Source organism: Thiospirillum jenense (assembly GCF_014145225.1).
Taxonomy (GTDB): Bacteria; Pseudomonadota; Gammaproteobacteria; order Chromatiales; family Chromatiaceae; genus Thiospirillum; species Thiospirillum jenense.
The window spans coordinates 1-57,671 of the sequence record NZ_JABVCQ010000014.1; the positions used below are offsets into that span (position 1 = coordinate 1).

A 57,671-nucleotide genomic window follows, 5' to 3' on the forward strand; every position below is an offset into this window, starting at 1 on the left:
ATTATCGGTGTAAAAGCATTTCAATTCCACACAAAAAATCTAAAAATAAACCATTAACAAGTGAACAAAAAACTATCAATAAACAGCTTGCTTCAGAGCGTATTTTTGTTGAGCATAGTATTGCTGGATTAAAGCGATTTCGTATTCTTTCAGATCGGCTCCGTATTCATAACTTTAATTTGTATGACAAAATTCTCGGTGTTTGTGCTGGATTGTGGAATTTCAACCTAGCTAACTAGCTGATTTTGCTAGTTAAAACAACTCTAATGTTGGCGCAAAAAACGTAATAAACTTGTTACATGCCAAATGAGATAACGCCAATGACGATGACTGCTACGCTGGGCATGATGCACCACCGTTGCATGTGATGTCACTATGATCCCCCAGCCCGCTTGCCGAATACGAGCGCATAAATCTACGTCTTCATAATACAAATGATAACGCTCATCAAAACCTGCAACGGCACTAAATACGGCACGAGGAATTAACATAAACATGCCCGCCACCCAATCTACTTCGCTATTCGGATTGAGCAACAATTGTCGAGCCAGATGCGTGCGATCTCGATTGATGCCAAGTACTTTTTTGAACAAAGACCAGGGCGTCGGAAATGCCCGAGCACTGTCTTCAAGTTGACCAATTGCGTTAATGACTTGGGGGGCGATAATCCCGAGATTATTAACTATCTTGAATTGTGCCAATAGCACTGGAAAAGGATCGTGAATGAGCTGAATATCAGGATTGAGAATGCAGAACCATTCCCCTTGCGCCTGTTGAAATGCCATATTATGATTTGCAGCAAATCCCCGCGGCTGTGAATTATGAATAATATGTACGGGAAATGGTAGCCGCCGGCTATCAATAAAATCAAGACTGTGCGGCAATGAGTTTGGTAAATTAGCGGTAATGATTAACTCAATTGCAGTGGGTTGATGCTGTTGCAAACTCATTAACAACCGTTGTAATAACTCAGGTTGACCGTGACTCACGACCGATAAACTGATTTGAATAGACTGCGACGACGTTGCCATGTGCGTAAAAATTGAACCGGATTACGTTTATCTAAAAGATGCCAAATGACACGCCAGCTCACTTGACGCTGCTGTTGAATGAGACGCCGCTGTTGCCAATACATTGGCAAGCCACGCAGTGCATCTATTTTTGCGCGTATAATGATTCTGCCTCGCCCGCGGCGCGTTAAAATTGCAATGGTGAATAGATTCAGTAGCACATGATATGGCAATAATAACCAGAATAAGACACCCGGCATATTTTTTATAAATGTCCAAACCAAGTTGCGATGACCATGATACAGCGCAAAATCACTTTCTTGACTACCGCTGGTGGCTGATCCGACATGATAAGCAATGGCGCTTGGAATTAACAAACAGCGATAACCCGCTAATTGCAACCGAAATCCAAGATCAACGTCTTCAAAATAACAGAAATAACTGGTATCAAATCCACCAATGGTTAAAAACGAATCACGCCGATATAATGCCGCCGCTGCACATGCACTAAAAATCCATTCGGGTGCGGTTTTTGGCGTAATAACTTGATTATGATTGATGCGGGCGGCTAATCCACTCAAATGATATAGATCACCATCACCGTCGAGGCGGGTGCGGTCATGGTGCATAATCAGACGACTGCCAAATACCGCAACATCATTGGGGGCTGTTTGGGCGGCATTCATTAAATGTGCTAACCAATCTGGCGCCGGAAACGCATCTGGATTTAATAATGCAATCCACGCGCAATCAGTGCAAAGTGCTGCTAGTTCATTATTCGCTGCGGCAAATCCAAGATTGGTTTCATTATGAATAAACAGCACGTCCGGGAATTGAACCTGCAAATCAGGCGGCAGCGGTGTTGTGCTGGCATTATCGGCAACAAGCACCCGATAATTGCGGTAAGATTGCTGCATCACCGCCGTCAAACAGTCGCGCAATAATGCCCATGAATTCCAATTCACGATTAAAATCGCGCAACGGGGTGATGTCATTAAAGATGCTGTCATTATGCAATAAACCAATCGCGTCGTTGTTTATACCGCTCACGCAAATTATATTCGCGCCATGTTCAATCACCAAGATCATCCGTCATTGCCATCATCATTGCCGCCTTTTAATACGCAACTCCCGAGTCACTCGCCGACGGTGTTAGCACATCATCGTGCCTTGCAAGCGCGTATTCGTGAATTGCGTTATGAAGCACACCGCTGTGCCAGTCATGCCCGCCGATTAGAAATTGAAATAACAACGGCCGCCGCGCATGGGTTAAATCTCGAAGATCAATTGCGCGTTGTGAATGAACGGGTGACGCATTTAACAGCGAGTCAGCATCACACACGGCACAGATTTAATCGAGTATTTAATGCAACACAATCGGCAATTACGCGCCTTCAACAATTGCAGGATAGCGCGACCTGGTCAATTGCGCAACCCCTATTTTTATTAGAACGCCGCTGGCCGTTATTTCCGCGTTTATTAGCGCAATTCGGACGCTTTATTGCATGGTCATTGCGCTTACAATTACGGCAACAATTAACAGACCGCCGGCGAGCGCGGGCATTATTAGCGCACGGTGTCTTTGATGCTCATTGGTATGCGCGCACCTATCCTGATGTATTGACTTGGAATGCGCCGCTCGTGTTGCATTGGTTAAAAATCGGTTGGCAACAGGGGCGACAGCCGCATCCGTTATTTGATGTGCAATGGTATTTAATGCAGCAGCCATCATTGGAACAACAATTAAAAACTGCACGGTTTCCACACGCTACTGATCCACTCACCCATTATTTATTATTTGGCGAACGCGCTGGTTATTCGCCCCATCCGTTATTCGATCCGCAGTGGTATTTAATGCAAAATTCCGATGTCGCTGCATTACAAAATGTGAATGCGTGGCAGCATTATGTCCACATCGGTGAATGTGAAGGGCGCGATCCACATCCATTATTCTCCACCGCCTGGTATTTAAAACAATTATCACCCAATGATGCGACTGGTATTCAACATCCATTGCAGCATTATCTAATGATCGGTGCGCAATCGGGATTAAGTCCGCATCCGTTATTTGACACCGCGTGGTATTGGCAGCACTATCCCGATATTGCGGCATCGGGAATAGACCCATTGCAGCATTATTTGCGTGATGGTGCGCACGAAGGGCGTGATCCTAATCCGTTGTTTGATTCGGATTGGTACGTTGCGCAGGCGCAGCTTGCAATTGACATCAATCCATTACGTCATTATTTAGAATACGGCGCGGCGGCAGGCGATGCACCCCATCCATTGTTTGATTCAACTTGGTATTTAGCCAATAATCCCGATGTGCGCGGCAGTGGGCAGAATCCATTAGCGCATTATTTGCATCATGGTGCGTATGAAGAGCGTGATCCCAGCCCCCAGTTTAATACCGCTGGTTATTTGCGTCATTATCCACATGTGCGCGATCAACATCTCAATCCATTAGTGCATTTTATTATTCATCATGGCGGGCGCAATCCCGAACAGTGGGGCGGCAGTTATCCGACAATTGCGTCAACTCATCCCAATTCTCCCGACACCGCATTAGCGGCTGTATTAGGTCAATCACACCCATTAGCATATTTGCATCAATTCTATCCCAGTGCGCGTTTTGCTAATGATCCTAGTGCATTTCAACCGTCCATTACCGTGATTGTGCCGAATTTTAATCACGCATCGTATTTACGTCAGCGGCTGGATAGCATTTACAATCAAACCTATCCCATTGCTGAAATTGTCTTATTAGATGACGCTTCAACCGACGATAGCCGCGCCATTTTAATGGAATATGCCAGTCGTGATGCTGCTCGCACTCGCATTGTATTTAATTCAGAACCCTCGGGCGGCGCATTTCGACAATGGCAGCGCGGGATTGAATTGGCGACCTCCGAATTGATTTGGATTGCGGAAAGTGATGATTGGTGTCAACCAGATTTTCTTGCCAAATTAGTCCCGTTTTTTATGGACGAGGCAGTGCAATTAGCCTATTCAAAATCGCAGTTTATTGATGAAAATAATTGCCCAACCGCGTTTTGCTGCGAGGATTATCTAGCCGAATTATCGCCAATACGCTGGTCACTGCCCTATGTTGAAACGGCGCACCGCGAGGTGTGTGAATATTTAGGGCGTAAAAATACCATTCCAAATGTCAGCGCGGTGGTATTTCGCAAACCTGACCTGCGTCAATTATTAAAAACCGCCTGGCGTGATCTGCGTATTTGCGGTGATTGGCTATTTTATCTATACGTTTTGCGCGGCGGTAAATTGGCTTATACATCGGCAACCACCAATTATTATCGCCTACATTCGAGTAATTCATCCGCCGCCACCTATCGCACGCCCAATTATTATCAAGAACACGCGCTCATTGCCAGTGAAATAGCGCGGTTATACGCTGTGCCAGATGACACGCTCACTGCTCATCGCCAATATGTTGCGCGGTTTTATCGTGACAATGCGAATGAATTAGAAGGGCAGGGCATGAGTTTTCCATTGCTGTATAATCAAACGCAAATCATGGCCGCCGCGCAGCAACGCCGTCCCACTGTATTAATGGCGATTTTCGGTTTTGCCACCGGTGGCGGTGAGGTATTTCCAATTCGATTAGCGAACGAATTGCAGTACGCTAATTACACTGTGACCGTGTTTAATTTCGCCGGGGAGCCATTTAATACAGCGGTACGGCAATTATTAAATCCGACCATTCCAGTCATAGAGCGTAATGCGTGGTTTCCCAGTGTGGCATGGTTAATTGATGCGTTTGGAATTGATGTCGTGCATTCACATCATGCCAGCGTGGATCAGGTCGTGGCATTAGCGAAAGCAGAAACAGTGCAAGCATTTCGTCATGTGGTGACAATGCACGGGATGTATGAAGGCATGGCGCCCTGGTTATTTCAATTGATGTTGGAACAAATTGGCGATCAGGTAGATACTTGGGTGACAATTGCGGATAAGAATCTCACCCCGTTCATTGCCGCAGGTGCTTATCAACCCGAGCGGTTTATTCGCATTCCCAATGGCATGTCATTCGCGCCCTTCACGCCCATTGAGCGCGCTACGCTGGGATTAAATGATTCCGCATTTGTCGTGTGTTTGGCCAGTCGCGCCATTGCCGAAAAGGGTTGGCGAGCGGCGATTGCCATTGTCACCCGCGCCCGCGAACTGAGCGGCCGTGATATTCAGTTGTTATTACTCGGGGATGGCGTGATTTATGATGAATTGCGCACGGAATCAGTGCCGCCGTATGTGCAGTTATTAGGATTTGTCGCGCAGCCGGTGGCGTATTTTGCATTAGCCGATGTTGGCTTATTGCCGAGTACGTTTAAAGGCGAAAGTTTCCCGCTGACGTTAATTGAATGCCTCGTTGCCGGGCGACCGTTCATTGCCAGTGATTTAGGCGAAGTGCGGCAGATGTTGACCAGTGATAATGGCAATTTGGCCGGCTGTTTAATTGATGTGAGCAATGGCGTGGTGCCAATTGAGACGACGGCAGAACAGGTGGCGTTATTAGCCACGAATAATGAATTATATGCTCGCCAAGCTGAATTAGCGCGGCAGATTGCGCCGCGTTTTGATTTAACAACGATTATGCAGCAATACGCGGCGGTGTATGAATTGTCGCCAAATTTTTGCGCAACGGTACAGACTTAAACGGCGCAGTGGTTTTATAATCCCGCTCTGTGCGATCTTGTCCACTGTCATTTTTTTGATACAGGTAATTGATGTATGCTCGATGCAAAACAACTTGATGATCTCGCCCGGCGGCTCACGCAAGCCCTGCCCAAAGGCTTGCAGGCGTTGCAGGAGGATGCGCAACGTAGCTTGCGCGCAACACTGGAGTTAGGGTTAACGCAACTGAATCTCGTCACGCGGGAGGAATTCGACGTGCAGGCGGCGGTGTTGGCACGCTCGCGCAGTCGCCTGGAGCAATTGGAGGCGCGGGTGTTGGAACTGGAAGCGCGGTTGGCGCGGCAGTGAGCGGCGCACCATAAATCGTTGTTAAACAATTAGTTAGGTTAATTCAGTGGGTTTGTGCATTCTTTACAGCCGCGCCCCGGACGGCATCCGTGCGCCCGAAGTGATCGTCGAAGTGCAGTCCAGCGGTGGTCTGCCGGCGCTGTCCATCGTCGGATTACCCGAAATGGCGGTGCGCGAAAGCAAAGATCGGGTGCGCGGCGCGTTGGGCAACAGTCGCCTGTTATTTCCTGACGGGCGCATCACCATCAACCTCGCGCCCGCCGATTTGCCCAAAGAGGGCGGGCGATTTGACCTGCCCATCGCCGTCGGCATCCTCGGTGCGACGGCGCAAATTCAAACGCAACCCCTTACCCAGCATGAATTTTTAGGCGAACTGGCGTTGTCGGGTGAACTGCGCGCGGTCGCCGGGGTACTGCCCGCCGCGCTCGCCGCCCGCACCGCCGGCCGTGCATTAATTGTGCCGCGTGATAATGCCGCCGAAGCCGCGCTGGTGCGTGATTTGGTGGTGTATCCGGCCGATCATCTGCTCGAAGTGTGCGCCCATTTGAACGGGATGGCGCCGCTAACGCGCTACATCGCCGCCGATCCGGCCGAATTGTCGCCGCCGCCGTCACCCGATTTGTCCGATGTGCGCGGTCAACCGCACGCCAAACGGGCGTTGGAAATTGCCGCCGCCGGCGCGCACAGTCTGCTATTTATCGGCCCGCCCGGTACCGGAAAATCCATGTTAGCCATGCGTTTACCCGGGATTTTGCCCGAGTTGACCGAAGCCGAGGCGCTAGAAACCGCCGCGATTCGCTCGGTCGCCGGCCAACTGCACCGCTTTGATCCGGCGTATTTTCGCCAGCGCCCATTTCGCGCCCCGCATCACACCGCCAGCGGTGCGGCGCTCGTCGGCGGTGGCAGCACCCCGCGTCCGGGCGAAATTTCGCTGGCGCATCACGGCGTGTTGTTTTTAGACGAATTGCCCGAATTCGACCGCCGCGTGTTGGAAGTGCTGCGCGAACCGCTCGAATCGGGGCGCATTCACATTTCCCGCGCCGCCCGCCAAGCCGAATTTCCCGCGCATTTTCAATTAGTTGCCGCGATGAATCCCTGCCCGTGCGGCTACTTGGGCGACCTGAGCGGCCGCTGTCACTGCACCGCCGACCAAGTCGCCCGCTACCGCGCCCGCATTTCCGGCCCGTTACTTGATCGCATTGACATGCAAATCGAAGTCCCGCGCCTGCCCGCCGAACAATTGACCAACAACCGCCTCGGCAGTGAAACCACGGCCGCCGTGCGGGCGCGTGTGGCGGCGGCGCGACAACGGCAGCAGGAACGCACGGGAATGCCAAATGCGCAATTAACCCCGCCGTTAATTGATCGGGATTGTCAATTAGATGACACGGGGCAGCGATTATTAAGTGAAGCAATGGCGCGATTGGCATTATCAGCGCGGGCGTATCATCGGATATTAAAAGTTGCCCGCACCATTGCCGATTTAGATGGCCGCGACTCCATTACCATTACACATTTAAGTGAAGCCATTGGGTATCGGCGATTAGATCGCAATACCGCGCCCCCGCCACGACGCAATTAACCTATGCTGGAATTCATTAACGTCAGCCTCCGCCGCGGCAGTAAATTATTATTTGCCGATGTCAATTTGCGCATTTATCCCGGGCATAAGGTCGGGATTGTTGGTGCGAATGGCTGCGGCAAATCGAGTTTATTTGCGTTAATTAACGGCGAATTAACCAGCGACAGCGGCGACGTGCGCATTCCAATTCACTGGCAATTCGCACAAGTGGCACAGCACACGCCAACTGGTGCGCAAACCGCATTAGACTTTGTCATGGATGGCGATGCCGAATTGCGCGCTATTCAACGCGCATTAAATGACGCGCATGACCACAATGATGGGGTGCAACAAGGTTTATTACACGAACGGCTCGATCATATTGGTGGTTATACGGCCGAAAGCCGCGCCGCGCAATTATTAAATGGACTGGGGTTTCAAGCGGATGATGAACAGCGGCCGGTCAATCAATTCTCCGGCGGCTGGCGGATGCGCTTGGCATTAGCGCAGGCGTTAATGTGTCGCTCGGATGTTTTATTATTAGATGAGCCGACTAATCATTTAGATTTGGATGCCGTGATTTGGTTAGAAAGCTGGTTGCGCAATTACCCCGGCACCCTTTTGTTAATTTCCCATGACCGCGATTTTCTTGACGCCATTACGGGTCAAATTGCGCATATTGATAATGGGCAAATACGCCTATATGCGGGGAATTATTCGGCTTTTGAACGCCAGCGCGCTGAACAACTTGCCCAACAACACGCCGCTTATATTAAACAACAGCGCGATATTGCCGACATTCAACAATTTGTGACGCGGTTTCGTGCTAAAGCCACCAAAGCACGGCAAGCGCAAAGCCGATTAAAAACATTAGAACGGATGGAATTGATTGCCCCCGCGCATGTTGATTCGCCGTTTCATTTCACCTTTATTGCCCCGCCGCAAGCACCGCATCCGTTATTGCAATTAGAGCGCGTCACCATTGGCTATGCTGACCAGCCGCTCTTTCAATCATTGTCATTAACGCTGGTGCCGGGGCAGCGCGTTGCATTATTAGGACCGAATGGTGCTGGCAAATCCACGTTAATTAAAACATTGGCGGGTGTATTAACGCCGCTGGCGGGTCATTATCAAGCCGCGCAGGGCTTGCGTATTGGATATTTCGCGCAACATCAAATGGATCAATTGCACCCGGATGATTCACCATTAACACATGTGCGCCGTCTTGATCCCGACCGTCCCGAGCAACAATTGCGCGATTATTTGGGTGGTTTTCATTTCAGTGGTGACATGGCTACCACCGCCGTGCGGCCGTTTTCTGGGGGTGAAAAAGCGCGGTTAGCATTAGCGTTGATGATTTATCAGCGCCCCAATTTATTATTATTAGATGAGCCAACCAATCATTTAGATTTGGACATGCGCCATGCCTTGACTACCGCATTGCAAGACTTTGCCGGCGCAATGATTTTAGTCTCGCATGATCGGCATTTATTACGCGCTACCTGTGATGAATTATGGCTGGTATTGGGCGGCAAGATCACGCCATTTAATGAGAGTTTGGATGAATACCCGGCGTGGTTGGCAACGCAGCAGGCGGCATTTGCATTTAATCAGGTGAATGGCGTTAATCAATCAGCGGCGGCAAATAAAATCGCCGGGCGTAAAGAACAACGGCAGCGCAGTGCCGATACGCGGCAACGCTTGCAACCATTACGGCAACAGTTGCGGGTAATTGAAACGCAATTGGCGAAATTGACCGATCAACAAACGGCATTAGAACAAGCATTAGCCGCACCGGCATTGTATGAAGAAACGGCCAAATCTCAATTATTAAAATTGATTAAAAACAAACAGCAGGTTGATAGCGAGTTGGCGGCATTAGAACAAGAATGGTTAGAAAAAACCATTGCATTAGAAGCCGCGCAAGCAGAATTGGATGCAATGGGGAGTGGTGACGGATGAGATGGCGGCGGCGGTCACTTTACGTTGCCGCGCAATTCCGTCATCACCGCTGGCGTTTATCCACTCGCGCCCGCCAAGCCATTGCAACTGTTTTGATATTATTGGTGTTATTTTTATTATGGCCGTATTGGACGCTCTGGTGTTTGAATGAAACAAGCATGAGCGGTAATCCAAATGATTTAATTGACTTGGTGGATTTTGCCACCGTCCGCGATCAAATCCGACGGCGGTTAAATAAAGATAGTCGCAGCTATGTTGGCACGGTATCAGATGCGTTTGTTCAATGGTTAGAACAGAGCTTGCGTCATAATAAAAGTGACGTATTAGAACAGGTTAATGCACATTGGTTACACGATTTATTACGCAATGCCGTACCAAATAAGCAGGGTTTTTTATCGGCTGTGAGTTTTGCAGGGTTTGATTTACCATACGGTTTTTTAATTCAAATTGAACGCGGCCATGCAAGCCGCATTTCGCTGTTATTACAACCACATCCAATTGCATGGCGGGTCGTCGCAGTTTATTATTAAATCTTAATGACCATCGCCCTCAGTACTGCTTGACCGCATCCGTGCATTCTCACCAATTTGATTTGCAATTATTCACTCGCCCACGTTGCGATTGGTTAGCAATCCTAGATGCGCGTTTGCGGATTATTGCAGCAATCAGTTTTGCATTCACCAGTGTCGCATTACATACCATCACTGCCGTCAGTCTCGCATTTTGTATTGCACTCATGGCAGCATGGGGATATGGGTTGCAATTGCGTTATCTCGCCTGGCGATTATTCACATTAGACAGTGTGTTATTTGCATTAGTCATCACCTTACCGTTCACAACAGCGGGTAAAACGCTGTGGGAAGGCGCAGGATTTCATGCCAGTTTTGATGGTTTACATCGCGCTGGGTTAATTGTTTTCAAAGCCAATGCAATTATGACGGCACTCCTGAGTTTTCTTGGCACTTTAGCTCCGTTTATATTTGGCCAAGCATTAGCGCGTTTAGGTGTACCGAGTAGATTGGTGCAACTATTATTATTCACAACTGGGCAAATTTATCTTTTAGAACGCGAATACCAACGCCTCCGTCAAGCGATGCTGGTGCGTGGATTTCAATTACGCACTAATCGCCATACTTGGCATAGTTTGGGTTGGTTATTAGCAATGTTATTAATACGCGGGGTGCAGCGGGCGCAGCGGTTATTAGCGGCGATGCGCTGTCGGGGATTTCACGGGCAATTCTATCTATTAAACATCACGCACTGGCAATTGCATGATAGTTGGTGGCTGGTGTTATGGTTGGGATTAATGGCTGTTTTAATGGTATTGGATAGGTTATTGTTGTAAATTAAACGCCCATTTTGCACAGCAGTTTATGGCAGATTGCGCAGTTTTTCTTCAAATTCAGTCACGGTCATGTAACCAGTTAACCGTTGATAATACAGCGCCTGTAATGTCGCTACACTCACCGCTTTGACATTAATCGTATTAACCATTTTGACATACTGTGTGTCATGCTGCGTAATAATCCACACCTGCTGTTGATGATGAAAAAACTCTTCTTTAATGTGCGGAGATAACTCTATTGCCCCCTGTTTAAGTTGTGAACAATAATTATTGATTTGATCGCGCTTATCGGATTCAATGTGGTCAGCGCGTAATGTACAATCGTATAAGACTACCAACGTTTGAGTCTTAAAAAATCCATCAGCCTTACCCGCTTGACGTTCTGCAAAAAAGGGATACACCACTAGAATTCCTAATAACTTGAGCAAATAAGTTGTGTATTGCTCAAACTGTTGCCAATTGTGCGTTGTCAATAAGTGTTCAAAAAATGGCGGTGTTAAATCTAACTGTGATGGCAACGTGCTGACTTGCCGCTGTTGATTATCATGGCGCACTGACGCAGCGATCAAATCAATGTGTTGTTGAGATGAAGTGCGCCTTAAACGTTGCCAAATTGATTTGAATATTTGAGAAGGTACAAGTCGTGGTGATATTGATAACGCAATTGGTAAAGGATTTGCGTTGTTAATAGAATTTGGGATTAATACCGAAGTGTCGAGCAATGGCGTCACACCCGCAGTCGGTATTGTTAATTGTTGCGATGCCGTAGTTTGCAGCCCATTATCATTAATAACACTGGCAATTAACTGATCGATAATTTGTTTTACCCCAGAGAATTCATCATCAAAAATTCGCAATTTGCATAAACTGTCATATCCAGGTTTTTTAGTCTGTTCTATAACAATATAGTAATTGGCTGTTTTAGCTTGTTTTAGTTCAAAAAAATAATGATGGCTGCTAGTAAAATAACGATCTTTATAAATTGCCTCAGGCGGATATTCAGCCGGCGCTATTGTTGTCACGGGCGCAACATCCTGTTGTTTGGCCAACTTAATCAATTGCGTCAGAATACGTTGAAATTCCGATAATTCATTCTCAAAGATGCGCAATTTGACGCCGGAGAATTCCCCGTCCCGCCTTCGCCGCTGATCAACAATGATATATTTACTCCCATTCTTTGCGCGTTTTAATTCAAAAAAATAATACTGACTACTACTAAAATAACGCGCAGTTTGCAAACATTCGCGTGGTTCATTGCTATAGTTAAGTTCACTCGTACTCATAACAATTGTCCCGTATGATTCAGGTGTTATGCAATTAAAAACGACATTTTACCGGTCGTGTTATTTTTAAAACGTCATAATTGGCACTAGATAACAAACAACAGGCCGCATTCTCAACATGTTTGCTAATTGCTATCCGATTCGACAAATGGCTATTCCTGCGCCAAACTAGACTGTTTAATCATCAGTTGAGCCCGCGCCATGTCTCATTTTACCCCCAAAACCGAACCTGTCTGGCTTGCCCCGTTGCTAAGTTATTGTCATGTCAAAAGTTACGATAAACGCACTGATTTTATTCGCGCTGGTGAACCGGCGACCAGTTTGTATTACTTGGTATCAGGTTCGGTCGCGGCGTTAATTGAAGATGATGAACAACACGAATTAACCCTGGCTTATATTAATCAGGGCGAATTCATTGGTGAAATGGGATTATTTGCCGCGCAACAAACACGCAGTGTTATTGTACGAACGCGGGTCGCGTGTCGCATTGCTGAAATTAGTTATCAACGGTTAACACAATTATTTGAACGCGAATTAAAAGAACATGCTGTTGGGATTTTATTTGCCATTGGGCGACAATTATCCTCACGTTTATCACAAACCAGCCGCAAAGTGGGTGATTTAGCATTTATGGATGTGAGTGGCCGTATTGCCGCCACGCTATTAGAATTGTGCAAACAACCCGACGCTATGACCCACCCGGATGGCATGCAAATCCGTATTACCCGACAAGATTTAGGGCGCATTGTTGGCTGTTCGCGTGAAATGGCCGGGCGGGTATTAAAAACACTTGAGGAACAAAAGTTTATTAGTGTCAGCGGCCGTTCTATTGTTGTTTTTAATACCCGCTAACTACTGGTTGTTGAGTTTATTTAATCACGGTTGCATGATTGCAGTTGACGTATTCATTTAGTATTACGGCAGTTGTTAATTAATTATGACGGCGGTGGGCGGCGAATAATTCGATTAATTTATCCCCCGGCGCGGGTGTGCGCATGAATGCTTCGCCCACTAAAAAAGCATGAACACCGTGCGCCCGCATCAATCGCACATCGTCGCGGGAATGAATACCGCTTTCCGTTACCACAATTCGCTGCGCTGGAATACGCGGTAATAATTGCAGCGTCGTTTCTAAATTGACTTCAAATGTGCGCAAATTGCGGTTGTTAATACCTAACAGCACCGGTGGCGCGAGTGTCAATGCCCGTTCTAATTCGGCATCATCATGCACTTCTACCAGCGCGGCCATGCCTAATTCGTGTGTTAGTTGAGCAAAATCAAGCAGTTGCGAATCATCTAACGCCGCGACAATTAATAAAATTGCATCGGCGCCTAAGGTACGCGCTTCATAAATCTGATACGCATCCAATACAAAATCTTTGCGCAACACTGGTAATGAACAGGCGGCGCGGGCGGTAATTAAATGCGCATCATCGCCTTGAAAAAATTGCTGCTCGGTTAATACCGATAAACACGCCGCCTCAGCCTGTGCATACGATTGGGCAATAGCGGCGGGTTGAAAATCTTCGCGTAATAACCCTTTGCTTGGGCTGGCGCGTTTCATTTCGGCAATAACCGCCGCGGCGCCGCCATCCAATTTATCATTTAATGCGGCAATAAAATCACGCGGCGGCGGCGCGGCTGTGATGTCTGATTGCAATTGCGCCAGCGGGCGGATTTGAGACCGTTGGGCAATGACTTCGGCTTTATAGTGTAAAATGGTTTTTAAAATATCCGGGGTGTCACGCGGTGCCATGTTATTAAAATAACTCCGTTAAAAATGGCAGACTTGACCAATGCCGATGATTAAAACGTGTTTTAATCAAGTGCCAAATATTTATCAATTGCGCTCAGTTTCAATGCGGTGGCGTTTTAACTAAATCACGCGCCAATTTCATTGCATCGGAACCAGTCAATGACTCAGCGCAACTCACTCATTAAATCAATGAAATCTGCTAAACATTGCAATGCCGCGCCATTAGCAATTACTTCGGCGGCGCACTTGACCCCCTCGGCAAGAGTATTGGCGCGGCCGGCCGCGTAAATAGCAGCGCCGGCGTTGAGGATCACGCTGTCCCGCGCTGCGCCCGGCACGTTGCTCAACGCGGCGCGCACCATTGCCAAACTGTCTTCCGGCCCCGCGACTTGAATGGCTGACAACGGGGCGCGGCTGAGGCCGAAATCTTCCGGTGCGACGCTGTAACTGGTGATCTGTCCATCGCGCAATTCGGCGATGTCGGTGCGGTCGCCGATGCTGATTTCGTCTAACCCGTCGCGGGCGTGGACGACGAGGACGTGCTGCGCGCCGAGTCGTTGTAACACTTCCGCCAGCGGCACTCGCCAGTGGTCGGCAAACACGCCTAGCAGTTGATTGGGAACGCCGGCCGGGTTGGTTAGCGGCCCTAAGATGTTGAATAATGTGCGAATTCCGACTTCACGGCGCGGGCCGATGGCGTGTTTCATCGCGGGGTGATGGGCGGGGGCGAACATGAAACCGACGCCGACGCGGCGGACACAGTGCGCGATCTGTTCGGGCGTTAAATCCAAGCGGACGCCCGCCAATTCCAGCACATCCGCGCTGCCGGAGCGTGACGATACCGAGCGATTGCCGTGTTTGGCGACGCGACACCCCGCCGCCGCCGCGACAAACATGCTGGCGCTGGAGATGTTGAACGTGCCGCTGGCGTCGCCACCGGTGCCGACTATGTCCACAGTGTGTGTTAAATCGCCGAGGTCAACGCCGAGTGCCAATTCGCGCATGACGCTGGCGGCGGCGGCGATTTCGGTCACGGTTTCGCCCTTGAGCCGCAGCGCGACTAATAACGCGGCAATTTGCGCGGATGTGGCGGCGCCGCTCATCATGGCGCGCATGACGCTGGTCATTTGTTCGGTGTTTAAATCCTGCCCGTCAACGACGTGGGCAATGGCGTGTTTAATATCCACAAGTCAACCTCTTAATGATTATGCGGCGCGGTGCCATGAAAACTAGCATATCTGCAATAATCGTGATATTCAACACATTAATCATCTCGCACTGCTGTCATCATACCAAACGTGATTCATCAATATTATCAAATTCATCATTAAATTGACGCAACCTTTATTGACATTGGGGGCAACATGTTTTACGCGAAACTGTCTTTATTTGCCTGGTTACTTTTCAATTTACAATTCAGTCATGCCGGCTGTTCGGGCTGCTGTTCTAGTCATGAAGGTATTGGCGAAGGCTGCGCGGAGAATGACCGTATCTATTGCGGAGATGGTTCAATTAGTCCATCGTGTCCCTGCGAATGTAGGGACACCGATACTACGACCATCGTTAATACCATCATTGATAATAGCGTTAATGATAATTCAACCTCGCTCGGCGCCGCAATAGTTGAAACAGATGCGATTGAAGATGACACCGCCGTTGCACCACGCGAATACACTATTCAATACGGCAAGGTCACAGCAGTCACGGATGGCGACACCATTAAAATCACAGCACTTGACGGATCAACCTATACCATCAGATTAGCCGAAATTGATGCGCCCGAATCCTGCCAACGCTTTGGCTTTGATGCCAAACAATCATTAACTGATTTGCTGTTAAATAAATACGTCACCGTCATGGAAGAAGACATTGATCGCTATGGTCGCGTAGTCGCCCACATCACAGGAGATTTTTTTATTGGCAGTGCTAGTGAATATCAATTAGAACACGGCCTGGCGTGGGTGTATGATGATTATGCGACTGATTCATCGCTCGATGTATTAGAACAGATTGCGCATGATGCGCAACTTGGATTATGGGCAGATAATACGCCCATGCCGCCCTGGGAATGGCGCCGCGGTGAATATGACTGCGTGTCCCAGCGTGATTCATTTGCTTGGCAAGTGGCTGAATTATACGTCGCCACCTTAGGTTACGCCCCAGATAATGAAGGGTTGCAGTATTGGATTGATGAATTGCAAAACGGCAATTGGACGCAAGCAACCGTCGCCCAAAGTTTTTTTGATAATCCCACTGTGCAAGCCATGTATCCATCCAATGATAATAGCGCGTTAATTGATGCCTTGTATTTAAATATCTTTAATCGCTTCGCCGATACCGAAGGACACGCTTATTGGTTGACAGAATTAGACAGCGGCAATATTCAACGCAATCAAATGGTGATTGCATTATTAAACGGTTGCTGGACAAATCCCGACGCGGCCGATGATTTAAAACGCTTTCAATTGCAAGTCGAGGTGGCATTGGCATTTGCCGGTTATCAAGATCGCAACGGCATTGTATTCCGTGCGCTTCACGCTGACGATCAGTTGTTATTGCGTCAAGCCGGCACCGATGTATTAGAAAGCATCACGACCGATACCGACACCAAATATAGTGCCATTGATGCGATTCCCGCATTACTCGGCGGCTTGATTGATTAATGCTGGAATGATTCGCATGAAAGTTCCCACGCTAGAACATGAGAACGCCCATGCGCCCCGTTTATTTTCTATCTACAAATGGCAGTTCAACCTGCGTCAAGACATCCAAATCGCGCAATTCAGCAGCGCGCTCAGGTGAATAACCCAGCGCCTCGTAATTCATAATCCCATTCAACGCATGACAGTCTTTACATTCCCGCCCGCGCCCCTGAATTCCATGATTCACCATGAGCGTTCCCATTTGACGCATCCAGTGCGCTTCCACTCGTTTTAATTCACCATTCACCAGCGGATAATTCGGTTGCCAGCCGTCCATGACGCCAAAATACGCCATAAACTCATCCATCATGTAAAGTTTAAATGGCAATTGATACATGCGCTGCACAATCGGGTCTTGCAAGGCTTTTTTCACCGCCGCTTTAGGATCGCCCGTTTCATAATAGCTGGCATAATCAAATGGCAAGATCATCGCGCCAAAGGGACCTTGATTACCCATGTCTTCATACATCATCGCATTAAATAACTTGAACGGATAAATGCGACTTTCACCTTGATTCATCACACTGCGTAAATTGGCTTCAATCATCGCCTGCCGCTTGGCTAATAATTCGGGAGATAATTGTGAGAGCGGATCGGTTGCGGTGCGAACATATTGCTCAACGTCAATCTCAGGATACTGGCGTTTTAATTCCTGTGCTTTAGCGCGAATTGCCGCAATAGCACCTGCATCATCAATGCGCACCATTTGCTGCATGAGCGGATTATAATTCAAGTTATGATTTGGATGATTACCCAACGCATTCGCTAAAAAAGTGCCATTGCCATTAAACCATAGGAATGTAAACCCCGTGCCAACGGCGCCGGAACGATAGACATCCGTTGGTTGAAAAACCCCCTCTTCTGCATTCCAAGTGGGATGCACCCAATCGCGCAACACAACGTTGTTCTCTTCCAGTTGTTTAATATGACAGGTCTCACACGCCAGCCGCGTAATGTGACCGTTCAATAGCGCTTTATCTTTAGAATGATTATGCGGCAATTGCGAATGACACTGCTCACAGGACACTTCTTTATTGGGTAAATCATTCGCCACTAAATCAACGCCGAGCCGCCCACGCGGGATTTTATGCCCCTCGGGAATATGGCAATCGGTGCATTGAATTCCTGCCGTCGCGTGACGATCATCTTCGGGGCTAAACGGATTACCGCGTTTTGCTCCATGATGTAATAAACGCCGATGTTTTTCACCCAAATTCTGCGCCGCTTGATTATGAATATAGGCATCACCACCCATATTATGTTGATGACAACGCAAGCAATTGTCATTAGTCACGGGTGCCACACTTAATGCCGCCTGCAAACTCCGATCTTGATTCCAACGCAAGCCGTATTCATCCTGAATGACATAGCGTTGATTCATATCATAATTAGCTGCATGGCAAATTAAACAATCCAACCCGGCCTTGGCTTCATTTGGCACATCACCAATTGGCATCATCTTTTCGGTGGCCGGTTGATAATTCCCGCCAATATGACATTGACCGCACCCTTCACTGCGTATTTCAATTGCACCCTGTGCATTGTCCGGGCGACTTTTCACTAATGCCGCCCACCCCGTCCAAGTGAAACTCCCGGGAATACCGCAGGCGCGATCTATTTTGCCAACGGGAATACGGCGCTGGCCAGAATTGACTGCCCGTCCATCATACCCATAGGTCGAAAACCCGCTCGACGTGCTTTGAAATTTGAAATGCACCGAATTAACAATGTCATCCAGTGTATTCACTGTTTCAATTCGCCCATCGGAGTGCGTCACTTGCAAAGTTGCATGACACCCTAAACAGGTTTTCGGGCCGTCATAACGACGAATTCCCGCTTGGCGAAAGTATTTAATATGCGTCGGTTCGGTGTCACGCACAAAGGACGCAGTGTTCATTAACATTTCAATTTTCACTTGACGTGCAAATGGGTCTTGATCGGTGGCAACAATTGCCGCGGCCTTTTGATAACGCGCTTGATGACTGAGATCACGCGCTAATAACTCGAACGCCTGCGGCGTCACGGTTTGACTATTGGCATAGGTCAGGGGCGCATTGGTTTTGCCAACATAAGCATCAAATAACGGTGGATAAAACAGGCGATAAGCAATGAATACTATTAACAAAATACCGCTAATAATCAACAGGCGTCGCTGTGCAAGATGCGATAATAACGGTTTCACCGGAGCGGGGTCATTCATTGCATTAACTCCTTTGATCCGCAGTTTTGGGCGGGATAGTTTCGGCCGCATGATCGAATGAGCGTTCTAATGGTGGCGTGAATGGATGCCAGCCGGTAATCATTGCCCGCAAATTGCTTGTCAGGGTATCGCCAGTGGTAATGATGTAGCTATGCACTAATAAAAACAGGGCTAATCCGTAAGCAACGGTTAAATGAATCATCGCCACAAACCACACGCTGCCGATACCAAACAGCGTGTCGGGTAAAAAAGTTGAAAATAAAAACGCCCAGCCGCTCATCACCAATATTGGCATTAAACCATACATCACGCCAAGATAACTCAATTGCTGCAAGGTGTTCAATTTCATATCAGCCGTGACATGAAATGGATGCGGTGCATTATGAAAAATGCCATACCCATAATAACGCATTTGCGCGAATAATCGCTGCGGTAAGCCGCGCCAGGTCACGCGATAATGCCGTTTATTGGTTGTCACGGCATTTCCAATCATAAACCCAAGCCAGGTCACGCTGAGTAAAATACCGGCGGTATTATGCACCGTGACGGCGGTATTAAATGGCATGAGCAGGGCGCTGCCACCGAAGTGCATACTGACGCCCGACACAATTAACACCATAAATAATAACGCATTTAACCAGTGCCATACACGCAGCCAGCGTGCATAAAGATACAGTCCTGTCATCATTGCGATCCTCTCGATAACTGTTGAGCAGCGCGATAGCGTCCCCAGCCGTGGCCAATTAAAACCAATGCCGTCAGCGCAATCATCAGTAACCCAATAAAATCAATGATCGGGCTGCGGCTCATGCCAATAATGTAGGCATCATTAAACACGGCTTTGGCAATAAAACCCGTGCGCGCCACGTCTTCTTGAGAACGGTATTGATACAGCCGGGTTAATAACTGTGCATCCTGTGAATGGCAATTAACACAATCCACTTTGCTATCAGCAGCGGCTAAAATCTGGTGTGACACTGGCTGTCCAGTGGTGGATAAGGGCGTATGACATTCTAAACAGCGCACCGCTTGCCAATGTTTATCACGGCGCGGTAGCCACGCATGAGTTGTTTCTAATGAATCAAAGCGTTGTTCATGGCAACTTAAACAAATCGCATTATCATCCCTGACCACCTGAGCGAGCGGTTTACCGATTTGTGAGCGTTGAAATTGATGCGGATTATGACAGGAATGGCAATTAAAATCCTGTGCATCAGGTTCATCTGACGTGGCATGAACACTGCGTTTAAATTCCTGTTCAATCGTGGTAAATTGGTATTGACGCGGCGGCTGATGATTCGATTGATGCTGCGCTTGTTTTTTACCGTCTTCATGGCATTTAACGCAATGCAAGGGCGCTCGCGCTCGCTCAGAATGCGGATAGCGTTGATAATGCTGTTCATGGCACTCACGGCAATTGAGTTGACCATGTACCGAGTGTTCAAACCCGCTTGGATCAATGACCAGCGTAATGATTTTTTTACTCAGCGGATCACGATACGCCAGCGTTTTCATAGCGTGACAGCGTAAACAAGCGCGATGATCCTCTGGCGGTTTCATTGCCGAATGTGCTTGATTCGTCACCGCTGTAATGGGCGTGGTGAATAAAAACAGCGCCAGCATCATTAACCCGCTCGTCCAATGCCAATCTGATTGAAGGCAATGCGCAAGCCGACCGCAGCGAATGATGACAGCGTGATGATGATGTGCAGACAAATGGCGCCTCCTAATCAAAATGGGGGGTTGACATCTCAATGAAAAATGTCTATCTTTTAATCATCAAATGCGCATCAACTCCCGCGCCGTGATAATTAAACGACGGATTGCTTCACGCAACCAACGCTGTGTATGCTAGTATCGGTTAGCAAGCAATAGCATACATCTATTTTATTGGTCATTACATCATGCCAGCACCCCTCACTGCCGCCGTGTTACGCCGTCAAGCCGCCACCGACACCATTTACAGCATCGCCATCAATCACGCCGGGCAGCAATTAGCCACCGGCAGTTGGGATCAACACGTCGCCCTGTGGGATGTCAACAGCGGCGCGGAATTATGGCGCATCAATGCCCAAGTCGGGCGGGTGTATTCGGTCGCCTTCAGCCCCGACGATCAATTATTGGCGTGGGCGGGGACGGACGGCAGTGTGCATGTGTATAACATCGCCAGCGGCGCGGTGCAGTGGCAGCAATCCGGCCACTCCGCGCTGGTTTATCAGGTCGCGTTCAGCGCCGACGGGCGGCATCTTGCCTCGGGCAGCGAGGACGGCAGTTTTTGCATTTGGGAAGTCGCCAGCGGTCAACGCCTGCACCACGTCGTCGGACATTCCGTGTACGTTCAAGCAGTTGCGTTCAGTCCCGACGGGCAGGTACTCGCCACCGGCAGCCGCGACTGCACGCTCGCGCTGTGGGATGTGAGCAGCGGCGCGGAGTTGGCGCGGATTGATGTCGTCACCAACGGCATCAACAGTATGGTGTACCATCCCGACGGCCGCCACCTGCTACTCAGTAACGTGGACGGCTCGGTCGGGCTGTGGGATGTCAGCGCGGGGCAATTGGTGCGCGAAATGACCGGCCACCGCTACCCGTCGTGGTCGGCAATTTACAGCCCCGATTTGCGCACCATCGCCTCGGGCAGCGCCGACAAAACCATCCTGTTTTGGGATGCCGACACGGGCGACAAACGCAGTATGTTAGAAGGTCACGACAAGGATGTGTACGCGCTGGCCTACAGTCCCGACGGGCGGATTTTGTACTCGGGCAGCGCGGATGGCACGATCCGAGCGTGGCCGTTGGCAGTCCCGGCGGCAGATTGGCAACCCGTCGCGGCGGCGTGGCAGGCGCACGAAGTCGAAGATCAAGCCAAACGCGACGCGGCGGCGGCGAATAAACTCACCGCGGCGGCTAAACCGCGTGGCATGTTGGGGCGGTTATTTGGCGGGCGTTAATTGCCAGGTTCATTGGTTTCATTCGCAGCGGGCGAGTGATCTGCCTTGTCCGTCGTCCCGCCACCAATGCGAGTTTCTTTTCCCGCCAATAAATTGCTGATATTGCTGCGGTGGCGCCAGAATAAAACGCCGGTAATGATTAACTGCATTCCAATCAAGGCCGGCTCATCAACAATTAACCACACCAACACCGGCGCCATTGCCATTGAAAACAGTGCCGCGACCGATGAGATTTTTAATACCTTCGCAATAAATAACCAGAGCGCGCCGACACTCGCGCCGACCGCCCAATGCAATCCCAATTGCACACCCAACGCCGTCGCCACTCCTTTCCCGCCTTTGAAATTGAAAAAGATTGGATATAAATGCCCCAAAAAGGCGGCAATGCCAATCGCGGCTAATAACTGCGGCGTCACTTGCAAATAACTGCCAATTAACATTGGCAATACACCTTTCAAACTATCGCCTAATAACGTGATGGCGGCGGCGACCTTGCCAATTGTCCCACCAACGCGCAAAACATTGGTGGCGCCGGGATTGTGTGAGCCGTGTGTGCGCGGATCAGGTAAGCCCATGATGCGGCAGACTAAAATGGCGCTGGAAATAGAGCCAAGCAAATAGGCGGCGGCAATTAAACCAGTCCCAAATAAAAGGGCGTGATCTATCATTCTGCAATACTCGGTGGTGTCTGATTGGGTAATTGTTCAGTTGGAAGTGCGATGTCAGGTGGCGCCGGTTCTTCATGCGCGGAACTGATTAACGGTGGCTCGCTCACTAATGATTCGACGCGAAACCATTGCCAACTGCCATCAATGAGCGTCACTTGATCGGGTGCAAATGCGGCAATTAACGTTGTCCAGGGAAGTAATGCAAAACGCTCACCAGTGGTTGTCGGTAATAATACATCTGCTGTCACGCCGGTCAAGGGTTCAGCCCAAATGCGCACGTCGGGATTTAAATGATAGGCAATGGAAATGACCTCGCCAACGCTCACCCCCGCCGAATTGCTGATAAATAATAGAGATGCAGGGTGTGCGTTAATTAAATTGGCGACGTGGCGATTATTTTCACTGTAATTTTTATTCCACCAGGTCGGTGTGTGGTCAATCACCACGAGCGATACAATGCCGGCTGCAATTAATAAACTGAATACAACCCGCGCTCGGGCGGGCGTTAATAATAGCGGTTTAATTGCAGACTGTGTCGCAGGTATTAACGCTATTCCCACTGTCCAGGCAATCATACATTGCACCGCTAAAACGGCCGGCAGTGCGTAGCGCATTTGTAATGACCGCATTCCGCCAAATAATAAATCAGGAATTAACACGACACCAATAAAACAGACGGCGAATAATGGGAATAACCAGACTGCTGGACGTGGGGCGTGGCGTACATACACACCAATTGCCAGCGCCATTGGTAATAGCAAAACCAATAACCAGGTCGGTAAACTCGGATCAAAATCTATGAATGCGCGTATAAAATGTGCGCCCCACGCTTGAAAAGTCATTGATACGGAAACCGTCGTACTCATCCAGGATGTGTAGCTGGTTAATAATTGTTGATGATGAAAAATGACCGCCAGCCAGGGGGTGAAAAGCAGCGTTGCTACAGCAATGGCAAGTAGCCATGAACGTATGACGGTGCGTGACTGTTTCCATTCAACACGGGTCATGTATAGGTACAGCAATCCATAACAAGCGTGAATACAAACCGTCAGTGCGGATAAGAGATGTGTATAAAAACTGAGCAGCATTAAGCCGCTATACAGCCACCACCAGCGGTGGTTTTGACTGCGCAAAGCGCGGAGAAAAGCGGCGGTGCTAACTAATAACAACAGCAGCCAGAGCGTGTATTGACGGGCTTCGTGCGCGAATAAAACATAGAGTGGTGAAACAGCAATGAGCGCGGCAGCGACCCATGCAACCGGCCAGTTTTTTTCAGTCCGCCCGAATAATTCGCGCATTAACCAGAATACCGCTGGTGGTAATAATGCGGACATGAGCGCTGCCACGGCGCGTAATCCAACCACTGGTTCAAGCGGGAATATTAGAATTAAACGCCCGAATAGATAATACAGCGGGCCATGTTCGGGATGGCCGATGAGTGCGCGAAATGTATCAATCCAACCATGCGCACCGTCGAAGTGTTGAAAGCGTAATATTTGCTCAGGTGTTAATAATTGACCAACGAAAATATAATTGAAAATTTCGTCAATTGAATAGCCAAGTACTCGTATGATGCTATAGACTTCGTCATGCCAAACTAATAAATGATCTAAATGCACGAAGCGCCACAGGCTGGCGAGGGTAATGAGAACTACCGCGCTCCATAATAGCGTTGTAATAGACCAACGCGCTGGATTAAATAAGACGGTGAATGAACGAGGCATATGGGACATGGAGGCGTCCTAATAATAGTAGTTAATCGTTCCCACGCTGAAGCGTGGGAACGTGATATTTTCAAGAATCAATCGGTTAAAATTAAAAACTGAAGTCAGCTTTTTATTATCATTCTGTTGTTACTGCAACATTTGAATAATTGATTAGCATCAAGTATGATGCTGCTTAAACTATAACTATTTGATTTTCAAAAAAGAGTGCGTTCCCACGCTGAAGCGTGGAAACGATCAGTTAATCCACGTTAGAACAATTCTATTAAGGTTTTGGTAAGGTTACACCGCGCTGTCCTTGATATTTACCATCCCGATCTAAATAAGAACATTCGCACACTTCATCGGCTTCTAAAAATAAAATCTGCGCCACACCTTCATTGGCATAAATCTTAGCGGGTAAAGGCGTGGTATTAGAAAACTCCAATGTGACATGCCCTTCCCATTCTGGTTCTAATGGCGTTACATTCACTATGATGCCGCAGCGGGCATACGTCGAATTATGCACAACCATGTCATTCGCAATAAAATTGTGTACAGCGGGGATATTCAAATCAAATACTTCTTTATCACCAATCAATTGAATATCCACGACGACATCCCATACGGGTCCGTTCATTAACGTGGTCAGCGCGTCATAGTGCTTGGCAATGGCAACACGATTTGCTGCGGTATAAGACAATGATTGTTTTGGATGAGAACGCACACCCAATTGATGCAAACCAGTGTGCGCGTGTGCAACTGCCGCAATCATTAAAGACCACGCCGCCGGTGGCAAGGTATCAAAATTACTCCGCAAGCGTTGTGGTGCGACTTGAATAATTGGCAAAATCTCCTTTTCTAAACGACATTGTTTAATAGAATCTGGCCAAAAACCAATCTCGGTTGCAAAGCGTTGTATTTGTTCGCGGTCAGTGATTTGAATATGATAAGCATCAGTACCAATAGCGGTTGTTTTATGCCGAATAAGTGATAACACGCCAAAGCGTAATAATAAATGATGCACATCTTCAATAAGGCGTCGTGATTTAGAATAGTACTCGAGGTAAAACGCATCCTGAGTACAATACACACCACCATCACCCGAAAATAGCGCCTGTAAAAATAAACGAGTCGTCTGTTTGGGTGACATGAAAATGGCTTGCGGCACGAATTTGCTTTCAGCCGTGACATTTAATTGATATTGCGTCAACCATTGATACGCACGATTGCATTTTGCAATACCACCGCGTCCCGCTTTATTGACTAAACGATAACCGTCGCGCCCTTTATCCGTGACGGTACCGAGTTGTCCATCGTGAACACACTGTTTTAATAACGCCACTAATACCGGATCACTATTCGTAAAGGTCGGGCTATGCTGCGGCGTATGAGATTGACCCTCCGCAATCATTAACCCCAATAAAATGGCTTCCCAATCGGGCAGCGGCGTTTTGCCAAATACTGGGATTTCCCGCGCTACCGCAATGCGATCGCCAATGTTTAATTGACTTAATGCAGTCCAACCGTGCAATTGCCGAAATGGATGATTGGCGGTGGCCTGTATTTTTAATCCCGTTTTAGTGGTGAGTTCATAAACGGGTTTAACTCCTTGCGATAACAACGCACCAATTTTGACTGGTTTTAATTGCCAATCCTGCATTCCCAACGTCGTGCGGCCGAATGCAAAAGCGGTAATGGGTAAATACGCCCCAGTGTCAGCATCCACCACCCGCGTCTCCGCTGTTAAACATTTCCCCAAACAAATTGTTAATACGTTACGCGGAATACGCAAATACTCCACCGTGCGCGCCAATGCAAATGAATTGGGTGGGATAATACACACATCGGATTGTAAATCTACAAAACTTTTAGCATCAAACGCTTTGGGATCCACAATAGCCGAATTGATATTCGTAAAGATTTTGAATTCATCTGCACAGCGCACATCATAGCCATAACTCGACGTGCCATAGGAAATGATGCGCTCGCCAGCGCTATTCACGCGCACCTGTTGCGGTGCAAACGGTTCAATCATGCGCTGCGCCTGCGCCATTGCCCGAATCCAGCGATCTGATTTGAGCGCCATGACAATTTATCCAATCGGTGAGTGCAGTTTAATACGCTGGCTATTGCAAACCAGCGTATTTTTTAATGATGTGGTGAATTAATCTGCTGTTGCAGTCGGCAACCAAACAGTGCTGCCGGCGGGAATTGCTGTGCGTCCAGTGCGAATTGGATCAAGCCAGGCGAGGTTATAATCAATTAATACAGATGCCGGCACTTGATAACGCTGTGTTAATTCACTCATGAAGGTGCGTGAGGTTAAACGCACTGGTCGGACTGACAATGGTGGTTGGCGATGAAGTGCGCCACGAAAATAGCGTTCTGCGTGAGTAGCGACGTGACGCGCCGCCAGAAATTCGGCATAAAAATTACGCGAAGCAAAGCCAAAAGCACGACCATCGTATTCCTGTACAATTCGCGCAATGTCATTCCCGAATTGAGATTGAGCGCGTTTCATGCCGCCAATACCGTGATTATAAGACGTCAGTGCCAACGGCCAATAACCCAATTTGGCATACGCATTCCCCAAGTATTGAGTTGCCGCGCCTGCCGCAATGACCGGATCCAAGCGTTCATCAATTAAACTATTAACCGTCATGTATTGCGCACCAGTTGAACGCATGAATTGCCAAATACCCGCCGCGCCAACGGTAGAACGCGCATTCGTTTGAAATGATGATTCAACATGCGGTAAATACGCAAGGTCTTCTGGTAAGCCTTTTGCGCGAAATGCGGCGCGAATAGCAGGTTCATAACGCCCGCTAATTTCTACACCGCGTTGAAATCGCTCACGCAATCCACGTTGACTGCGGACGCGCTGCGCCGCACCATTTAATGCTGCAATACCACCAGAACTAGCAATCAATCGCTGTTTTAATGCTTCTTGTTCACGAGTTAATGGAACTTTTTGCTGGAGACGTGTCTGCAAACTTTGCAATTGTGTTTGCCAATGCGCTTTTGTCGCTGCTATTAATTCTTTTTGCGGCGATGTATAGCTATCTTGAATTGGAGGGGGTAGCGTTAATACCTGATAAATCAAATCAAGATAACGGTCATCGTGAATTGCCACCTGTGCCCGCCCCCAACGTGCATAGACATTGCGCCAAAAATCTACATTCGGTTTTAATCCCGCTGGTAACGGAAATAGCGCTGAATCATCATACAAAATGCTTTCCGCCCGCTGGTGTTGGGCAGCACAACCTCCAAGTAAAATGAACAAACCACAACTCAGTACCAGTACTGAAAAAAATAAAGGTTGTCGCATAATTATTTATCCAATAGTTTAATTAAAATTGCAGTAGTTGCATGATACAACAGCACTAGCGTTAATAACGGCGGTTAAGAAATTATTGAATTAACCGCGTTCAATTGTCCAACTAGCTGTACTCTAAATTGCATCTTGGCGAAATATCGAATTGCATCTCGACCACGCGCATCTGTTCGATGGTAACGTTTAATCAATTGCCATTTATCTTTTGTCAATACGGAATGGTTGTCTAAACAAAGCAAATACGCCGGATTAATTCCGCCTAGTGCCATTACTAATACTACGCCTTTTCTATTCCCATGCGACAAATACTTTGTTCGTAATGACTAATCCGCGACTTGGATAATGACGGTATCCGCTTTACTAATTCAGCCAAACGATAGCCCAGAGATTGACGTATTTGCCAGCCGATGTATTGGGATGACTATCTTTTTTTTGTTTGCATCGCATGGACATTGAATAATAACGAGTGCAAACATATTGAAAGTAAACAGCGTAACTGGCGCACATGACCATTTGGCGCAATCTAGCGTACACGTTTTGCGTGATTAGTCAAGTATCAATACATGTAAAATAGATAATAGCAAACATTGCCAGATATTTTCCACTTCTTTTATTCACCGGCGTTTTGCAGGCGTCATTTATCTAATCACTGCAACGGGAATACAAATAATGAATACCACTGTTTTACCATCGTTATTTTCTTATCGGAAATTTTGGGCGCATAAACTTGGTATTGCTCCCGAGTTGCCCAGTACACGAGCGGAAATGGATGCCCTCGGTTGGGACTGTTGCGACGTAATTTTAATTACTGGTGACGCCTATATTGATCACCCATCATTTGGCATGGCATTGATTGGACGTTTATTAGAAGCACAAGGTTTTCGTGTCGGTATTATAGCACAACCGGACTGGCGTTCATTAGATTCATTTACCGCACTTGGCGTCCCTAGTTTATTCTTCGGCATTACTGCTGGCAATATGGATTCGTTAGTCAATCATTATACAGCGGATCGCAAACCACGCTCAGATGACGCCTATACCCCCGGTGGAATTGCTGGCAAACGCCCTGACCGCGCTGTAATTGTTTATTCACACTGCGTCCGTGCTGCGTTCAAACAGGTGCCAATTGTCATTGGTGGAATTGAGGCTTCATTACGGCGCTTGGCACACTATGATTATTGGTCAGATCAAGTGCGGCGATCAATTCTATTTGATGCTAAAGCCGATTTATTATTATACGGCAATGCCGAACGTGCTATAGTTGCTTTAGCGCACCGATTAGCACGCGGTGAACCAATTCAAAGCATCCATGATTTGCGTGGCACCGCGTTTATAATACCCACATATCAATCAATACCGGCGAATAGCATGCAATTAGCCGCATTTGAACAAGTGCGCGATGATCGTTGGCAATATGCAAATGCAGCACGGCAATTACATCACGAGTTAAATCCGCATAATGCACGCATTTTAATTCAACCACACGGTGGGTGCAGCGTCTGGGTTAATCCACCACCATTGCCATTAACAACGGCTGAATTAGATCAGGTGTATGAATTACCTTATAGCCGCCGCCCGCATAGTCAATACGGTAATCAATCCATTCCGGCGTGGGAAATGATTCGGTTTTCTACTGCAATTGTGCGTGGCTGTTTTGGCGGTTGTAGCTTCTGTTCAATTACCGCACACGAGGGACGCATTACTCAAAGTCGTTCTGTGCCATCCATTCTGCGCGAATTAGCTAACATCCGCGACCGTACACCTGGGTTTACCGGTGTTATTTCTGATCTTGGCGGGCCGACGGCGAATATGTGGCAATTAACATGCAAAGACCCGCAAATTGAAGCGCGCTGCCGCCGCCTATCGTGTTTATATCCAACTATTTGCCCACGTTTAAATACCAATCATGCGCCTTTAATTGACCTGTACCGCCAAGCGCGGGCAGTGCCGGGAATTAAACGGGTGTTTATTGCGTCAGGAGTACGCTATGATTTAGCTCTAAAATCAACTGTTTATATTAAAGAGTTGGCAACGTATCACGTTGGCGGTTATTTAAAAATTGCACCTGAACATACTGAATTTCGGCCACTGGAGTTAATGCTTAAACCGGGCATTCGTACCTACGAACAATTTAAACAGTTATTTGATCGTTATAGCCAAACGGCGGGCAAGAAACAATACGTCATTCCCTATTTTATTGCTGCACATCCCGGCAGTCGTGATGAAGATATGCTGCAATTGGCATTATGGTTAAAACAGCAGAACTTGCGCTTAGATCAGGTGCAAAGTTTTTTACCAACGCCAATGGCATTAGCGACGGCGATGTATTACACGGGATTGAATCCATTAAAAACACTCACTCCTCATGCCGAATCAGTATTTGTGGTGCGTGATGCAAAACAGCGGCGATTGCAAAAAGCCTTTTTACGCTACCATGATCCAGTGAATTGGCCAATGTTACGCGCCGCTTTGCATCGCCTCGGGCGCAGTGATTTAATTGGCCATAATAAAAAACGTCATTTAATTCCCCGTGCATGACGTGCGGATTTTATAGTTAGATGCTGTTTGTAAAACACTAATGGTATATCAACTTTTTAATAACGGTTTTGTTTTTATGACGCCCGATGAATTCATTACTAAATGGCAGGTAAGTACCTTAAAAGAAAGCGCCGCATCACAGGAGCATTTTATTGATGTGTGTCGCTTATTAAATGAACCAACGCCCGCTGAAGCTGACCCGACAGGCGAATGGTATTGTTTTGAAAAGGGTGCAAAGAAAACCACCGGCGGCGATGGGTGGGCGGATGTGTGGAAACGCGGATGTTTTGGCTGGGAATATAAAAGTAAACATAAAAACTTAAAAGACGCTTTTGTGCAATTACATCGCTATGCCCCCGCATTAGAAAACCCACCACTATTAATTGTTTCTGATATGGAGCAAATCATTATTCATACCGCCTTTACTGGCACAGTGCTGGACATTTATGAATTTGCATTAGAGGATTTATTAAAACCGCGAGTACGGCAAATATTAAAATGGGCGTTCAGTGATTCCGAACGGCTGCGCCCAAGTTTAACTACTGCTGAATTAACTGAACAGGCAGCACGACAATTCGGTATTCTCGCACATGCGTTACGCGAGCGTGGTCATCATCCATTACAGGTCGCGCATTTTTGCCAGCAATTATTGTTTTGTTTATTTGCTGAAGATATTGATTTATTACCCAATCGTTTGTTTAATAAGTTATTAAATTTGGGCTACCAAATGCCCGAACGTCTGCCGTATAAATTGACAGATTTATTACATTTAATGGCTACCGGTGGCTCGTTTGGGATAGAAGATATTGATTGGTTTAATGGTGGTTTATTTGACAGCATTGCGTTGCTGCCATTAGAGCGATCCGATATAAGATTATTGCGCGATTTAACTAAATTGAATTGGGCTGCAATTGAACCGTCCATTTTTGGTACTTTATTTGAACGCGGTTTAGACCCAAGTCAACGTGCGCAACTCGGCGCGCATTACACTGATCCAGCGTCAATTATGCGATTGGTTGAGCCAGTCGTATTAGCGCCGCTGCGAGCGGAATGGACAATAAAACGCGACGAAATTGCGGCAGTAATTAGTCAAATAACCCCTAAAAAATCGGCAGCAACCCGCAATAAACTGTTGAGTATAGCGCAACAGTTACTTGACCAAATGCTTGATCGTTTGCGGGATTATCGTGTATTAGACCCGGCTTGTGGCTCGGGCAATTTTTTGTTTTTAACTTTGCGTAGCTTAAAAGATTTAGAATATAAAATTCTGTTAGATGCCGAACAGTTTGGATTAAAAAAACGCCCATTGGCGGTGAGTCCGGCGAATGTATTAGGTATTGAACGTAATGACTACGCGGCTGAACTAGCGCGGGCAACGGTGTGGATTGGTGAATTGCAGTGGATGTTAGAACATGGGGCGTCACTCAATAAAAACCCGATTTTGAAAAAGATTACGGTGGTTGAACACCGCGATGCGATTGTTGATACAACCGGCAACGAACCTGACTGGCCGGTGGCGGATGTGATTGTCAGCAATCCGCCGTTTTTAGGTGGCAGTAAAAAGCGCAGTTTATTAGGTAATGATTACTTCAAGGCATTAGAAACCATTTATGCCGGACGGGTGCCAGCGGGTGCGGATTTGGTGTGTTATTGGTTTGAAAAAGCGCGTACTCAAATTGAATTAGGTAAAGTGCAAGCGGCGGGATTAGTGGCGACTAATTCAATTCGTGGCGGAGTTAATCGCAATGTATTAGAGCGTATTGTTAAAACAACCCGAATTTTTCATGCCTGGTCAGATGAACCCTGGATTAACGCCGGCGCGGCAGTGCGAGTGAGTTTAATTTGTTTTGGTCATTATTCGGCGCCAGCTGTATTAAATAATCAACCCGTAGATACGGTGATTTATGCGGATTTAACGACGGGAAATTGTGCAGTTGCATCTGATTTAACCGCCGCAAAAACATTACCCGAAAACGCCCAGACTGCTTTTCAAGGCTCGCAAAAAATCGGCGCATTTGATGTTTCAGGTGAATTAGCGCGAGCATGGTTGTTATTACCCAATCCGCATGGTCAACCAAACAGTGATGTATTAAAACCGAGTTGGAATGGGTTGGATTTAACTCGTCGCCCGCGTGATGGTTGGATTATTGATTTTGGCACTGAGATGGTAGAAACGGATGCAATGTTCTATGAAGCACCATTTGCGCATGTTGTAAAACATGTTAAACCAGAACGAATGAATAATCATCGGGCGATTTACCGACGTTATTGGTGGCGACATGGTGAAGCGCGTATTGGGATGCGCCGGGCATTAAAAGATTTGCCGCGCTATATTGCCACTGCGCACGTTGCTAAACATCGCTTGTTTGTGTTTATGCACAGCGCAATTCTGCCAGATAAAATGTTAATTGTGATCGCTCGCGCCGATGACACGACCTTTGGCATTTTACATTCACGTTTCCATGAATTATGGTCATTGCGTATGGGTACAAGTCTAGGCGCCACGCCGCGTTATACACCCAGCACCACCTTTGAAACGTTTCCCTTTCCAATTGGTTTAACGCCGGCCGATACTAATGGAGCAATTGAAACATTGGAGAATGGCGTGTTATTACCGCTGGTTAAAATGGAATACAAAGCTCACGCATTAGCAATTGCAAATGTAGCATACCGCTTAAATCAACTGCGTAATAATTGGCTGAATCCGCCTGAATGGACAGAACACATTCCCGAAGTAGTATCGGACTATCCAGATCGAATTATCGCCAAACCTGAGTACATTGCTCAATTAAATCAGCGTACATTAACGCATTTATACAACCAGCGCCCGGCGTGGTTGAATTTAATTCATCAACAATTAGATGGTGCCATTGCAAATGCTTATGGCTGGAAAGATTACACGCTGGATATGACAGATGATGAAGTATTAAAACGGTTATTAGAATTAAATCAAGTGCGGCAAAGATAGTAAATGGAGCATTCAAATCAATAACACGGGACGATGTGATCGCCGTGAACTAACTAGCCGATTAATATTTAGAGTTATTCTAACGTGAATCATTAATAACTGATCGTTCCCACACTGGATATGGGAACGATTAAAGCAATCACGCATCAATCCTGCCACGCGCCCGCATTAGGAATCTTGACCTGATGTTCATTATAAATCCCTTTATCAGCACCACCGTGACATTTATTGCATTGACTAAAACTGCCAACATCGGGATTACCCGTCACTAACCGCGCCGGGATTTCATCATGTTTGCGTTGGAAATAATAGGTCGTGCTAATACGCGGCAATGGCGCGGACTGATTTAATGGATTGACCGTCGCGGCAATTGCGTTTGCTGATTCATTCGGTACAGCGAATGCACGAGCCCGCACTTGTGGCGCATCATCGGCGGCATTAGCGACGAGATAATTAATGATTTCAGCGCGCACTGATTCAGTCAAACTCGCATCATCACCGTAATGATCGGCTAATGCTTTGGGCGTCATAATCTCTGCCCACGCATTCGCCGGTAATAAACCGGGTTGATACGCAAGATGGCATGAACCGCACTCCTGTTGATAGATTTTATTTGTTACCGGTGCAATGTCAGCGCGGGGTGCAATCCAATTCGCTTTTTGATAATTGCCCTTTTGTTGACCGCGCTCATGCCGTCCACCACCGCCGCGGTCATCGTCATCATTATCATCATCGGCATTAGCCGGCGCGGTGGTATTCAAAACCAGCAGCGCGACGGCCACGCTGGTTAATAACCGTTTTGCACTGCGGCGTGGGGTAGTTTTTAATCTAGTTGATATTTGTTGCATTAGCTATGTTCTCCTCAGTTATTGCGTTTTAATGTAGCTAATCAAATCAGCTTTTTCCGTCGCAGTGCATTCACGCCCTAGCGTCCAATTGCAATTGCGCGTCAACCATTTTTCAATTTTTGCCGGATCAGTTAAACGTTGCGGATTGACCGATGGCGCTAATGGTTCAATCACTTTACCGGTTTTAATATGCCGCCCCGATTGCGTTAAATCGTGCCCGTGACATGAAGTGCAACTCCGCGCTACTGACCCGTCGGTTTGTGAATAGGTTTTATTCCACAACACTTGACCAGCGGCCGCGTCGGCGGCATTAACTGAATTGGAATTGACCGCGCCAGTTGCAGCCGCGAGTGCTAATAACACCACGCGGATAGTCGTATTCACAGGAATCATTCGCTCAATTGAACTCACCGATTGCGTTGTTTTAACTGGGTTCATTCGTCAGCACTCCGTTTGTTACCAGAAATCATTGCTGCGACCAGATTTTCGCGGTGCATTAAACTGGAAAATGCGACACCGGCTAAATGAAGTGCAATTAAAAAGACGGTGAAATTAGCGCAGAATTCGTGGACTTCTTCTAATATCTCGCCGCCGGATTCGGGCATACCGCGCATTAAATCTGCCAACGGACCGGCAAATTCCGCCGCGCCGTATAATGCCAATCCGCTAAATGTGGTTGCTAATAATGCTAATAACATGACAATGACCATTGCACCGCCGGCGGGATTGTGACCTAAATAACGCGGAGCGCGGTGTGCTAATGTGGCGGTTAAATACGTAATAACTTGCGGCGGGCGGTAAATAAAATCAGTAAAGCGGGCATGGCGAGTGCCAATTAAACCCCATACAATGCGCACCGCTAATAATGTGATGATGGTATAGCCCGCCCAAACGTGGACGGTGAGTAAATCATCTTCGACAATGTATGCAATGGCAAAAGCTGCGACTAATGACCAATGAAAAACGCGCACGAGTGGATCCCATATGCGCACCAGTTTCCCCCCTTTGGAAAAGGGGGGCAGGGGGGATTTGTCAATTGGCGAGTGTAATTCCGTGGTGGACATGGCGATTAAAACTCCGGGTTAATTTAATGAATGTTTCTAATGAACGCGGGAATGTGAACGATTCAGTCGCATTTAACTGCGACCTTGCACGGCAGTTTAATATGCGACGGCTGACAATTGGCTGTCGGTGATTGTCAGCAAATTGTCAGGTGTGTTGTGATTAAATAATTAAGATTGCGCGTGGCGCTCGGCAGGATTATTAGGTGGGACATTGCAAATCAAACGGTTATTGAATCAACTCGCGCTCGTCGCCATTGCCCCGCTGGCGTTGGCCGATCCGTCGTGGCAGGGCGTCAAACACCATCCGCGTGACCACGATCACGCCCGTTTCGCGCTCGAACGCGGCGAAGTGCGCCCATTAGCCGACATTTTGGCGCAAGTGACGGCGGCGGTGCCGGGCGAGGTGGTCAGCGTCGAATTCGAGCGGCAACATCATCACGGCCGCGGCAATTGGCAGTATGAAATCAAGGTGTTAGCGCCAAATGGGCGCTTGCGCGAGGTGTGCGTGGACGCGGCGAGCGGGCGCATTTTGACGATTGAGAATGATTAATCATGCGCATTTTATTGGTGGAAGATGACGCGCAGGTCGCGGCGGTAATTAAAACTGCATTAACCGGCGGCGGTTTTATCATTAAACACGTCCGCGATGGTAATACAGCGTGGTTTCAGGGTGAAATAGAAAATTACGCCGCTGCCATTCTTGATTTGGGGTTGCCAGAATTAGATGGTTTAACCGTATTACGCCGCTGGCGCGCTGCGCAAATCATTATGCCGGTGTTGATTTTGAGTGCGCGAGGTGATTGGCGCGAGCGCGTGGAGGGAATTGACGCGGGCGCGGATGATTATTTACCCAAACCATTTCGCGTCGAGGAATTATTAGCACGAGTGCGGGCATTAGTGCGACGAGCGGCGGGTCAAGCGACCGCATTATTAGTGAACGGCGCGGTGACTATTGATACGCGGCGAATGACAGTGAGTGTCAATGATGTGCCGGTGCATGTGTCACCACAGGAATACCGGTTAATTAGTTATTTAATGCAAAATGCCGGGCGTGTCATTTCGCAGTTGGAATTGACCGAGCATTTATATGCGCAAGATTTTGAACGCGACTCAAATGCAGTTGAGGTATTGGTTGGGCGAGTCCGGCGAAAATTGGGTAATCACTTTATTCAAACGCGGCGTGGGTTTGGGTATGTGGTGGAATGAAATAAGTCGAGTTGAAAACGTCACTTTAGCCGACAACTGCTGCGGTATTTTTTTGACATATGGTATTTCCCTCGTTTCCAAATCATCCAATAATGATTTAAGATTTTCCACCAATTCTTCTTTACTAAAACCCTGTGTCATATAATCAGGATAATCATTGAAAAATCCGATATAAAACTGACCGTTTTGCCAAGATGTGAATTTGAATACGCGCATCATTAACCTCCGCAATAAACCTGTCAACCACCTTAATTATCATCCAGCAAAGCAAATTGCACATCCTCATAAACCTGATCCGCACGGCATGAAAACTGTAACGACGGAATGACAAGTGGCGCATCGGATGCGAGTGGTTGGAATAGCCAGTCGTTATCTTGACGGGAATAGATTTCAATGGCGCGGCGGCGTGAGTCAATTAACACATAATCACGCAAATTGGGCAGTTGCCGATAATGTGCGAATTTAATACCGCGATCATCGTTTTCGGTTGTCTTTGACAAGACTTCAATAATTACCGTCGGGGCGCGTTTCAACTGCCGTTCACGCGCATCCGCCGTATCACAGGTGACAAATACATCGGGATAGAAAAAACTATTCGCAGTGGCGATGTGCAATTTCATGTCAGCAATATAAACGCGACAAGCGCAGCCGCGCAAATGTGAGCGTAATAGCGCGAAAATATTGCCGGCAATTGTGACATGTTCTTCACTCGCGCCGGCCATTGTAAATACTTCACCGGCGAGATAATCGGTTACACTGATTAAATAAGAATTAACGACATGAGACATAATAGTCCCGCAGTTATTTAGGTGGAGAATCAACAGTGCTTATGATAGCAAAACGCATCCCGTATTAAAATACGGCTATTATGCTGAGATCAATTTATGTCCCGCTCATTACGCCTCCGCCTCTGGTTAGCCGCATTAATTTCCAGCACCATTGCATTAACTAGCGCCGGTGTTGGCTTAATCACCTTATTTGAACGCCACGTCGAACGCCGCATCGGCAGCGAATTACACCTACAATTAAATCAACTCGCCGCGGCTGTCACTATTGCTGACGACGGCAGTATCAATTTACGCCAGCCGCTGAATGATCCCCGTTTTAATCAGCCATTGAGTGGTTTATATTGGCAAATTGACGCCGACCAGCAACTCGGTTTATTGCGCTCACGGTCATTGTGGGATTACGTTCTGCAATTGCCAGTTGACACCATCGCGCCTGACGGTGTTCATGCACACCAATTACCCGGACCGAATCACCAGCAATTGCTCGTGCGCGAACGACAATTGCAGTTACAAATCAAACATCAATTCCTAGTGCTGCGGTTAATCATTGGATTAGATCGTCACGAATTAATGACCGCTCGCGCCGCATTTGCAGCGGATATGCAACCGTATTTAATGCTACTTTTAATGGCATTACTCGCCGCGACCTGGTTGCAAATTTATATTGGTTTACAACCATTAAATGCGTTAAAACGCGGCGTTGAAATGGTTAATGCTGGTCACGCCCGCGAATTAACATCCAATTATCCATCCGAAGTGATGCCATTAGTTAACGCATTAAATCATTTATTAACCGACCGAGCGCAGGCAGTGGAACGGGCGCGGGCGTGGACGGCAGATTTGGCACATGGGTTAAAAACGCCACTGGCGGCTCTGGCGGCCGATGCCCAGCAGTTGCGGGCGCAGGGGCAGCTGCAACTCGCTGATAATCTTGAACAATTGGCGGAAGCGATGCGGCGGCGGGTCGAGCGAGAATTGATCCGCGCTCGCGTCCGCGCCGGCACGGCGCCGCATGAGGCGCACGTCGCGTTGCATGTGGCAATTACACGACTGTTGCGTGTATTACAACGGACGCCCGCCGGCGAACGGCTGACGTGGCAGGTGGAGATTCCGCCTGATCTAGCCGTTGCGCTGATGCCAGATGATTTGTTCGATTTACTCGGCAACGTGCTAGAAAATGCGGCGAAATGGGCGCGATCTAACGTGTGGATTGCGGCCAACGTGACTGGCAATTGGGTACAAATTGACATCAGCGATGACGGCACTGGCGTTGCTGAAATGCAACTGTCGCGTTTAGGTGAGCGCGGCTTGCGGCTCGATCAACACAAAGACGGTAGCGGTTTAGGTTTGGCAATTGTGCGCGACATCGTGGATGCCTATGGTGGGGCAGTGCGATTTGAATGCGCGGCGAATAGTGGGTTAATCGTAAGGGTGCAATTGCCGTTGGCGGGGTGAATTAAAATTAAACCAGCGTACACTGACCCAATTGGATAATAAACATCCGCTCTGGTTAATTCATATTCATCAGTAATTAAATGCCGCCGTTATCCGCGCCTAAAGTTGGGAGGATTATTTGCCAAACCTGGCGGGTGATGAGATATTAAAACGACTATTGGCGTTGAATAAACACCGCAAAAATAACAAATAAAACCATTCCAAAATGCGTAATAACTAACTATAATTAATTGCCCGATCAATTAAAAACCGTTCTCCCCCGCGCCGCTGGTTAAAACGCCGCTATTTGCCAATACGACACAGCGCGGTAATAGTGCTACAGTCAGCAACTCATTGGTTTCACCGGCGCGGCGGCAGACAGCACGGACGCGCCGGTTGTTACAAGCAAAAAACGCGCCGCCTAGCACCATGTCCAGCCTCACTGCCAAAACCGTTCGGCAACAGATTCTCCAACCCGACGCGGGGGTGTTCCTCTTCCACGCCCGCGCCATCGAACGCCTCATCAGCAGCCAATTAGCAATACAATTACAGGGCGTCACCATCCCGCGCCTGCCCTACTACCTGATGCCCCGCGACGACTTCCTCTTCGGGCTGGAAACCGAAAATGCCGAAGCCCTGTCCGTGATCGAAGGACTACGCCTGCCGGAATACGTCATCTTGTTGCCATCACCCAACACGCAACGTTTAGACGACAGCGACTTCGACCGCCTGCGCTACGACTACTGGGGACGGCGGTTCGAGGCCGAAATCGCCCGCACCTGGCAGATCGCCCGCGACCACCACCACGACCACTCGCAATTTGGTGTTGCAGCATTACAACGGTTGATCGGCAGCCACGCCTACATCGAACTGCGCGCCGTCCTCGCCCATGATGGCATCACCCTACCCATCTGGGACGACACCCACATCTGCCGCGCTTTTATCTCATTAATCATACGGTTACGTTACTTTGCGCCCGGCGCCCGCGCCTTTTTCTTCCCAGCAATCCGCACCTGGCCACAAGTGGATGCGTGGCTCGCCGCCAGCGGACTCGATTTACCCGCACCGCTAACCACCCCCGAACTGCCTGATTTACTGGTCAAAACCTGCCCCGGCGGCGCTCATCAACAACTTGGTGCATATTTACCACTGTTGCCAATTGCCCTCGCCTACGGACAAAGTGACCCCGATTTTCACCCCGCTCTGTTGCGCATGGGCAACTATGACCAATTAGACACAGCGCCTGCGCCAGTAGTGGAATCAATTCCGGCCGCATCCGCACTTGCCACTGCCGATCTGGCCAACCGCTGTCGCGCCGCTCATCAACAAGGCGTTCTGTTGCGTAAACGTCGTCTTATGATTAGCTGTATTTTTTCTGCCATCGGCGGCCGCTTGAGTCGCATCGTCGGGCGGCTATTATTTTCCCCGACACTCGAACGCTGGCGCTGGTGGTCACCTGAGCCAGTCGTGCCAACCGGTATTTGGCTAGACGCCGGCCTGTTACTATTCCGCCACGCTGTGGCTGCGGCACAACGAGCCGAATTGCGCAACCAATTTGCCACCGCCCTGATACATCTAGCTAATGCCCGACGGTTACTGCGCCGCCTGCAACGCTTTTGTCAACCCGTCAATGACCGCTTATGTCAAGCACTTAGCGCCGCCGAGAGCGCCAGTTGCGATGCGTTGGCGTATTTGCTTGCCGCCAAACTCAAACTGGATGCGCACACCGGCGCGGAATTGCACACTTTTGTGCAACGATTAGTAGCAACAGATCGCGGTCATACCGCCGTCCAGCCGGCGCGGACGCTACTGTTGCAATTAGAGCAGGTACTGTTGGAAACGCGCCACGATGATTACCGCCTGCGCCCCTGGCACTGGTTGATCAACGGCGGCCGAGTGCGGATGCGGCAGATTTTGCCGTTTCAATCACCACTGCGCGCCCTGCGAGCGCTCGCCGTCGCCCGCGCCCGGTTGGAAGAATTGCCCTGGCCGATGCCCGAGTTAGAACGTTTTAGCATCACGCTCGACAGCCTCACCCACCGCCTGACCAGTCGCCTCGAGGCACAACTGACGCCGCGTTTAGAACGCGCCATGCACGATGCCGGCTTCATCCCGCGCAATCACCGCGAGCGCATCGCCGCGCACAAAATGGTACGCGAATTGCTAGACGTGATCCGCCTGCGCCGCCATCTCAAGTTCACCGACGTGCGCGACATCGTTGCGCGTAACATTTTACGGTTGCCGGATCCGAGCGTGGACGAGTTTTTTCACGGCGACCGCCTGCGCCGTTTCGACCGCATGGCAGCGCGGGTACTCCCGGGCGTCTATCGTCCCGGCGAAATTTACATCCTCGGATTACAGCAACTCTCCGCACCGTTGTTTGGCAACAACAGCGGCCGCAACCTGTTGCGTCATGTCCTCATCCCGTTTGGCGGCGCGTACTTGGGATTGAAAAGTTTGGACTTATTCCAACACCTGTTGCCAATAGGCGACGGTGGTATTCAATTCGCCCAAGCCATGACCGTCATCGGCATCGGCAGCACCGTCAACCTGTTGCTATACACCAACATCGGTTGGCATATCAGCCGCGCCGTCTGGCGTGGTGTCAGCGCCACAAGTCACGCCATTGGCTACATGTTATTCGGCGAAGGGCTGCGTCAATTATTACGCTGGCCACCGTTAGCGCAATTATTAAATACGCAACTCATGCGCGGCATTGGGCGGCATTTAATTGCGCCGTTATTGATCGGCATTCTCCCACTCATTCCCATTATGGGATTAGCCGTCATTGTTGAAGAAGTCCCCATCCGCCCCGGCGTGTGGTTATTAAGTCTAGCCTTTGCATTAGGCACCCTAGTGCGCAACACGCCAACTGGGCGGCGGTTTTTAGACAATTTTATTACCTCAACCGTCTGGTTATTCCGCCGCATCAATCAAACATTAATCCTCGGCGCGATTCGACAATTGCTGGCATTTTTCAAAGAACTCACCCGCCGTTTTGCCCAAATTTTGCACCGCGTGGATGAATCGCTCACCCACCATTTAGCCGAACACTGGACAAGTTTCATTGTTAAAATGATTTTAACGCCGGTGTGGCATTTACTCGAAGGATTAATGCAGTTTTACATCACCGTGTTAATTGAACCGCAGGTCAATCCCGTTAAACATTTCCCGATTGTCACCGTCGGTCATAAACTCTTATTACCGTTATTACCCGCCATCACCAGCGTTTTTATTACTGTCACCGAATCAGTTTTACCCAAGTTAATCGCCTATCCACTCGTCACCCTCACCATCGTTTTATTACCGGGTTTATTTGGGTTTTTAGTATGGGAATTAAAAGAAAACTGGCGATTGTATGAAGCCAATCATACCCATCGCCTGCGCCGTTATGCTTCATCTCAATTACATGATGAGATGATTGAGCCGGCTATTGTCGGCGAACACGGCGAAACCATACGCGGCATTTTATGTCGCGGGTTTCATAGCGGGATTTTGCCAAAAGGCTTTGATCGGTTACGGCGAGTGATTCGAGATGAATTGCGCGATCACACGTCCTATTCTAAACGCATTCGCACCAGTGGCCGGCGGCTGGCGGCGATTGAACACGCAATTGGTGTCTTTGTAGATCGGGAATTGGCATTTGCATTGCGTGAACGCTGCCGTAATCCAAATTGTGTATTAAACCGCGTTGAAACTAGCCGCCCACGTTTGGCAACTAATTTAATTGATATTCAAATCGCTTTGTATGTTCGTGCGCATGGTCACGAACCGGCGCCGGTGTGGATTCAAATTAATTTGTCATTAACCGCGACGGGTATTGAGATGGAGGTGCGCACCTGCGGCCCTGCACCGTTAATTGGTGCGCCATGTTGGGCAATGGTTGCGGAAGACTTGCGGTTATTTGCCGAACGCGCCCAAGCGCAAATTATTCCAATTGGTTTACCGCCGAATGTGTTAGCGGCATTTACCACAAAACACATGAGTTGACATCAATTAGGATGTGCTGAACGAATGACGCGCATCATTCGCGTTATTTGCGCAGTGCATTGGTGCAGTTTTTGCCACCCCGCATTCTAATTATCGTTAAGCCAATATAAAATGCTACTCGTCATTCCCACGTCTGCGGGAATCCAGACGCACCGTATTCTAGTTTCCCGCTGGCGCGGGAATGACGATTCTATTTGTAGAATTAATGACCATACTGAAATCAAATGATTTTAGATTGACTATAAAATCAGGATACCCATACCGGTTGGGCGTAATTGATGGGCAATTCTAATGTGTCTTGGAAAGACACTTTTTCCCACGCATCAACTTCAGCCAAGAGGGCGCGCAATAACCGATTATTTAATGCGTGACCCGATTTATGCCCATGAAATGCGCCAATTAACGGATGCCCCAAAAGATATAAATCTCCAATCGCATCGAGCATCTTGTGTTTGACAAATTCATCATCATAACGCAAGCCTTCTTCATTCAAGATGCGGTAATCATCCACCACCACTGCATTATCCAGACTGCCACCCAATGCTAAATGCTGTTGGCGCAGGGCTTCAATATCGCGTAAAAAGCCAAAGGTGCGGGCGCGGCTGACTTCTTTGACAAATGACGTGGTGGAAAAATCAATGGTGGCGGTTTGGGCGCGGGAGGTGAAGGCGGGATGCTCGAATTCAATTGAAAAGGTCATTTTGAATCCGTCAAATGGATCAAAGCGGACGTATTTATCACCGTCATAGACAGTCACCGAGCGTTTAATCCGAATAAATTGTTTTAAGCGCATTTGTTCTTCAATACCGGCCGATTGAATTAAAAAAACAAAGGGCGCGGCGCTGCCATCCATAATGGGGACTTCGGCGGCGCTGACATCCACATACGCATTGTCTATTCCCAATCCAGCAAAGGCGGATAATAAATGTTCAACGGTGGAAATGCGCACGTCATCTTGAATTAACGTGGTGGATAAGCGCGTATCACCCACGCTGGCGGGATTGGCTTTAATTTCCACCGACGGTGACAAATCTTCACGGCGAAAGATAATGCCGGTATCGGGTGGCGCGGGGCGTAAAGTTAATGAAATCTTTTCACCGGTATGTAAGCCAATACCAGTGGTGCGAATGAGATTTTTCAGGGTACGCTGCCGGATCATGCGGTGAGTTCTCCATTCACTTTAATTCCCGCGCAGAGTGGTCAGGCAGCGGGGTTGAATGCCCCGACGGCGGATGCGTCGAGTAATCGTTAATTAGGGGATGTCTTTAAGAGCATTACGCGAGGTGGGTTTTGCACCGTTGGCGTTGTGAGCCATATTAGGGTTTTCCCGAGGTACAATCAAGCACCCTGCGACCCTAAGAATAACATTTTTTTACCACGTCGTTTTATTGCAACGCGATCCCGAGTTGTTGGTCACACCCGCCGGCGCCGTGTGCTGATGTGACACGGCGCCGAGGGTGGCAGGGGGATGCGGAAAAGGGAGGGATTAACACCGCCTACCATGCAGTCTAGTCAGCTTGGCGGCGTAAAAATGCTGGAATATCAAGGTATTCCAAATCAGCAACCGGATTGTTATGCGCGTGAGTATGTTCAGGTTGCGGTGCGGCGGCGGAAGTGACATTCGCATTGTTGCTGCCAGTCCGCTTGTTGCGCATAAACGCCGGTTGTTCCATTTCGCGGTAGTCGGGCGCGATATTGCGGTCATGTTCATTGCTGACCAGCCGAATTTTGGGTTGCTCACCCCGCCCCTGTTGCACCGCAGCAACAGCACGTTCACCCAAGCCGGTCGCCACCACCGTCACGCGCAGCTCGTCAATCATGTCCTGATCGATCACGGTGCCGACCACGACCGTTGCCTCCTCGTCGGCAAAGTCGCGTACTGTATCACCCACTTCGGTGAACTCGCCGATGGTCAAGGAGCCGCCGGCGGTGATGTTGACCAAAATGCCGCGTGCGCCGGCCAAATCAATATCTTCCAGCAGCGGGCTGTTGATGGCCGCCTCCGCTGCATCACGCGCACGGTTGGTGCCGGTGGCCGAGCCTGTCCCCATCATGGAGACGCCCATGTCGGACATAACGGTTTTAACGTCGGCAAAGTCCACGTTAATTAACCCCGGGCGGGTAATCAATTCAGCGATGCCTTGGGTTGCATTTAATAACACATCATTGGCGGCGCGGAAGGCGTCTAATAAACTCATTTCGCGGCCTAATACCGCCAGCAGTTTTTCATTCGGAATGGTAATTAACGAATCCACATATTTGGCCAATTCGGCAATGCCTTGCTCGGCAATTTTGCGGCGTTTTGAACCTTCAAATGGAAAAGGTTTAGTCACCACTGCGACGGTTAAAATACCCAATTGATGGGCAATTTCAGCCACAACCGGCGCCGCCCCCGTTCCCGTACCACCGCCCATGCCAGCGGTAATAAACACCATATCTGCGCCTTCCAATGCGTCTTTAATACGCTCGCGGTCTTCTTCAGCGGCTTTACGCCCAACTTGTGGATCAGCGCCCGCGCCCAAGCCTTTGGTGACGGCGGCACCCAATTGCAAAATGGTTTTAACGCTGGAACTTTCTAATGCTTGCGCATCGGTATTCGCGCAAATGAATTCCACACCCGAGATGGATGATTCCACCATGTGGTTAATTGCATTGCCGCCGCCGCCACCGATCCCGATGACTTTAATAACGGCATTTTGGGTTTGAGTATCCATTAATTCAAAAGGCATTTTCATTACTCCTTAATTCCTCAGTTGTGACGAGCGCGAGGGTGCGTTCGCTGCCATGGTGACGGTCAATTATTTCGATTAATCAATTCAATCGCCGAATAACCGTCGTATACTATTCTGCAATCATCATCAAATCACACCGGCCAATTGCCGGTCACGCGGGACTGACTGAACTTAGATCGTCAAAAATTACCGCTTACCCATGAACGTACTCGATCGAATACCGCCGTGACGCGATGCCGTTCACCAAACTCAGGTCGCATCAACGAACGGTGTTGTTTGGCATAAATTAATAAGCCAATACCGGCGGAATAAATCGGGTCATTCACCGTTTCTTCTAAACCCATAAAATACTGCGGCAGCCCCAGGCGCACCGGCATTTGAAAAACCTCTTCGGCTAATTCAATTAAACCGGGCATTTTGGCACAGCCACCAGTTAAGACAATGCCGCCGGGCACGACATCTTCAAAACCACTGCGGCGTAATTCACCCTGTAATAACGCAAATAATTCTTCATAGCGCGGCTCCACCACTTCGGTGAGTGTATGGCGTGATAAACACCGCGCCGGGCGATCACCAATACTTGGCACTTCCACCGTTTCATCTTCGCCAATGTATTGGGCCATGGCGCAGGCGTATTTGATTTTAATCACTTCAGCGTGGTGCATTGGGGTGCGCAATGCGACGGCAATGTCATTAGTCACTTGATCGCCGGCAATTGGCACGACGGCGGTGTGGCGAATAGCCCCATCAGTGAAGACGGCTAAATCCGTGGTGCCACCGCCCATGTCCACTAAACACACGCCTAATTCTTTTTCATCTTCGGTTAATACGGCGTAGCTTGAACCTAATTGCCCCAGCACCAAATCATCCACTTCTAATCCGCAGCGTTGAATACATTTAATGATATTTTGCGCGGCGCTGGCCGCGGCAGTAATCATGTGAACCCGCGCTTCTAAACGCACCCCGCACATGCCAATGGGTTCTTTAATGCCATCCTGATGATCAATAATGAACTCTTGCGGCAAAATGTGAAGTATTCGTTGATCGGCGGGAATAGCCACCGCTCGTGCCGCATCAATCACACGATCCACATCCGCTTGCACCACTTCGTGATCTTTAATTGCCGTGACACCGTGAGAATTCAAACTGCGAATATGACTGCCGGCAATTCCGGCATGAACGGCGTGGATTTCACAGCCGGCCATCAATTCGGCTTCTTCAATCGCTCGTTGAATGGATTGAACGGTAGATTCAATATCAACCACCGCGCCTTTTTTTAATCCGCGTGAGGTGTGAGTGCCTAATCCAATCACTTCAATACTTTGGTCGGGTTTGATTTCGCCCACCAATGCGGCGATTTTTGACGTGCCAATATCGAGGCCGACGACTAAATGATCGCGCCGTCTGGACATAGTCTCATTACTCCGTAAGACGCTGCTGAATAGATAAACCGAATGATAATTTTGCCATTCGTTCACCACGCACAGCAGCAGGCGCCGGCGGCACTTGATGCGGTGCTTGATTCGGTTGTAACCAACGCACCGCGATCCCGTTGCTGTAGCGCAAATCCAACCGCGCCGCTTGACCGACGGCACTCAGGCGCGGATACGCCGCCAGCAGGCGTTCAAAGCGCAGCGCGACCTCTTCTGTTCCCAAACACACTTCCAATTGATTGGTGAAAAAGAGCCGCCAATCGCCGCGCCGGTCACGTTGCAGGCGTTCCAGCGTTAAACCCAGCGGGGTCAGGCGCGGTTGCCAAGTCAAATATTGTTGCACCAATTGACCGGCGTCCTGCGCATCGGCACCAATTAACTGCGGCAAACCACTCGGCATTTCGCCCCCTTCAAACCGAAACACTGCGCCATCGAGCGTGACCAGTTGATCTTCGCCCCACCGCGCCAGCGGTTGCCGTTCGCGCACTTGCAACTCCAGCCGATCCGGCCAGCGCCGCCGCACCGTCGCCTCCGCCACCCACGACAGCGCCTGAATTTCGCGCTGCAAGCGGGTTAAATCTTGCGTCAAAATACCCCCGCGCATTTGTGATGCGATGGTCGCTTGTAACGCGGTGCGCGACAGCGCGTGCAACTCACCGGCAATCGTGACGACGCGGATCGGCAGTAGGCGCGGCTCCCAGGCAATCGCAATCCACACGGCGGCAATCACACTCAACACGGCAAAGGTCGCCAGCAGCGGGCGGGCGGTGGCGTGATTGGCAGGTGGGTGGCGGTAATGCGTAGCCATAGCAGCGGTGCCGGGTGGTTAGGTGATTCGGAGTAACGCTCAGGTGGTTGGCTGACTGGTGGTCAAGATGGCGGCCACCAATTCCTCGAAACTCAGTCCGTGAACCCGCGCCGCCATTGGCACGAGACTGTGATCGGTCATGCCCGGCACCGTGTTGATTTCCAACAAGGTCGCCTGTCCTGCCGCATCGAGCATCACGTCCACCCGTCCCCAACCGCTGGCGCCGAGCAGGTGAAATGCCCGCAGACACAGCGCCTGAATCTCGCGTTCCACTGCCGCCGTCAACCCACACGGGCAATGGTAGCGCGTGGTGGTGGCGTGATATTTGGCGTCGTAATCGTAAAAAACGTGGTCGGTTTCCAGTCGAATCAACGGCAGCGCCTGTTCACCGAGAATGGCGCAGGTGTATTCCGGCCCCGGCAACCAGCGTTCGGCAATCACCTCGGCATCGTACTGCGCCGCTGCCTGCCACGCGGCGGTCAATTCTGCAACCGTTTCCGCCCGCGCCATGCCGATACTCGACCCCTCCCGCGCTGGTTTAATCATCAGCGGAAAACCCAGCGCGGCCGCGGCGGTCAAATCGGCTTCGCCGCGCAACGTGACAAATCCCGCCGTCGGCAATCCTACGCCTTGCCAAATCAACTTGCTGCGGACTTTATCCATCCCGAGCGCCGATCCCAACACGCCCGCGCCAGTGTAGGGAATGCCCAACTGTTCCAACATCCCCTGCATCACGCCATCTTCGCCGCCGCGGCCGTGTAACACGATAAATGCGCGGTCGAACTGGCCGGTCTGCAATTGGGCAAAAAAATCCGCGTCCGCCGGGTCGAGCGCGTGGGCGTCCACCGCCAACGTCTGCAATGCCGTCAGCACCGCCTGTCCGCTCTTGAGTGAAATGGCACGTTCCGCCGAGCGCCCGCCAAATAACACCGCGACCTTGCCGACGGCGTGGGGATCAAAATTCATCATGGTGACAAGCCCCTATGACATGAACTTCAAGTTGCAACAAAACGTGATACTGCTCTGCAACTTTGCGCTGTATCTGTTGGATTAGCTGAATAATATCAGAAGCAGAAGCCTGTCCGTAGTGAATAATAAAATTAGCGTGTTGCGTTGAGACCTGCGCCTCGCCGCAGCGCAGTCCTTTCAACCCGGCCGCCTCGATTAACCGCCCGGCGTAGTCGCCCGGCGGATTGCGGAACACGGAGCCGGCACTGGGCAAGCCGGTAGGTTGGCTGGCGCGGCGGCGGGCGAGTAATTCTTTGATGCGGGTGGTGAGTACGGCGGGATCAGCGGCGATCAGCGCGAATTCGGCCGCTAAAAACCACTCGGTGCCGCCGTTGTCTGCGCACAATTCGACGTGCCGGTAGCCAACGCGGTAGTCGCTGCGATCCCGTTCGCGCACCACGCCAGCGCGATCTACCGTCCACACCCGCCGCAGGTGTTGCCACGTTTCCTGCCCCCACGCGCCGGCGTTGAGTGCCAGTGCGCCGCCGACGGTGCCGGGGATGCCGGCTAAAAATTCCAATCCCGACCAGCCCGCGCCAGCGGTGGTGCGTGCCAATTTTGACCCGGTGACGCCCGCTTCGACCGTGACCACGCCGCTGGTGGTATCGAGTATCAATTCGGTCAAGCTGCCCGGGGTGTAGATCACGGTGCCGGCAAAACCCGCGTCGGCAATCAAGACGTTGCTGCCCAAACCGAGCCACACCAGCGGCTGGTCGGGCGCTTGACTGCGTAAAAATCCAATTAAATCAACGCGGTCAGCGGGGCGATAAAACCAGTCGGCGGGGCCACCGACCCGCCAGGTGGTGTGGTGCGCCAGGCGGTGGCGACGGCGTAACCGGCCGCGTAACAGTGTGACGGGGACGGATGCGCAGGTCACAGCGGCGGCGTCCCGGGATCGGTGAGCAATTCGGGCAACTGCGCCGCGAGTGCGCCGATGTCACCTGCGCCGAGCGTCAGCACCACGTCGTCAGGTTCGAGTAACCGCTGCAACATGGCGGGGATTTCCGCCAAATCGGGTTCAAAAATCGGCTCAACTTGCCCGCGTGATCGAATGGCGCGGCTTAGGCTGCGGCCGTCCGCGCCAGCCAGTGGTGTTTCACCGGCGGCGTACACTTCGGTCAAGATCAGGCGGTCAACGGCGGCTAATACGGCGACAAAATCGTCGAACAGTTCTTGGGTGCGCGAGTAGCGGTGCGGTTGAAAAATCACCACCAGTCGTTGTCCCGGCCACGCAGCGCGGGCGGCGGCGAGCGTGGCGGCGAGTTCTCGCGGGTGATGACCGTAGTCGTCAACCAGTGTGATCGCGCAGCCGGCGGCGGTGGTCAGGTTGCGGGCGACAAAGCGCCGGCCGATGCCTTGAAATTGACTGAGCGCCAGTTGCATCGCGGCGATGCCCAGCTCGTGTTCCAGCCCGACGGCGATGGCGGCGAGCGCGTTTAACACGTTATGCTGTCCGGGCAAGTTGAGCGTCATTTCAACTGAGTCGTCTAAGTCGCGGCCACTCAAGTCAAAATGGGTTTGCAGCCCAACTTGGCGGATGTTGCTGGCGCGTAAATCTACCTCGTCGGCGGTGATGCCGTAGGTGCGCACCGGGCGGGCGAGTTGCGGCAAAATGCGTTGAATTTCAACATCATCGGCGCAGAGGACGGCTAATCCATAAAACGGCAGGTGGTGTAAAAATTCGACAAAAGTATCGCGTAACCGATTGAAATCGTTGCCGTAAGTCGAAAGGTGGTCGGCGTCAATGTTGGTGACGACGGCGATGGTCGGTTGTAAAAATAAAAATGAGGCGTCGCTTTCATCCGCTTCGGCAATTAAATATTTGCCGGTGCCGAGGCGGGCGTGAGTACCGGCGCTATTTAATTTTCCGCCAATGACGAAGGTCGGATCACGCCCGGCCGCGGCAAATAAACTGGCTAATAAACTGGTGGTGGTGGTTTTGCCGTGTGTCCCGGCAACCGCGATGCCGTAATAAAAACGCATCAATTCAGCGAGCATTTCGGCGCGGCGCACAATGGGTAAACGGGCGGCGCGGGCGGCAATTAACTCGGGATTATCAGGATCAATGGCGCTGGAAATCACAACGGCGTCAGCGCCGGTAATGGCGGCGGCCGCGTGACCGAGGTGGATTTTTACGCCAAGTTGACCGAGCCGCCGCGTGGTGTCGCTGGCGCGGCGGTCGCTGCCCTGGACGTGATAGCCGAGCGTGAGTAGCAGTTCGGCAATGCCGCTCATGCCGGCGCCGCCAATGCCGATGAAGTGCAGGCAGCGGATGCGGCCCATCGTGTGGGCGGTGTGGTGATTGGTGTGATGTGGCATGTGGATCGTGTTGAATTCTAAAGTGATTTTGTTGTGGGAAAATCCCCCCGCTCGCGGTAGCGAGCGACCCCCTTTTGCAAAGGGGGTGATCTTTACCCCCCTTTGCAAAAGGGGGGCAGGGGGGATTTCTTTAATTCGCCAGCGCCTGACAACTCGCGGCAATGCGCAGCGCGGCATCAGGACAGGCCAACTGCCGCGCTGCCGTCGCCATTTCCAACCGCTTGCACGGATCGGTCAACAACGCCGCCAATCGTGCCGCCAACGTCTGCGGCGCCAACGCCCGCTCCTGCACACAATACGCCGCGCCAACCTCGGTCAACACCGCCGCGTTACTGGTTTGGTGATCGTCCACCGCGTGCGGAAATGGAATCAAAATCGCCGGCAATCCCACCGCCGCCAGTTCGGAAATCGTCAACGCCCCCGCCCGGCAAATCACCACATCCGCCCAGTCATACGCCTCCGCCATGTCATCAATAAACGGCACCAACCGCGCCGTGACCCCCGCCTGGGCATACGCCGCCCGCGCCGCGTCAAAGGTCAACTCACCCGTTTGATGCCACACCTGCGGGCGGATCAACTCGGGCAACTCGGTCAACATGCGCGGAATGTGCGTATTCAGCGCCAACGCCCCGCGTGATCCACCCAACACCAGCAATCGCACCGCCGCATTGGTTGCCAACCGCTCGGCCCAACGACCCGCCGGCGGTAGCAGCGCCGTCAAACTCGCCCGCACCGGATTGCCCACCGTGATTGCGCCGCGTTTGGCGGGAAAACTGTCCGCAAATGCTTGAAACACTTGCGTTGCCCACGGCGCCAGCCAGCGGTTGGTCAAGCCGGGAATGCGATTTTGCTCGTGAATCACCAGCGGCCGCCCCTGCAATCGCGCCACAACGCCGCCCGGTCCCGCGACAAATCCGCCCATCCCAAGTACCACCGCCGGATCACGGCGGTTGAGAATCTGCGCCGCCTCGTGCAGCGCCTGCGTCAAGCGTAGCGGAGCGCGTAACACTGTTTTAACGCCCTTGCCGCGCAGCCCTTCAATTGTCAACCACTCGATCTCCAACCCGTGCGCTGGCACGAGTCGTGCTTCCAATCCAGCGCGAGTGCCGATCCAAAATGGCTCAAGTCCAAGCTGGCGCAATTGTTCAGCCACCGCCAACGCGGGAAACACATGCCCGCCCGTCCCGCCCGCCATGATTGCTATGCGTGCGCCCATCGCCGCCCTCCCGCCGCCGCCGTTGATACAGGTGTTTTGCGCCGTAATTCACTATCAATGCGCAATAACACCGCCGCCGCCATGGTAGCAACAATCACCGCATTACTGCCGTAACTCATAAACGGTAATGTAATCCCTTTCGTCGGTAATAAACCGGTATTCACCCCGGCATTAACAAACGCCTGCAATCCAAGCCATAAACCAATGCCGTGCGCGGTATAGGATGCAAATAACTCATTCGCCGCTTTTGCCCGCGTTCCAATTGCCCACGCCCGCCATACAATAAACCCAAATCCGCCAATCACCGCCGCAATGCCGAGTAAACCGCATTCCTCGCCAATTACCGCGAGTAAAAAATCGGTGTGCGCTTCGGGTAAAAAATACTGCTTTTGAATGCCATTGCCTAATCCCACGCCGAGCCATTCACCGCGCCCAAATGCAATTAACGCCTGGCTTAATTGATAACCGGTGTTGAATGGATCGGCAAATGGCTGCATGAATGATGTCACGCGCACGAGGCGGTACGGTTCCACTAATACCAGCACGACTAATGCCGATAACACTAAGCCAAACAGAATGACAAAGTGAATTAACGGCACTCCGCCGAGGAATAATAAACCTAACACGGTGGCAATTAACACGGCCGCGGTGCCGAAGTCGGGTTGAATAACAATCAGCGCCGCCGCCACGCCGATAAATAACATTGGGCGAATAAAACCGGTGACGGTGGTGATGACATCTACTTGGCGGCGCACCAAATAACTGGAGACATAAATCACGGCAAATAACTTCATTAACTCGGAGGTTTGGACATTTAATACCCCCAGTCGAATCCAGCGCGTAGCGCCGTTGACGGTCGTGCCAACGCCGGGAATTAACACTAGAATTAACAAACTAATGCCGAATAAAAATAACCAGGTGCCGTATTCCGCCCAGCGATTGAGTGGGATCAAATAGCACACCCACGCCGCGCCAAATGCTAATGTTAAAGCGAATAGATGACGCCACACATAATGAAACGGATTATTTAATGGCGGGCGGGCGCCAATGGGCATGGACGCGGACGACACCATAATAAAACCGAATCCTAATAAAAATAGCACGGTAAATAATAATGGATAGTCCAGCGGCGGCGCCATGCTATCGGAATATTTGCTCATAGTTGACTATCCTCACCTCATTAGATTGAACGAAATTGGATTGGACGAATATAAATTGGGTTAATGCCGTTCAATACGCTGCACTGAATCGCTGGACAAGATCACGAAACACCTCGCCTCGGTGTTGATAATTGCGAAATTGATCGAAACTCGCGCAGGCGGGCGATAATAAAACACAATCGCCAGCGCAGGCGAGTTCAGCGGCTAATTGAATCGCCGGTTCTAATTCACCCGCTGAATACACCGGCACCACGTCATTTAAGGTTTGTTGAATCATCGGCGCGTCGCGGCCAATTAACACCACCGCTCGAACATAATCCCGACACGCGGTAATCAAGGGCGTGAAATCCGCACCCTTGCCATCGCCGCCGGCAATTAAAATCGCCCGCGCTGCTGCCGTGTTATCAATTAAACCCGCTAATGCGGCGACGGTGGCGCCGGGGTTGGTGCCTTTAGAATCATTAATAAAACGGACGCCGTTGTATTCCGCAACTAATTCGCAGCGGTGCGGCAGTCCACTAAACGTTGTTAATGCAATCGCAATAGCGGACGGTGATAATCCAAGTGCGCTGGCCATTGCGGCTGCCGCCAGTGCATTTGCCACATTATGCCGCCCAGCAATGCGCAATTGATTCACCGGCATTAATAATTCGCCATTGCCAATTAACCATTGCTGCCCATTGTCAATTGTAATCACGCCCCAATCATGTTTATTCGGCGGCGGATTCAATCCAAAACTGCGCTGTTCATTCACGGTTTTAGCCAGCGCGGCGGCGGCCGGATCATCACGGTTAATAATTGCAATGTGCGCGTGATTAAAAACGCGCTGTTTAGCGGCAATATACGCGGCAAAATCGGCGTGGCGATCCTGATGGTCGGGCGACAGATTGAGGACGGTGGCGACTTGCGGCTGGAGCGACGCGGTGGTTTCGAGTTGAAAGCTCGATAATTCAAGCACATACAACTCGACAGTCGGATCAAGTAACGCCACCGCGGCCGTGCCAAGATTGCCGCCGACCGCCACGCGCCGCCCGCCGTGTTTCGCCATTTCGCCCAATAAAGTCGTGACGGTGCTTTTGCCATTCGAGCCGGTGATCGCGGCAATTGGCGCTTGGGCGCGCTGGGCAAACAGCTCGATGTCGCCAATCACGGGAATTCCGCGCTGTTTGGCGGCGATTATTAGCGGTTCTGCGGGGGAAACGCCGGGACTTAGGACGATTTGCTCGGCGGCAGCGAAGCAATTGGCGTCAAATGCGCCCAAATGGACGGGAATATCGGGCAATTCGCGGCATAAATCGGCTAAAACGGGCGGATTTGGGCGGCTGTCGGTGACGGTGACGCGCACGCCGTGTTGGTGCAAATAGCGGGCGCAGGCGAATCCGGTAATGCCCAGCCCGACAATTAACACCGGGCGCGTCAGGTTAATGAAATGATTCATTGCTTCACTCGGCTATTTTTATTTCAATTTCTTTACAGGTTCATTGCTTTTCTATTCCACACCCTTTGCAAAAGGTGATTTCTTTACCCTCTTTTGCAAAAGGGGGGCAGGGGGATTTCTTCTTCCAGCGCCACTACGCTAATAAAAAGCAACGTTAGATTTGCGCGACATCCAACGCATCATCATAGCATTCAATTCCCAGTTTATTCGCCGCTTGGCGGGCGCGCTCACTGATCATCGGTGAAATAACTAATAAACGATTAGCGGTGCGTTGCTGCTGGCGTTCATAATAGAGCGCCTTGCGTTTAAATGTGTATAGTGCCGCTCGATCTACCGATGATTTTAATTCACAAATCAGCAGCAAACCGTTTTTAATAATGATGTCCAATTCAATGTTTTCAGGATAACCGAATACCTCGCCCGTCTCATCATAGCCAGTGTAATTGATGACTTCGACATCAAAATGTCGCTGAAAAATACCCGTTAAAGCATTGCGAAAACTCCGCTCTGATTGTATTCCCCAGCGCGCACCCATTGCGGTAATGCGGCGATTAGATTTCTCTGACTTCTCATGCAGCAGTTTGAATTCTGTATTGTCGCGCTTTTGATTAACCATTGATTTGTCACGACTGAAACTGCGGTTAATTCAATTAACTTTGGTGGGTGTATCGTATCCCCTCTCCCGCTGGGAGAGTGACTTTTATTTCAACTGGCAGAGTGACTTTTATTCCCGCTAACGAATCTTCAAACTCGCCAACCCAATTAACACCAAGACAACGGTGACAATCCAAAAGCGCACAATCACTCGCGGCTCTGGCCAGCCTTTTAATTCGTAATGATGATGCAGTGGCGCCATACGAAAAATGCGTTTACCGGTTAAACGATAGGACGTGACCTGCAACATGACCGACAGCGTTTCTAATACAAATACGCCGCCCATAATAAATAAAACCAATTCCTGTTTTGCCACGACCGCCACTGCACCTAATGCCGCACCTAATGCTAATGCGCCGACATCACCCATAAAGACTTGTGCCGGATAAGTATTGAACCATAAAAAGCCTAATCCAGCGCCCACGAGGGTTGCGCAGAATACGCCAACTTCACCGACATTTTGAATATACGGGATTTTAAGATATTGGGAGATTTCGGCATGACCAGCGGCATACACCATAATGCCTAATCCACCGGCCACTAATACGGCGGGTAATACGGCCAATCCGTCTAATCCGTCAGTTAAATTGACTGCATTGCTGGCGCCGACTATGACCAAATACGCGAAGAGAATAAACCAGGGGCCGAGTTGAAAGGCGACATCTTTTAAGTACGGCACTAATAATTCGGTTTCACGCGGGGTGACGGCAAAATAATACAGGTAGCCGGCGACCGCTAACCCGGCGATGGTTTGTAATAGATATTTTTCTTTTGCGAGCAGCCCTTTGGGATCATGTTGAATTAACTTGCGGTAATCATCAATGAATCCAATCGCACCGAAAGCGACGGTGGCAAATAATACAACCCAGACAAAACGGTTATGTAAATCCGCCCACAGCAGTGTGCTGATGGTCATGGAGACAATAATTAACGTGCCGCCCATCGTCGGGGTGCCGGCTTTTGAAAAATGCGATTGCGGGCCATCGCTGCGCACCACTTGACCAATTTTATAGCGGCTTAAACGCCGAATGAGTGGCCGGCCAATGATGAGTGCAATGCTTAATGCGGTAATAACGCCTAAGATAGCGCGCAAGGTTAAATAATGAAAGACCGCAAAGCCGGAGTAGTATTGCGCTAACCAATCTGCCAAATACAACAACATGATTACCAAGTCTCCATGACGTCAACGATGCGATCCATAGCGGCGCGTCGTGAACCTTTTATTAAAATGATGTGATCCGAATTGAACTTGTGGCGTAGTGCGGTTAATAAAGTGGCGTGATCGCTATACACTACGCCTTGATTACCAAATGCGGTGACGGCGGCGGCGGCTAATTGACCAACCGCGTAAAGCCGCGCTACGCCGGCTAATTGGGCTTGCCGTCCCATGTCACTGTGTAATGCCAGTGCGTCGCGCCCTAATTCACCGCAATCACCGAGAATTAACACCGCCTGGCCGGGCGGCGCTAATTCTATTAACACGGCAATCGCGGCGGCTAATGAATCGGGATTGGCGTTGTAGCTGTCATCTAATAAACGCAAGCCCGAGGGGCTGCGTTTGGGTTGCAGGCGGCGGGCGATGGGGGCGACGTTTGCCAGTCCGGTTTGAATGGCGGCGGCGGGAATGCCCAGCGCGACGGCGGCGCTGATGACCGCCAGCGCGTTGCTGACGTGGTGCGCGCCCGCCAGTGGGAGGTGAATTGAAAATCCCGCCTCCAACGGGGGGAACACCGCCGCGTCAAACCCAACGTCAAACGTCATCTGCAACCCGCTCTCATCCCACTGCGGCACGGGCGCTTCGCCGTTCAAATGCACGTCCGCGCTCGGCAGTAATCCAAACGTGACGCGGCGGCGGTCGCCAGCCAGCGGTTGCCAGTGGGTTGCAAACGGGCTGTTGGCCGGATAAATGAACGTGCCATCGGCGGCAAGTCCTTGCGCAATCTCACCTTTTGCCTGCGCGACCCCGGCGACGCTGCCAAATCCTTCCAAATGCGCTCGGCCAACGCCGGTGATGATCGCCACGTCGGGACGGGCGATGTTGGTCAAATAGGCGATCTCACCCGGGTGATTTGCGCCGAGTTCGAGGACTAAAAACCGCTCATCCCGAGCGGACAAAATGGTCAGCGGCAAGCCGATGTCGTTGTTCAAATTACCCTGCGTGGCATGGGTTTTGCCGACCTGTGACAAGACCGCCGCCAGCAACGTTTTGCACGTCGTTTTGCCGTTGCTACCGGTGATCGCCACCACCGTCGCGTCCAGCCGCAACCGCCACGCCGCCGCCAATTGCCCGAGTGCCAAGCGCGTATCCGCCACCAACCACTGCGGGATGTCAACCGCCACGCGGCAACTGACCAGTGCCGCCACCGCGCCAGCCGCAGCCGCTGCGGCAACGTGATCGTGACCGTCGTACCTGTCACCGACCAGCGCGATAAATAACCGCCCGCTGCACTCGGCGCGGCTGTCGGTGGTGACGCCGCAGTAGCTGATCGGATCAGCCGCGCTCTCACCGTTTGGGTCAAACCGCTCACCACCGACGGCGGCAATTGACTCCGCCAATGTCCACATCGGTTTGCCTGTTGAATCGCCCGTTG

General features: G+C 50.1%; 46 protein-coding genes and 1 pseudogene (1 of these 47 running past the window's edge). 16 read left to right on the top strand and 31 right to left on the bottom strand.

From position 1 onward, the window contains the following. Positions 1-239 (top strand): transposase family protein (locus tag HUK38_RS07730; protein ID WP_194374850.1); only part of this gene is annotated, 239 nt, incomplete at its 5' end. A gap of 24 nt (positions 240-263) precedes the next feature. Here the strand turns inward: HUK38_RS07730 and HUK38_RS07735 are convergent. Both HUK38_RS07735 and HUK38_RS07740 read right to left on the bottom strand, forming a co-directional pair. Next, positions 264-1,031 carry a glycosyltransferase family 2 protein gene (locus HUK38_RS07735; RefSeq protein WP_182583754.1) on the bottom strand — a complete coding sequence of 256 codons (768 nt, stop codon included), beginning with the start codon at positions 1,029-1,031 and terminating at the stop codon, positions 264-266. Continuing rightward, positions 986-2,020 (bottom strand): glycosyltransferase family 2 protein, encoded by a 1,035-nt coding sequence (locus HUK38_RS07740; protein ID WP_182583755.1) that lies wholly within the window; start codon positions 2,018-2,020, stop codon positions 986-988. The genes HUK38_RS07735 and HUK38_RS07740 overlap by 46 nt, the downstream gene beginning before the upstream one ends. Positions 2,021-2,078: 58 nt before the next feature. Here HUK38_RS07740 and HUK38_RS07745 point away from each other — a divergent pair, with 58 nt between their 5' ends. From HUK38_RS07745 to HUK38_RS07770, 6 genes are all read left to right on the top strand, one after another. Next, the gene (locus HUK38_RS07745) at positions 2,079-5,684 is read left to right on the top strand and encodes a glycosyltransferase (RefSeq protein ID WP_182583756.1); all 3,606 of its coding nucleotides are present in this window, start codon (positions 2,079-2,081) and stop codon (positions 5,682-5,684) included. A 75-nt stretch (positions 5,685-5,759) separates the two neighbouring features. Beyond that, positions 5,760-6,011, top strand: coding sequence for an accessory factor UbiK family protein (locus HUK38_RS07750; protein ID WP_182583757.1), 252 nt, complete (start codon positions 5,760-5,762; stop codon positions 6,009-6,011). Positions 6,012-6,057: 46 nt separating this feature from the next. Further along, positions 6,058-7,593, top strand: coding sequence for a YifB family Mg chelatase-like AAA ATPase (locus HUK38_RS07755; RefSeq protein WP_182583758.1), 1,536 nt, complete (start codon positions 6,058-6,060; stop codon positions 7,591-7,593). A 3-nt stretch (positions 7,594-7,596) separates the two neighbouring features. Further along, positions 7,597-9,534 carry a ribosomal protection-like ABC-F family protein gene (gene abc-f, locus HUK38_RS07760; RefSeq protein ID WP_182583759.1) on the top strand — a complete coding sequence of 646 codons (1,938 nt, stop codon included), beginning with the start codon at positions 7,597-7,599 and terminating at the stop codon, positions 9,532-9,534. Beyond that, a complete protein-coding gene (locus HUK38_RS07765; protein WP_182583760.1) occupies positions 9,531-10,064 on the top strand; it encodes a DUF2939 domain-containing protein in 534 nt (177 codons plus the stop codon). The genes abc-f and HUK38_RS07765 overlap by 4 nt, the downstream gene beginning before the upstream one ends. Before the next feature lie 29 nt (positions 10,065-10,093). Next, complete coding sequence (locus HUK38_RS07770) at positions 10,094-10,879, top strand: energy-coupling factor transporter transmembrane component T family protein (protein WP_238787528.1); 786 nt, start codon at positions 10,094-10,096, stop codon at positions 10,877-10,879. A gap of 26 nt (positions 10,880-10,905) precedes the next feature. On the opposite strand, the gene HUK38_RS07775 is transcribed toward HUK38_RS07770, so the two are convergent. Beyond that, positions 10,906-12,162 (bottom strand): hypothetical protein, encoded by a 1,257-nt coding sequence (locus tag HUK38_RS07775; protein WP_182583762.1) that lies wholly within the window; start codon positions 12,160-12,162, stop codon positions 10,906-10,908. 201 nt (positions 12,163-12,363) lie between these two features. On the opposite strand from HUK38_RS07775, the gene crp reads away from it, so the two are divergent. Continuing rightward, positions 12,364-13,014 carry a cAMP-activated global transcriptional regulator CRP gene (crp, locus tag HUK38_RS07780; RefSeq protein WP_182583763.1) on the top strand — a complete coding sequence of 217 codons (651 nt, stop codon included), beginning with the start codon at positions 12,364-12,366 and terminating at the stop codon, positions 13,012-13,014. A gap of 79 nt (positions 13,015-13,093) precedes the next feature. Here the strand turns inward: crp and trpC are convergent, their stop codons facing one another. Both trpC and trpD read right to left on the bottom strand, forming a co-directional pair. Continuing rightward, positions 13,094-13,918, bottom strand: coding sequence for an indole-3-glycerol phosphate synthase TrpC (gene trpC / locus HUK38_RS07785; protein WP_182583764.1), 825 nt, complete (start codon positions 13,916-13,918; stop codon positions 13,094-13,096). Between the two features lie 164 nt (positions 13,919-14,082). Further along, complete coding sequence (trpD, locus tag HUK38_RS07790; protein WP_182583765.1) at positions 14,083-15,105, bottom strand: anthranilate phosphoribosyltransferase; 1,023 nt, start codon at positions 15,103-15,105, stop codon at positions 14,083-14,085. Between the two features lie 177 nt (positions 15,106-15,282). Between trpD and HUK38_RS07795 the strand changes: the two genes are divergently transcribed. Continuing rightward, on the top strand, positions 15,283-16,581 hold the full coding sequence (locus tag HUK38_RS07795; protein ID WP_182583766.1) for a DUF4214 domain-containing protein: 1,299 nt from the start codon (positions 15,283-15,285) through the stop codon (positions 16,579-16,581). Between the two features lie 61 nt (positions 16,582-16,642). Here HUK38_RS07795 and HUK38_RS07800 read toward each other — a convergent pair whose 3' ends face one another. From HUK38_RS07800 to HUK38_RS07810, 3 genes are read right to left on the bottom strand one after another with little or no spacing between them, the layout of a single operon-like run. Next, positions 16,643-18,820: a multiheme c-type cytochrome gene (locus HUK38_RS07800; RefSeq protein WP_182583767.1), complete on the bottom strand. Its 2,178-nt coding sequence runs from the start codon at positions 18,818-18,820 to the stop codon at positions 16,643-16,645. A 4-nt stretch (positions 18,821-18,824) separates the two neighbouring features. Continuing rightward, positions 18,825-19,505, bottom strand: a complete 681-nt coding sequence (locus tag HUK38_RS07805; RefSeq protein ID WP_182583768.1) for a cytochrome b/b6 domain-containing protein — start codon at positions 19,503-19,505, stop codon at positions 18,825-18,827. Beyond that, positions 19,505-20,536 carry a cytochrome c3 family protein gene (locus tag HUK38_RS07810; protein ID WP_238787529.1) on the bottom strand — a complete coding sequence of 344 codons (1,032 nt, stop codon included), beginning with the start codon at positions 20,534-20,536 and terminating at the stop codon, positions 19,505-19,507. Before HUK38_RS07810 ends, HUK38_RS07805 begins: the two co-directional genes overlap by 1 nt. Positions 20,537-20,724: 188 nt before the next feature. On the opposite strand from HUK38_RS07810, the gene HUK38_RS07815 reads away from it, so the two are divergent. Then, entirely contained in the window at positions 20,725-21,768 is a 1,044-nt protein-coding gene (locus HUK38_RS07815; RefSeq protein ID WP_182583769.1) for a WD40 repeat domain-containing protein, read from the top strand. On the opposite strand, the gene plsY is transcribed toward HUK38_RS07815, so the two are convergent. The 5 genes and pseudogenes from plsY to HUK38_RS07840 all read right to left on the bottom strand — a co-directional run bounded on the left by plsY (position 21,765) and on the right by HUK38_RS07840 (position 27,470). Beyond that, entirely contained in the window at positions 21,765-22,436 is a 672-nt protein-coding gene (plsY, locus tag HUK38_RS07820; protein WP_182583770.1) for a glycerol-3-phosphate 1-O-acyltransferase PlsY, read from the bottom strand. The two genes, HUK38_RS07815 and plsY, sit on opposite strands and share 4 nt — an antisense overlap. After that, positions 22,433-24,169, bottom strand: coding sequence for a glycosyltransferase family 39 protein (locus HUK38_RS07825; protein ID WP_182583771.1), 1,737 nt, complete (start codon positions 24,167-24,169; stop codon positions 22,433-22,435). Before HUK38_RS07825 ends, plsY begins: the two co-directional genes overlap by 4 nt. 256 nt (positions 24,170-24,425) lie before the next feature. Continuing rightward, the gene (locus HUK38_RS07830) at positions 24,426-25,802 is read right to left on the bottom strand and encodes an LAGLIDADG family homing endonuclease (RefSeq protein ID WP_182583813.1); all 1,377 of its coding nucleotides are present in this window, start codon (positions 25,800-25,802) and stop codon (positions 24,426-24,428) included. 147 nt (positions 25,803-25,949) lie between these two features. Further along, a pseudogene (locus tag HUK38_RS07835) lies at positions 25,950-26,228 on the bottom strand (dCTP deaminase); the annotation flags it as partial. 78 nt (positions 26,229-26,306) lie between these two features. Beyond that, on the bottom strand, positions 26,307-27,470 hold the full coding sequence (locus tag HUK38_RS07840; RefSeq protein WP_182583772.1) for a lytic transglycosylase domain-containing protein: 1,164 nt from the start codon (positions 27,468-27,470) through the stop codon (positions 26,307-26,309). 675 nt (positions 27,471-28,145) lie between these two features. On the opposite strand from HUK38_RS07840, the gene HUK38_RS07845 reads away from it, so the two are divergent. Beyond that, the gene (locus HUK38_RS07845) at positions 28,146-30,014 is read left to right on the top strand and encodes a YgiQ family radical SAM protein (protein WP_182583773.1); all 1,869 of its coding nucleotides are present in this window, start codon (positions 28,146-28,148) and stop codon (positions 30,012-30,014) included. 76 nt (positions 30,015-30,090) lie between these two features. After that, positions 30,091-32,982 (top strand): class I SAM-dependent DNA methyltransferase, encoded by a 2,892-nt coding sequence (locus tag HUK38_RS07850; RefSeq protein WP_182583774.1) that lies wholly within the window; start codon positions 30,091-30,093, stop codon positions 32,980-32,982. A gap of 146 nt (positions 32,983-33,128) precedes the next feature. Here the strand turns inward: HUK38_RS07850 and HUK38_RS07855 are convergent, their stop codons facing one another. From HUK38_RS07855 to HUK38_RS07865, 3 genes are read right to left on the bottom strand one after another with little or no spacing between them, the layout of a single operon-like run. After that, complete coding sequence (locus tag HUK38_RS07855; protein WP_182583775.1) at positions 33,129-33,830, bottom strand: cytochrome C; 702 nt, start codon at positions 33,828-33,830, stop codon at positions 33,129-33,131. 18 nt (positions 33,831-33,848) lie between these two features. Further along, a complete protein-coding gene (locus HUK38_RS07860) occupies positions 33,849-34,268 on the bottom strand; it encodes a DUF1924 domain-containing protein (protein WP_238787530.1) in 420 nt (139 codons plus the stop codon). After that, entirely contained in the window at positions 34,265-34,894 is a 630-nt protein-coding gene (locus tag HUK38_RS07865; protein ID WP_182583776.1) for a cytochrome b/b6 domain-containing protein, read from the bottom strand. The genes HUK38_RS07860 and HUK38_RS07865 overlap by 4 nt, the downstream gene beginning before the upstream one ends. Before the next feature lie 211 nt (positions 34,895-35,105). On the opposite strand from HUK38_RS07865, the gene HUK38_RS07870 reads away from it, so the two are divergent. Next, a complete protein-coding gene (locus tag HUK38_RS07870) occupies positions 35,106-35,444 on the top strand; it encodes a PepSY domain-containing protein (RefSeq protein ID WP_182583777.1) in 339 nt (112 codons plus the stop codon). A gap of 2 nt (positions 35,445-35,446) precedes the next feature. Further along, on the top strand, positions 35,447-36,100 hold the full coding sequence (locus HUK38_RS07875) for a response regulator transcription factor (protein ID WP_182583778.1): 654 nt from the start codon (positions 35,447-35,449) through the stop codon (positions 36,098-36,100). A gap of 248 nt (positions 36,101-36,348) precedes the next feature. Here the strand turns inward: HUK38_RS07875 and HUK38_RS07880 are convergent, their stop codons facing one another. After that, positions 36,349-36,888 (bottom strand): Uma2 family endonuclease, encoded by a 540-nt coding sequence (locus tag HUK38_RS07880; RefSeq protein ID WP_182583779.1) that lies wholly within the window; start codon positions 36,886-36,888, stop codon positions 36,349-36,351. A 96-nt stretch (positions 36,889-36,984) separates the two neighbouring features. Here HUK38_RS07880 and HUK38_RS07885 point away from each other — a divergent pair, with 96 nt between their 5' ends. Next, complete coding sequence (locus HUK38_RS07885) at positions 36,985-38,343, top strand: sensor histidine kinase (RefSeq protein WP_182583780.1); 1,359 nt, start codon at positions 36,985-36,987, stop codon at positions 38,341-38,343. A 242-nt stretch (positions 38,344-38,585) separates the two neighbouring features. Here HUK38_RS07885 and HUK38_RS07890 read toward each other — a convergent pair whose 3' ends face one another. Next, complete coding sequence (locus HUK38_RS07890; protein WP_182583781.1) at positions 38,586-38,753, bottom strand: hypothetical protein; 168 nt, start codon at positions 38,751-38,753, stop codon at positions 38,586-38,588. On the opposite strand from HUK38_RS07890, the gene HUK38_RS07895 reads away from it, so the two are divergent. Then, positions 38,752-42,312: a sulfite exporter TauE/SafE family protein gene (locus HUK38_RS07895; protein WP_182583782.1), complete on the top strand. Its 3,561-nt coding sequence runs from the start codon at positions 38,752-38,754 to the stop codon at positions 42,310-42,312. The two genes, HUK38_RS07890 and HUK38_RS07895, sit on opposite strands and share 2 nt — an antisense overlap. A gap of 247 nt (positions 42,313-42,559) precedes the next feature. Here HUK38_RS07895 and lpxC read toward each other — a convergent pair whose 3' ends face one another. From lpxC to HUK38_RS07960, 13 genes are all read right to left on the bottom strand, one after another. After that, positions 42,560-43,471 (bottom strand): UDP-3-O-acyl-N-acetylglucosamine deacetylase, encoded by a 912-nt coding sequence (gene lpxC, locus HUK38_RS07900; protein ID WP_182583783.1) that lies wholly within the window; start codon positions 43,469-43,471, stop codon positions 42,560-42,562. Positions 43,472-43,820: 349 nt separating this feature from the next. Further along, entirely contained in the window at positions 43,821-45,041 is a 1,221-nt protein-coding gene (ftsZ, locus tag HUK38_RS07905) for a cell division protein FtsZ (RefSeq protein ID WP_182583784.1), read from the bottom strand. Positions 45,042-45,223: 182 nt separating this feature from the next. Then, positions 45,224-46,456 carry a cell division protein FtsA gene (ftsA, locus tag HUK38_RS07910; protein WP_182583785.1) on the bottom strand — a complete coding sequence of 411 codons (1,233 nt, stop codon included), beginning with the start codon at positions 46,454-46,456 and terminating at the stop codon, positions 45,224-45,226. A gap of 7 nt (positions 46,457-46,463) precedes the next feature. Beyond that, complete coding sequence (locus HUK38_RS07915; protein ID WP_182583786.1) at positions 46,464-47,285, bottom strand: cell division protein FtsQ/DivIB; 822 nt, start codon at positions 47,283-47,285, stop codon at positions 46,464-46,466. Positions 47,286-47,324: 39 nt separating this feature from the next. Continuing rightward, entirely contained in the window at positions 47,325-48,254 is a 930-nt protein-coding gene (locus HUK38_RS07920) for a D-alanine--D-alanine ligase (RefSeq protein ID WP_182583787.1), read from the bottom strand. Beyond that, on the bottom strand, positions 48,241-49,170 hold the full coding sequence (gene murB / locus HUK38_RS07925; protein ID WP_182583788.1) for a UDP-N-acetylmuramate dehydrogenase: 930 nt from the start codon (positions 49,168-49,170) through the stop codon (positions 48,241-48,243). The genes HUK38_RS07920 and murB overlap by 14 nt, the downstream gene beginning before the upstream one ends. Further along, positions 49,167-50,612, bottom strand: coding sequence for a UDP-N-acetylmuramate--L-alanine ligase (murC, locus tag HUK38_RS07930; RefSeq protein ID WP_182583789.1), 1,446 nt, complete (start codon positions 50,610-50,612; stop codon positions 49,167-49,169). The genes murB and murC overlap by 4 nt, the downstream gene beginning before the upstream one ends. A 130-nt stretch (positions 50,613-50,742) precedes the next feature. Beyond that, positions 50,743-51,828, bottom strand: a complete 1,086-nt coding sequence (murG, locus tag HUK38_RS07935; protein WP_182583790.1) for an undecaprenyldiphospho-muramoylpentapeptide beta-N-acetylglucosaminyltransferase — start codon at positions 51,826-51,828, stop codon at positions 50,743-50,745. Further along, positions 51,813-52,988 carry a putative lipid II flippase FtsW gene (gene ftsW, locus HUK38_RS07940; protein WP_182583791.1) on the bottom strand — a complete coding sequence of 392 codons (1,176 nt, stop codon included), beginning with the start codon at positions 52,986-52,988 and terminating at the stop codon, positions 51,813-51,815. Before ftsW ends, murG begins: the two co-directional genes overlap by 16 nt. A 70-nt stretch (positions 52,989-53,058) precedes the next feature. Then, positions 53,059-54,426, bottom strand: coding sequence for a UDP-N-acetylmuramoyl-L-alanine--D-glutamate ligase (gene murD / locus HUK38_RS07945; protein ID WP_182583792.1), 1,368 nt, complete (start codon positions 54,424-54,426; stop codon positions 53,059-53,061). 154 nt (positions 54,427-54,580) lie between these two features. Beyond that, positions 54,581-55,042 (bottom strand): PD-(D/E)XK nuclease family protein, encoded by a 462-nt coding sequence (locus HUK38_RS07950; protein WP_182583793.1) that lies wholly within the window; start codon positions 55,040-55,042, stop codon positions 54,581-54,583. 117 nt (positions 55,043-55,159) lie between these two features. Beyond that, positions 55,160-56,242, bottom strand: a complete 1,083-nt coding sequence (gene mraY / locus HUK38_RS07955) for a phospho-N-acetylmuramoyl-pentapeptide-transferase (protein ID WP_182583794.1) — start codon at positions 56,240-56,242, stop codon at positions 55,160-55,162. Positions 56,243-56,244: 2 nt separating this feature from the next. Continuing rightward, positions 56,245-57,671: the 3' portion of a UDP-N-acetylmuramoyl-tripeptide--D-alanyl-D-alanine ligase gene (locus tag HUK38_RS07960; RefSeq protein WP_238787531.1), read on the bottom strand. The gene runs 13 nt beyond the window's last position; only the last 1,427 of its 1,440 coding nucleotides appear in the window; its start codon lies beyond the right edge, outside the window — the gene reads right to left on this strand; it ends in the stop codon at positions 56,245-56,247.

Coding starts and splice junctions, on each gene's coding strand:
- HUK38_RS07735 (WP_182583754.1), bottom strand. CDS start 1,031: ATGGCAACGTCGTCGCAGTCTATTCAAATCAGTTTATCGGTCGTGAGT.
- HUK38_RS07740 (WP_182583755.1), bottom strand. CDS start 2,020: ATGACAGCATCTTTAATGACATCACCCCGTTGCGCGATTTTAATCGTG.
- HUK38_RS07745 (WP_182583756.1), top strand. CDS start 2,079: ATGTTCAATCACCAAGATCATCCGTCATTGCCATCATCATTGCCGCCT.
- HUK38_RS07750 (WP_182583757.1), top strand. CDS start 5,760: ATGCTCGATGCAAAACAACTTGATGATCTCGCCCGGCGGCTCACGCAA.
- abc-f (WP_182583759.1), top strand. CDS start 7,597: ATGCTGGAATTCATTAACGTCAGCCTCCGCCGCGGCAGTAAATTATTA.
- HUK38_RS07765 (WP_182583760.1), top strand. CDS start 9,531: ATGAGATGGCGGCGGCGGTCACTTTACGTTGCCGCGCAATTCCGTCAT.
- HUK38_RS07775 (WP_182583762.1), bottom strand. CDS start 12,162: ATGAGTACGAGTGAACTTAACTATAGCAATGAACCACGCGAATGTTTG.
- crp (WP_182583763.1), top strand. CDS start 12,364: ATGTCTCATTTTACCCCCAAAACCGAACCTGTCTGGCTTGCCCCGTTG.
- trpC (WP_182583764.1), bottom strand. CDS start 13,918: ATGGCACCGCGTGACACCCCGGATATTTTAAAAACCATTTTACACTAT.
- HUK38_RS07795 (WP_182583766.1), top strand. CDS start 15,283: ATGTTTTACGCGAAACTGTCTTTATTTGCCTGGTTACTTTTCAATTTA.
- HUK38_RS07800 (WP_182583767.1), bottom strand. CDS start 18,820: ATGAATGACCCCGCTCCGGTGAAACCGTTATTATCGCATCTTGCACAG.
- HUK38_RS07805 (WP_182583768.1), bottom strand. CDS start 19,505: ATGACAGGACTGTATCTTTATGCACGCTGGCTGCGTGTATGGCACTGG.
- HUK38_RS07815 (WP_182583769.1), top strand. CDS start 20,725: ATGCCAGCACCCCTCACTGCCGCCGTGTTACGCCGTCAAGCCGCCACC.
- plsY (WP_182583770.1), bottom strand. CDS start 22,436: ATGATAGATCACGCCCTTTTATTTGGGACTGGTTTAATTGCCGCCGCC.
- HUK38_RS07825 (WP_182583771.1), bottom strand. CDS start 24,169: ATGTCCCATATGCCTCGTTCATTCACCGTCTTATTTAATCCAGCGCGT.
- HUK38_RS07830 (WP_182583813.1), bottom strand. CDS start 25,802: ATGCAGGATTGGCAATTAAAACCAGTCAAAATTGGTGCGTTGTTATCG.
- HUK38_RS07840 (WP_182583772.1), bottom strand. CDS start 27,470: ATGCGACAACCTTTATTTTTTTCAGTACTGGTACTGAGTTGTGGTTTG.
- HUK38_RS07845 (WP_182583773.1), top strand. CDS start 28,146: ATGAATACCACTGTTTTACCATCGTTATTTTCTTATCGGAAATTTTGG.
- HUK38_RS07850 (WP_182583774.1), top strand. CDS start 30,091: ATGACGCCCGATGAATTCATTACTAAATGGCAGGTAAGTACCTTAAAA.
- HUK38_RS07855 (WP_182583775.1), bottom strand. CDS start 33,830: ATGCAACAAATATCAACTAGATTAAAAACTACCCCACGCCGCAGTGCA.
- HUK38_RS07860 (WP_238787530.1), bottom strand. CDS start 34,268: ATGAACCCAGTTAAAACAACGCAATCGGTGAGTTCAATTGAGCGAATG.
- HUK38_RS07865 (WP_182583776.1), bottom strand. CDS start 34,894: ATGTCCACCACGGAATTACACTCGCCAATTGACAAATCCCCCCTGCCC.
- HUK38_RS07875 (WP_182583778.1), top strand. CDS start 35,447: ATGCGCATTTTATTGGTGGAAGATGACGCGCAGGTCGCGGCGGTAATT.
- HUK38_RS07880 (WP_182583779.1), bottom strand. CDS start 36,888: ATGTCTCATGTCGTTAATTCTTATTTAATCAGTGTAACCGATTATCTC.
- HUK38_RS07885 (WP_182583780.1), top strand. CDS start 36,985: ATGTCCCGCTCATTACGCCTCCGCCTCTGGTTAGCCGCATTAATTTCC.
- HUK38_RS07895 (WP_182583782.1), top strand. CDS start 38,752: ATGTCCAGCCTCACTGCCAAAACCGTTCGGCAACAGATTCTCCAACCC.
- HUK38_RS07890 (WP_182583781.1), bottom strand. CDS start 38,753: ATGGTGCTAGGCGGCGCGTTTTTTGCTTGTAACAACCGGCGCGTCCGT.
- lpxC (WP_182583783.1), bottom strand. CDS start 43,471: ATGATCCGGCAGCGTACCCTGAAAAATCTCATTCGCACCACTGGTATT.
- ftsZ (WP_182583784.1), bottom strand. CDS start 45,041: ATGCCTTTTGAATTAATGGATACTCAAACCCAAAATGCCGTTATTAAA.
- ftsA (WP_182583785.1), bottom strand. CDS start 46,456: ATGTCCAGACGGCGCGATCATTTAGTCGTCGGCCTCGATATTGGCACG.
- HUK38_RS07915 (WP_182583786.1), bottom strand. CDS start 47,285: ATGGCTACGCATTACCGCCACCCACCTGCCAATCACGCCACCGCCCGC.
- HUK38_RS07920 (WP_182583787.1), bottom strand. CDS start 48,254: ATGATGAATTTTGATCCCCACGCCGTCGGCAAGGTCGCGGTGTTATTT.
- murC (WP_182583789.1), bottom strand. CDS start 50,612: ATGCCACATCACACCAATCACCACACCGCCCACACGATGGGCCGCATC.
- murG (WP_182583790.1), bottom strand. CDS start 51,828: ATGGGCGCACGCATAGCAATCATGGCGGGCGGGACGGGCGGGCATGTG.
- ftsW (WP_182583791.1), bottom strand. CDS start 52,988: ATGAGCAAATATTCCGATAGCATGGCGCCGCCGCTGGACTATCCATTA.
- murD (WP_182583792.1), bottom strand. CDS start 54,426: ATGAATCATTTCATTAACCTGACGCGCCCGGTGTTAATTGTCGGGCTG.
- HUK38_RS07950 (WP_182583793.1), bottom strand. CDS start 55,042: ATGGTTAATCAAAAGCGCGACAATACAGAATTCAAACTGCTGCATGAG.
- mraY (WP_182583794.1), bottom strand. CDS start 56,242: ATGTTGTTGTATTTGGCAGATTGGTTAGCGCAATACTACTCCGGCTTT.